The organism is Chishuiella sp., assembly GCF_032109125.1.
GTDB lineage: Bacteria > Bacteroidota > Bacteroidia > Flavobacteriales > Weeksellaceae > Empedobacter.
The window spans coordinates 434641-492311 of the sequence record NZ_DAMCLZ010000001.1; the positions used below are offsets into that span (position 1 = coordinate 434641).

Annotated in this window: 60 protein-coding genes, 1 tRNA gene and 1 pseudogene (2 of these 62 only partly in view); 31 read left to right on the forward strand and 31 right to left on the reverse strand. The window is 27.8% G+C overall.

Going from position 1 to position 57671, the window contains the following annotated elements:
• Positions 1 to 197, forward strand: the final stretch of a protein-coding gene (locus RT575_RS01900) for an MFS transporter (RefSeq protein ID WP_313578384.1). It extends 985 nt beyond the left edge of the window; 197 of the gene's 1182 nt are visible here — the last part of the coding sequence; its start codon lies beyond the left edge, outside the window; it ends in the stop codon at positions 195 to 197.
• Complete coding sequence (gene arfB / locus RT575_RS01905) at positions 198 to 590, forward strand: alternative ribosome rescue aminoacyl-tRNA hydrolase ArfB (RefSeq protein ID WP_313384272.1); 393 nt, start codon at positions 198 to 200, stop codon at positions 588 to 590.
• Here arfB and RT575_RS01910 read toward each other — a convergent pair.
• Positions 587 to 844 carry a DUF1294 domain-containing protein gene (locus RT575_RS01910; RefSeq protein WP_313384271.1) on the reverse strand — a complete coding sequence of 86 codons (258 nt, stop codon included), beginning with the start codon at positions 842 to 844 and terminating at the stop codon, positions 587 to 589. The genes arfB and RT575_RS01910 overlap by 4 nt on opposite strands.
• 164 nt (positions 845 to 1008) lie before the next feature.
• Between RT575_RS01910 and RT575_RS01915 the strand changes: the two genes are divergently transcribed.
• From RT575_RS01915 to RT575_RS01950, 8 genes are all read left to right on the forward strand, one after another.
• The gene (locus RT575_RS01915) at positions 1009 to 2139 is read left to right on the forward strand and encodes a linear amide C-N hydrolase (protein WP_313384270.1); all 1131 of its coding nucleotides are present in this window, start codon (positions 1009 to 1011) and stop codon (positions 2137 to 2139) included.
• Positions 2140 to 2243: 104 nt separating this feature from the next.
• Positions 2244 to 3269 carry a bifunctional oligoribonuclease/PAP phosphatase NrnA gene (locus RT575_RS01920; protein ID WP_313384269.1) on the forward strand — a complete coding sequence of 342 codons (1026 nt, stop codon included), beginning with the start codon at positions 2244 to 2246 and terminating at the stop codon, positions 3267 to 3269.
• Positions 3270 to 3797, forward strand: coding sequence for an FKBP-type peptidyl-prolyl cis-trans isomerase (locus RT575_RS01925; RefSeq protein ID WP_313578387.1), 528 nt, complete (start codon positions 3270 to 3272; stop codon positions 3795 to 3797).
• Between the two features lie 25 nt (positions 3798 to 3822).
• A complete protein-coding gene (locus RT575_RS01930; RefSeq protein WP_313578389.1) occupies positions 3823 to 4899 on the forward strand; it encodes a peptidylprolyl isomerase in 1077 nt (358 codons plus the stop codon).
• Between the two features lie 242 nt (positions 4900 to 5141).
• Positions 5142 to 5792, forward strand: a complete 651-nt coding sequence (locus tag RT575_RS01935; protein WP_313384265.1) for a succinate dehydrogenase cytochrome b subunit — start codon at positions 5142 to 5144, stop codon at positions 5790 to 5792.
• A 12-nt stretch (positions 5793 to 5804) separates the two neighbouring features.
• Positions 5805 to 7724, forward strand: coding sequence for a fumarate reductase/succinate dehydrogenase flavoprotein subunit (locus RT575_RS01940; RefSeq protein ID WP_313578391.1), 1920 nt, complete (start codon positions 5805 to 5807; stop codon positions 7722 to 7724).
• A 7-nt stretch (positions 7725 to 7731) separates the two neighbouring features.
• Entirely contained in the window at positions 7732 to 8487 is a 756-nt protein-coding gene (locus RT575_RS01945; RefSeq protein ID WP_313578393.1) for a succinate dehydrogenase/fumarate reductase iron-sulfur subunit, read from the forward strand.
• A gap of 279 nt (positions 8488 to 8766) precedes the next feature.
• Positions 8767 to 10197 carry an anion permease gene (locus tag RT575_RS01950; RefSeq protein ID WP_313578395.1) on the forward strand — a complete coding sequence of 477 codons (1431 nt, stop codon included), beginning with the start codon at positions 8767 to 8769 and terminating at the stop codon, positions 10195 to 10197.
• A gap of 91 nt (positions 10198 to 10288) precedes the next feature.
• Here RT575_RS01950 and RT575_RS01955 read toward each other — a convergent pair whose 3' ends face one another.
• The 4 genes and pseudogenes from RT575_RS01955 to RT575_RS01970 all read right to left on the reverse strand — a co-directional run bounded on the left by RT575_RS01955 (position 10289) and on the right by RT575_RS01970 (position 14027).
• Positions 10289 to 11326, reverse strand: coding sequence for a ChuX/HutX family heme-like substrate-binding protein (locus RT575_RS01955; protein ID WP_313578662.1), 1038 nt, complete (start codon positions 11324 to 11326; stop codon positions 10289 to 10291).
• 81 nt (positions 11327 to 11407) lie between these two features.
• Positions 11408 to 12112, reverse strand: a pseudogene (locus tag RT575_RS01960) (ABC transporter ATP-binding protein); the annotation flags it as partial.
• Entirely contained in the window at positions 12112 to 13143 is a 1032-nt protein-coding gene (locus RT575_RS01965; RefSeq protein WP_313578397.1) for an iron ABC transporter permease, read from the reverse strand. The pseudogene RT575_RS01960 and the gene RT575_RS01965, both read right to left, overlap by 1 nt.
• A gap of 14 nt (positions 13144 to 13157) precedes the next feature.
• Entirely contained in the window at positions 13158 to 14027 is an 870-nt protein-coding gene (locus RT575_RS01970; RefSeq protein WP_313384257.1) for an ABC transporter substrate-binding protein, read from the reverse strand.
• 191 nt (positions 14028 to 14218) lie between these two features.
• Between RT575_RS01970 and rimO the strand changes: the two genes are divergently transcribed.
• On the forward strand, positions 14219 to 15523 hold the full coding sequence (rimO, locus tag RT575_RS01975) for a 30S ribosomal protein S12 methylthiotransferase RimO (protein WP_313578399.1): 1305 nt from the start codon (positions 14219 to 14221) through the stop codon (positions 15521 to 15523).
• 68 nt (positions 15524 to 15591) lie between these two features.
• Here rimO and RT575_RS01980 read toward each other — a convergent pair whose 3' ends face one another.
• Positions 15592 to 17988, reverse strand: coding sequence for a heavy metal translocating P-type ATPase (locus RT575_RS01980; protein ID WP_313578401.1), 2397 nt, complete (start codon positions 17986 to 17988; stop codon positions 15592 to 15594).
• 120 nt (positions 17989 to 18108) lie between these two features.
• Between RT575_RS01980 and RT575_RS01985 the strand changes: the two genes are divergently transcribed.
• Positions 18109 to 19278 carry a hypothetical protein gene (locus tag RT575_RS01985; protein ID WP_313578402.1) on the forward strand — a complete coding sequence of 390 codons (1170 nt, stop codon included), beginning with the start codon at positions 18109 to 18111 and terminating at the stop codon, positions 19276 to 19278.
• A 220-nt stretch (positions 19279 to 19498) separates the two neighbouring features.
• On the opposite strand, the gene ffh is transcribed toward RT575_RS01985, so the two are convergent.
• Both ffh and RT575_RS01995 read right to left on the reverse strand, forming a co-directional pair.
• On the reverse strand, positions 19499 to 20860 hold the full coding sequence (ffh, locus tag RT575_RS01990) for a signal recognition particle protein (RefSeq protein WP_313384252.1): 1362 nt from the start codon (positions 20858 to 20860) through the stop codon (positions 19499 to 19501).
• 91 nt (positions 20861 to 20951) lie between these two features.
• On the reverse strand, positions 20952 to 21206 hold the full coding sequence (locus RT575_RS01995; protein ID WP_313376123.1) for a hypothetical protein: 255 nt from the start codon (positions 21204 to 21206) through the stop codon (positions 20952 to 20954).
• Positions 21207 to 21327: 121 nt separating this feature from the next.
• Between RT575_RS01995 and ligA the strand changes: the two genes are divergently transcribed.
• Together ligA and RT575_RS02005 are read left to right on the forward strand one after the other, a co-directional pair.
• Positions 21328 to 23322, forward strand: coding sequence for an NAD-dependent DNA ligase LigA (ligA, locus tag RT575_RS02000; RefSeq protein ID WP_313578403.1), 1995 nt, complete (start codon positions 21328 to 21330; stop codon positions 23320 to 23322).
• Positions 23322 to 23879 (forward strand): hypothetical protein, encoded by a 558-nt coding sequence (locus tag RT575_RS02005; protein ID WP_313384249.1) that lies wholly within the window; start codon positions 23322 to 23324, stop codon positions 23877 to 23879. The genes ligA and RT575_RS02005 overlap by 1 nt, the downstream gene beginning before the upstream one ends.
• A 208-nt stretch (positions 23880 to 24087) precedes the next feature.
• On the opposite strand, the gene hemB is transcribed toward RT575_RS02005, so the two are convergent.
• Complete coding sequence (hemB, locus tag RT575_RS02010; protein WP_313578405.1) at positions 24088 to 25080, reverse strand: porphobilinogen synthase; 993 nt, start codon at positions 25078 to 25080, stop codon at positions 24088 to 24090.
• Positions 25081 to 25271: 191 nt separating this feature from the next.
• Between hemB and trmD the strand changes: the two genes are divergently transcribed.
• Positions 25272 to 25955, forward strand: a complete 684-nt coding sequence (gene trmD / locus RT575_RS02015; RefSeq protein ID WP_313578407.1) for a tRNA (guanosine(37)-N1)-methyltransferase TrmD — start codon at positions 25272 to 25274, stop codon at positions 25953 to 25955.
• A gap of 53 nt (positions 25956 to 26008) precedes the next feature.
• Here trmD and RT575_RS02020 read toward each other — a convergent pair whose 3' ends face one another.
• The 6 genes from RT575_RS02020 to map form a co-directional block, all read right to left on the reverse strand.
• A complete protein-coding gene (locus RT575_RS02020) occupies positions 26009 to 26521 on the reverse strand; it encodes a YceI family protein (RefSeq protein ID WP_313384244.1) in 513 nt (170 codons plus the stop codon).
• A 34-nt stretch (positions 26522 to 26555) separates the two neighbouring features.
• Entirely contained in the window at positions 26556 to 27374 is an 819-nt protein-coding gene (gene ygiD, locus RT575_RS02025) for a 4,5-DOPA dioxygenase extradiol (protein ID WP_313578409.1), read from the reverse strand.
• A gap of 29 nt (positions 27375 to 27403) precedes the next feature.
• Positions 27404 to 27970, reverse strand: a complete 567-nt coding sequence (locus tag RT575_RS02030) for a YceI family protein (protein ID WP_313384241.1) — start codon at positions 27968 to 27970, stop codon at positions 27404 to 27406.
• Between the two features lie 191 nt (positions 27971 to 28161).
• Complete coding sequence (gene metK, locus RT575_RS02035) at positions 28162 to 29421, reverse strand: methionine adenosyltransferase (protein WP_313384240.1); 1260 nt, start codon at positions 29419 to 29421, stop codon at positions 28162 to 28164.
• 313 nt (positions 29422 to 29734) lie between these two features.
• Complete coding sequence (locus tag RT575_RS02040; RefSeq protein ID WP_313384239.1) at positions 29735 to 30034, reverse strand: hypothetical protein; 300 nt, start codon at positions 30032 to 30034, stop codon at positions 29735 to 29737.
• Positions 30035 to 30042: 8 nt separating this feature from the next.
• Positions 30043 to 30804, reverse strand: coding sequence for a type I methionyl aminopeptidase (map, locus tag RT575_RS02045; protein WP_313578412.1), 762 nt, complete (start codon positions 30802 to 30804; stop codon positions 30043 to 30045).
• 296 nt (positions 30805 to 31100) lie between these two features.
• On the opposite strand from map, the gene RT575_RS02050 reads away from it, so the two are divergent.
• From RT575_RS02050 to ctlX, 3 genes are all read left to right on the forward strand, one after another.
• Positions 31101 to 32078 (forward strand): amidohydrolase family protein, encoded by a 978-nt coding sequence (locus RT575_RS02050; RefSeq protein ID WP_313578414.1) that lies wholly within the window; start codon positions 31101 to 31103, stop codon positions 32076 to 32078.
• 77 nt (positions 32079 to 32155) lie between these two features.
• Positions 32156 to 33070 carry an amidinotransferase gene (locus RT575_RS02055; protein WP_313578664.1) on the forward strand — a complete coding sequence of 305 codons (915 nt, stop codon included), beginning with the start codon at positions 32156 to 32158 and terminating at the stop codon, positions 33068 to 33070.
• Between the two features lies 1 nt (position 33071).
• Positions 33072 to 34010: a citrulline utilization hydrolase CtlX gene (gene ctlX / locus RT575_RS02060; RefSeq protein ID WP_313578415.1), complete on the forward strand. Its 939-nt coding sequence runs from the start codon at positions 33072 to 33074 to the stop codon at positions 34008 to 34010.
• Positions 34011 to 34068: 58 nt separating this feature from the next.
• On the opposite strand, the gene RT575_RS02065 is transcribed toward ctlX, so the two are convergent.
• Positions 34069 to 34236 carry a hypothetical protein gene (locus RT575_RS02065; RefSeq protein WP_313384233.1) on the reverse strand — a complete coding sequence of 56 codons (168 nt, stop codon included), beginning with the start codon at positions 34234 to 34236 and terminating at the stop codon, positions 34069 to 34071.
• 145 nt (positions 34237 to 34381) lie between these two features.
• The gene (gene recG / locus RT575_RS02070) at positions 34382 to 36487 is read right to left on the reverse strand and encodes an ATP-dependent DNA helicase RecG (protein ID WP_313578417.1); all 2106 of its coding nucleotides are present in this window, start codon (positions 36485 to 36487) and stop codon (positions 34382 to 34384) included.
• Between the two features lie 108 nt (positions 36488 to 36595).
• On the opposite strand from recG, the gene RT575_RS02075 reads away from it, so the two are divergent.
• The 6 genes from RT575_RS02075 to RT575_RS02100 all read left to right on the forward strand — a co-directional run bounded on the left by RT575_RS02075 (position 36596) and on the right by RT575_RS02100 (position 40954).
• Positions 36596 to 37189, forward strand: a complete 594-nt coding sequence (locus RT575_RS02075) for a thioredoxin family protein (protein ID WP_313578419.1) — start codon at positions 36596 to 36598, stop codon at positions 37187 to 37189.
• A 56-nt stretch (positions 37190 to 37245) separates the two neighbouring features.
• Positions 37246 to 37806: a TlpA disulfide reductase family protein gene (locus RT575_RS02080; RefSeq protein ID WP_313578421.1), complete on the forward strand. Its 561-nt coding sequence runs from the start codon at positions 37246 to 37248 to the stop codon at positions 37804 to 37806.
• Between the two features lie 245 nt (positions 37807 to 38051).
• A complete protein-coding gene (locus RT575_RS02085) occupies positions 38052 to 38975 on the forward strand; it encodes a Dyp-type peroxidase (protein WP_313384228.1) in 924 nt (307 codons plus the stop codon).
• A 166-nt stretch (positions 38976 to 39141) separates the two neighbouring features.
• The gene (locus RT575_RS02090; protein ID WP_313384226.1) at positions 39142 to 39516 is read left to right on the forward strand and encodes a transcriptional repressor; all 375 of its coding nucleotides are present in this window, start codon (positions 39142 to 39144) and stop codon (positions 39514 to 39516) included.
• Between the two features lie 5 nt (positions 39517 to 39521).
• Entirely contained in the window at positions 39522 to 40250 is a 729-nt protein-coding gene (locus RT575_RS02095; protein ID WP_313578425.1) for a class I SAM-dependent methyltransferase, read from the forward strand.
• Positions 40247 to 40954: a ZIP family metal transporter gene (locus RT575_RS02100; RefSeq protein ID WP_313384223.1), complete on the forward strand. Its 708-nt coding sequence runs from the start codon at positions 40247 to 40249 to the stop codon at positions 40952 to 40954. Before RT575_RS02095 ends, RT575_RS02100 begins: the two co-directional genes overlap by 4 nt.
• Positions 40955 to 41108: 154 nt before the next feature.
• On the opposite strand, the gene RT575_RS02105 is transcribed toward RT575_RS02100, so the two are convergent.
• The 3 genes from RT575_RS02105 to pdxH are packed head-to-tail and all read right to left on the reverse strand — an operon-like array spanning position 41109 to position 43270.
• Positions 41109 to 41867 (reverse strand): GLPGLI family protein, encoded by a 759-nt coding sequence (locus tag RT575_RS02105; RefSeq protein ID WP_313578427.1) that lies wholly within the window; start codon positions 41865 to 41867, stop codon positions 41109 to 41111.
• A 50-nt stretch (positions 41868 to 41917) separates the two neighbouring features.
• Positions 41918 to 42616 carry a pseudouridine synthase gene (locus RT575_RS02110; RefSeq protein ID WP_313578429.1) on the reverse strand — a complete coding sequence of 233 codons (699 nt, stop codon included), beginning with the start codon at positions 42614 to 42616 and terminating at the stop codon, positions 41918 to 41920.
• A gap of 6 nt (positions 42617 to 42622) precedes the next feature.
• On the reverse strand, positions 42623 to 43270 hold the full coding sequence (gene pdxH, locus RT575_RS02115) for a pyridoxamine 5'-phosphate oxidase (protein ID WP_313578431.1): 648 nt from the start codon (positions 43268 to 43270) through the stop codon (positions 42623 to 42625).
• A 73-nt stretch (positions 43271 to 43343) separates the two neighbouring features.
• Here pdxH and RT575_RS02120 point away from each other — a divergent pair, with 73 nt between their 5' ends.
• On the forward strand, positions 43344 to 43895 hold the full coding sequence (locus tag RT575_RS02120; RefSeq protein WP_313384216.1) for a YqgE/AlgH family protein: 552 nt from the start codon (positions 43344 to 43346) through the stop codon (positions 43893 to 43895).
• Between the two features lie 2 nt (positions 43896 to 43897).
• On the opposite strand, the gene RT575_RS02125 is transcribed toward RT575_RS02120, so the two are convergent.
• Complete coding sequence (locus RT575_RS02125) at positions 43898 to 44707, reverse strand: aminotransferase class IV (protein WP_313578433.1); 810 nt, start codon at positions 44705 to 44707, stop codon at positions 43898 to 43900.
• Positions 44708 to 44718: 11 nt separating this feature from the next.
• Positions 44719 to 45102, reverse strand: coding sequence for an START-like domain-containing protein (locus RT575_RS02130; protein WP_313384212.1), 384 nt, complete (start codon positions 45100 to 45102; stop codon positions 44719 to 44721).
• A gap of 115 nt (positions 45103 to 45217) precedes the next feature.
• Here RT575_RS02130 and RT575_RS02135 point away from each other — a divergent pair.
• Positions 45218 to 45291 (forward strand) — tRNA-Met (locus RT575_RS02135).
• 49 nt (positions 45292 to 45340) lie between these two features.
• On the opposite strand, the gene RT575_RS02140 is transcribed toward RT575_RS02135, so the two are convergent.
• Positions 45341 to 46045: a DUF6515 family protein gene (locus tag RT575_RS02140; RefSeq protein ID WP_313578435.1), complete on the reverse strand. Its 705-nt coding sequence runs from the start codon at positions 46043 to 46045 to the stop codon at positions 45341 to 45343.
• A 200-nt stretch (positions 46046 to 46245) separates the two neighbouring features.
• On the opposite strand from RT575_RS02140, the gene RT575_RS02145 reads away from it, so the two are divergent.
• A complete protein-coding gene (locus RT575_RS02145; protein WP_313578437.1) occupies positions 46246 to 46542 on the forward strand; it encodes a hypothetical protein in 297 nt (98 codons plus the stop codon).
• A 56-nt stretch (positions 46543 to 46598) separates the two neighbouring features.
• Here the strand turns inward: RT575_RS02145 and fsa are convergent, their stop codons facing one another.
• From fsa to RT575_RS02165, 4 genes are all read right to left on the reverse strand, one after another.
• Positions 46599 to 47255, reverse strand: coding sequence for a fructose-6-phosphate aldolase (gene fsa / locus RT575_RS02150; protein WP_313578439.1), 657 nt, complete (start codon positions 47253 to 47255; stop codon positions 46599 to 46601).
• A 91-nt stretch (positions 47256 to 47346) separates the two neighbouring features.
• Positions 47347 to 48384: a glycosyltransferase gene (locus RT575_RS02155; RefSeq protein ID WP_313578441.1), complete on the reverse strand. Its 1038-nt coding sequence runs from the start codon at positions 48382 to 48384 to the stop codon at positions 47347 to 47349.
• A gap of 14 nt (positions 48385 to 48398) precedes the next feature.
• A complete protein-coding gene (locus RT575_RS02160) occupies positions 48399 to 48833 on the reverse strand; it encodes a DUF2750 domain-containing protein (protein WP_313376314.1) in 435 nt (144 codons plus the stop codon).
• A complete protein-coding gene (locus RT575_RS02165) occupies positions 48833 to 49978 on the reverse strand; it encodes a class I SAM-dependent RNA methyltransferase (RefSeq protein WP_313384205.1) in 1146 nt (381 codons plus the stop codon). Before RT575_RS02165 ends, RT575_RS02160 begins: the two co-directional genes overlap by 1 nt.
• Positions 49979 to 50181: 203 nt before the next feature.
• On the opposite strand from RT575_RS02165, the gene RT575_RS02170 reads away from it, so the two are divergent.
• The 3 genes from RT575_RS02170 (at position 50182) to RT575_RS02180 (ending at position 53214) form a co-directional block, all read left to right on the forward strand.
• Positions 50182 to 51438 carry a Y-family DNA polymerase gene (locus tag RT575_RS02170; protein ID WP_313578443.1) on the forward strand — a complete coding sequence of 419 codons (1257 nt, stop codon included), beginning with the start codon at positions 50182 to 50184 and terminating at the stop codon, positions 51436 to 51438.
• 64 nt (positions 51439 to 51502) lie between these two features.
• On the forward strand, positions 51503 to 51931 hold the full coding sequence (locus tag RT575_RS02175; RefSeq protein ID WP_313578445.1) for a S24 family peptidase: 429 nt from the start codon (positions 51503 to 51505) through the stop codon (positions 51929 to 51931).
• A 671-nt stretch (positions 51932 to 52602) separates the two neighbouring features.
• Entirely contained in the window at positions 52603 to 53214 is a 612-nt protein-coding gene (locus RT575_RS02180) for a hypothetical protein (RefSeq protein ID WP_313578447.1), read from the forward strand.
• Between the two features lie 89 nt (positions 53215 to 53303).
• On the opposite strand, the gene RT575_RS02185 is transcribed toward RT575_RS02180, so the two are convergent.
• The 4 genes from RT575_RS02185 to RT575_RS02200 form a co-directional block, all read right to left on the reverse strand.
• Positions 53304 to 54701 (reverse strand): P-loop NTPase fold protein, encoded by a 1398-nt coding sequence (locus RT575_RS02185; protein ID WP_313578449.1) that lies wholly within the window; start codon positions 54699 to 54701, stop codon positions 53304 to 53306.
• A 252-nt stretch (positions 54702 to 54953) separates the two neighbouring features.
• Positions 54954 to 56273, reverse strand: coding sequence for an ABC transporter permease (locus tag RT575_RS02190; protein ID WP_313578451.1), 1320 nt, complete (start codon positions 56271 to 56273; stop codon positions 54954 to 54956).
• Between the two features lie 8 nt (positions 56274 to 56281).
• Positions 56282 to 57214 carry an ATP-binding cassette domain-containing protein gene (locus RT575_RS02195; RefSeq protein ID WP_313578666.1) on the reverse strand — a complete coding sequence of 311 codons (933 nt, stop codon included), beginning with the start codon at positions 57212 to 57214 and terminating at the stop codon, positions 56282 to 56284.
• A 57-nt stretch (positions 57215 to 57271) separates the two neighbouring features.
• Positions 57272 to 57604, reverse strand: coding sequence for an MGMT family protein (locus tag RT575_RS02200; RefSeq protein WP_313384199.1), 333 nt, complete (start codon positions 57602 to 57604; stop codon positions 57272 to 57274).
• Positions 57605 to 57645: 41 nt separating this feature from the next.
• Here RT575_RS02200 and RT575_RS02205 point away from each other — a divergent pair, with 41 nt between their 5' ends.
• On the forward strand, positions 57646 to 57671 hold the beginning of the coding sequence (locus tag RT575_RS02205) for a hypothetical protein (RefSeq protein WP_313578453.1). It continues 514 nt past the right edge of the window; only the first 26 of its 540 coding nucleotides appear in the window; it begins with the start codon at positions 57646 to 57648; the stop codon falls past the right edge of the window.

A 57671-nucleotide genomic window follows, 5' to 3' on the forward strand; every position in this document is an offset into this window, starting at 1 on the left:
TTGCGTTAAATCCGACAGCAACAAATAGATTAAATACAGTTTATATGACTAGTTATTTTATTGGTGGTTCTTTAGGAACATATATAGCAGCAAGTGCTTGGGAAAAATTTCAATGGAATGGCGTTATTGCTGTTGGAGTTGTCTTTACAATTCTGTGTTTTGTATCTCATGTAATTTTCACAAAAAATCAAAAATAAATGAAAAATTTTTCTTCAGAAGTAATTTATAAAACTGCAAGAAGCAGTGGTTCAGGTGGGCAAAATGTGAATAAAGTAGAAACGTTGGTTACTGCAAAATGGAATGTACTTAGTTCACATTTTTTTTCTGAAGAAGAAAAGAATTTAATATTAGAGAAGCTAAAAAATAAAATTAATACAGAAGGTTATCTTCAAGTTTCTTCTCAAGAATCTCGTTCACAATTAGACAATAAGATGACTGCTATAAATAAACTATTAAATTTAGTAGATAAAGCTCTACTTGTACAGAAAGCAAGGAAGCAAACTAAACCAACTAAAGCTTCTAAACAGAAAAGATTAAATCAGAAGAAACAACAAGCAGAAAAAAAAGAAAATCGTAGAATGAAATTTTAAAATTCATTAAAATAGCAATAAACAATTAATAATTGAATTAATAGAACAAAAAACATCTTCAACTTGAATGATGTTTTTTTTGTTTTATGATGAAAAATTATCATAGATAAAATAGATCCTAAACTTCCTCCTAATAAAGAAAAAAGAAATAATGTGTTTTCTGGAATTCTATTTTTTTTATTCTTTGCTAAATATTTATCTATTCCAAAAAGTATAAAAGATATAAAATTTATAATAAATAAATATAAATACATTTTAAGCATATTTTTTGCTTTAATTAAATGCAAATCTATTCAAAAAATGATAGAATAAGTTTTCTACTTTATTTAAATTGATTAATAATTTTCTTAGTACTATTATTAATATGAAAACATTGTGTAATTTGTAGAATATTTTAAAAAATCAAATAACCTAAATAATGATACTAAAAAAATCAAATGTTGAGTCTAATAATTTAAGAGATAATAAAGTTATTTTCAACGAAATAGAACAAATTCCTGAAAAAGATTTAAAACCTGTAGTTCCTTTTGCATGTACATCTCTAATTATAAAAGATAAAAAAGGGAATGTATATCATGGAAGAGGAATGGAATTTACAACAGATTTAATTACCTCAAGTCTTACATATTATCCCAAAGATCATGTATTTCAACATTATGCTCCAGATAAAAGTCTTGGTTTAAAATATGTTGCAAAATATCCAATTATTGCAATTACTGATCCTGTTAGTGAAGAAAATCCTAGAGGAGCTACAGAAGGTATTAATCAAGCTGGCTTAGCTTTTAGTTTAAATATGATTCATAATACTGGCTTACCAGATCCAGACCCTAAAGATTATAGTAAAACAGTTCCTTTTATGAATATAGGAGAATGGGCATTGGCTAATTTTTCAACTATAGAGGAATTAAAAGAAGGTTTGAAAGGTAATGTAGTTTTTTGGTCAGAAAGTTTATCTATGCTAGGTAATCTTAAATCTCCTTTCCATTTTGCTATTTATGATAAAAATGGAGGAAGTATTGTTATTGAGATTTCAAACAATAATCTTAATGTTTATGATAATCCAACAGGTGTATTAACAAATGGTCCAGAATTTCCTTGGCATTTGGAAAATTTAAATAATTATTCTCATTTATCAAATATAGACGCTAGTGCCTCAAAGATTGGTAATTTAACTTTAATTCAACCAGATAGTGGAATAGCAACCTCAGCATTACCATCATCGTCAACATCTGTAGGACGTTTTATTAGAGCATTTTATTATTCTTCTTTTGCAAATTCTGTAGATAACCCTAATGAACAAATTGCTGAATTAGGTCATATAATGAATAATTTTGATCGTCCTAAAAATATTACTAAAGATACAAGTGGAGAAGGAGAAAAATCTGCAAATAATCAATACATGACAGAATTTACAGTATGGACCGTTTTGTCTGATTTATCTCGTGCTGAATTTTATATAAGAATGTATGGATCTTTAAACTATGAAAAATTCACATTTGATCAGTTCAAAGATAACACAGATTTTGTTTCAATACCTTTAGCAAAATAAAATAATTTAAATTCAATAAAAAGTCGTCATTTATTTAAAAATAGACGACTTTTTTATTAGGTATTAAGTTCTATTTTTTCAGTTGTTTTGCTATATTTGCAACTATGCAAATGACAAATTTCGAGGAACTAAAAGTTCTTTTAAAATCAACACCAAAAAAAATTGCAATATTACCACATAAAAATCCTGATGGTGATGCAATTGGTTCAACATTAGCAATGTTTCATTACTTAAGAAAATTAGGCCATTTTTGTAATGTAGTTGCTCCAAATGATTTTCCAAAATTTTTAAAATGGATGCCATCTGCAAAAGATATTGTTATTGCAGATTATAAGCCTAAAGTAGCAGAAGCAATAATTCATCAAGCTGATTTAATTTTTATTTTAGATTTTAATACTGTTAAAAGAATTGATGATTTAGGAGCTTGGGTAGAACGTTCCACATCTCCAAAAATATTAATAGATCACCATAGAGAACCAGATACATTTGATTATATGTACTCTGATATAGAAATGCCAGCAACATGTCAAATGGTTTATAATTTTATTGAAGCAATGAATGATCTTGATAAAATTGATAAAGAAATTGCAGAATGTATCTATACCGGTATAATGACTGATACAGGAGGTTTTCGATTTAGAAATACATCTGCAAATACTCATAGAATTGTTGCTGAACTAATAGATAAAGGTGTAGAAGTTGATAAAGTAACATCTTATGTTAATGATTCTCAGACACAAGGAAGATTGAAATTATTAGCATTAACACTTAATAATTTAACTTTTTTATCAGAATATCGTACTGCATTTATGTATTTAACAAGAGAAGATTTGTTAAAAAATGGTTTTCAGAAAGGAGATACAGAAGGTTTTGTAAATTATGGATTAAGTGTTGATAATTATATCTTTTCTATAATTTTTATTGAAGATACTCAACATAATTTTATAAAAATTTCTCTACGTTCTAAAGGAGATTTTGATGTTAATGAATTCTCTAGAAAACATTTTAATGGAGGAGGACATATGAATGCTGCAGGTGGAAGATCTGACTTAAATATGGAAGAAACAATAACTTATTTACAAAGTATTTTACCTGATTATAAAGATCAACTTACAAATATTATTATTTAGATGAAGAAAATAGTTTTTACTTTATTTGTTTTAATAACAATTTTTAGTTGTGATCAAAAGGTTATTCAATACCCTGTTTCTTATAGTAATGATGATTTCATGCAACGTTCTAAAGAAAGAGCAAAAAAAATACATCAGGAAGAATTACAATGGTTTGATAATTATATAAAAAAAAATAATCAAAAATTTGTAAAAACTAGTTCTGGTTTCTGGATCTCCAATGATGGAAAAAGAACAGAATCTACTGCAAATACAGGTGATTATATTGAATTTGAATATCAAGTATCAGATTTAAAAGATAATATCATTTATTCTTTTGAAGATAATAAAACACAAAGAGTTGTAATAGGAAAATCAGATTTAACAAGAGGAGTAAATTCTGCTTTACAATTAATACCTGAAGGAGAAAGCGCTAAACTATTATTACCTTCATTTTTAGCTTATGGAGGTTATGGAGATCAAAGTAAAATTGCTCCTGATGAACCAATAATTGTAGATTTAAAAATAAAAAAAATAAAGAAACACTAATACAATTAATACTTAAGCCTATAAAATGAAAAAAATATTATTAATCTTAACAGTCATTACTACATTAATTAGTTGTGGCGTTAAAATTCCAAAATCGATGAGCAAAGAAGAATTTAAAAATTTAGAAGAAGGATTGTATGCAAAAATGACGACAAATCACGGAGCAATGACAATCAAATTATACGAAGAAGAAGCACCTATGACTGTTGCTAACTTTGTTGGTTTAGCAGAAGGAAAAAAAGAAAATAAAGCTAAAGCTAAAGGTGTTCCTTTTTATGATGGAATCATTTTTCACCGTGTAATTAAAGATTTTATGATACAAGGGGGTGATCCTGATGGTAGAGGAACAGGAGGTCCTGGTTATGATTTCGAAGATGAATTTGATCCAAGTTTAAAACATGATAAAAAAGGTGTTTTATCTATGGCAAATTCTGGACCTGCTACAAATGGTTCTCAATTTTTTATTACAGAGGTGCCTACCCCTTGGTTAGATAATCGTCATACAATTTTTGGACAAGTTATAGAAGGTTTAGATGTAGTTGATTCTATAGCAGCTGTGGAAAAAACAAGAGATGACAAACCTGTTGTTCCTGTAGTAATAGAAAAAGTTGAAATCGCTCGTAAAGGTGATAAATATAAAAATTATGATGGAGCTAAGGCTTTCGATGATGCAAAAGCAAATCATGCTAAAAAACAAGCTGAATTAGAAGCAAAAGAAAAAGCTGAAAAAGATGCTGAAATTGCTCGTCAAAAAGAATTAGAAGCAAAAGCTGAAGTAACTCCTTCTGGATTAAAATACGTGATTATTGAAGAGGGTAAAGGTGAAAAGCCTGTTCATGGGGATGCTATTAAAGTGCATTATTCATTACGTTTGAATGATGGAGAAAAATTAGATTCTTCTTATGATAGAAATCAACCATTAGATGTTACTGTAGGTGTTACAGGGTTAATTCAAGGATGGATGGAAGCTTTAACTATGTTTAATAAAGGAACAAAAGTATTTTTAATTATTCCTTCTCAATTAGGATATGGTGCACAAGGAGCTGGTGGTGTAATTCCACCAAATGCTACATTATATTTTGATATGGAAGTTTTAGATTAATTTAAACTTGATATGATATAAAAAAAACAGAGCAATTAATTGCTCTGTTTTTTTATATATAAAACTAATAATCAATAAATCTTAATTGATTAATAATATTTTAAATAATTACTTCTTTAACCCTTTTAAATAGAACTATTTTAAATTAGGATTAATTTGTCTTATTAATAAGTTTGATTAATAATTTTTCCTTCAGAAATTTGTAAATTTAAAATGATAAATTAATTAAAAATTATTAACCAATGAATACACTCACTAGGAAAATTTTAATGGCCTCTACAGGGTTATTTCTTTCGTTCTTCCTATTAATACATTTCTTAGGAAATACACAGCTATTTTTAGATGAACAAACAGCTCAACATAATTTTAATGCATATTCTCATTTTCTCTCAGGTAACCCTTTGATAAAAATAGTTTCTTATGTTTTGTATTTATCTATAATTGCACATGTCGTTTACGCATTAATTATTACAGTGCAAAATAAAAAATCATCTGGAAATTACAATAAAGATAATCGAGGTAGAGCTAGTAAATGGTATAAAAGAAACATGGGCATATTAGGAACAATTATTTTACTGTTTTTAGTTATGCACTTTCAAAATTTTTGGTATGTATATAAATTTGGTAATATAGGGTTAGATCCATCTGGTAATAAAGATTTGTATACAGTAGTTGTAACTGCTTTTCAACAATTATGGATTGTTATTGTATATGTTATTGCTATGATAGCATTATTCTATCATTTAATTCATGGATTATCTAGTGGAATTAGAACATTAGGATTATTTCATCCAAAATATGTACGTTGGGTAGCAGTATTTGGTATTGTTTATTCAGTTATTATTTGTGTAGGTTTTGCCTTAATGCCAATTTATATATATATCACTCATTAATTATTACTACTTATGAAATTAGATGCAAAAATACCACAAGGACCACTAGAAGATAAATGGTCAAATTATAAAAAAACAGCAAAACTAGTTAATCCAGCAAATAGAAAAAAGCTTGATGTGATTGTAATAGGAACTGGTTTAGCTGGTAGCTCAATTTCTGCTTCTTTAGGAGAAATGGGATACAATATAAAAACGTTTTGTTTTCAAGATTCACCAAGAAGAGCACACTCTGTTGCAGCTCAAGGAGGTGTAAATGCAGCTAAAAATTATAAAAATGATGGCGATAGTATTTACAGAATGTTTGTAGATACATTAAAAGGAGGAGACTTTAGAGCAAGAGAAGCTAATGTATATCGTTTAGCAGAATGTTCTACAAATTTAATCGATCAAGCTGTTGCTCAAGGTGTGCCTTTTGGTAGAGAATACGGAGGATATTTAAATAATAGATCTTTTGGTGGAGTACAAGTATCTAGAACTTTTTATGCAAGAGGACAAACGGGACAACAACTACTACTAGGAGCATATCAAGCCTTGATGCGTCAAGTTGAAAAGAAAACAGTTCAACTTTTTACCTATCATGAAATGCTAGATTTAGTTTTAGTTGATGGCAAAGCAAAAGGTGTAATTGTTAGAAATCTAGAAACAGGAGAAATTGAAAGATATGCTGCAAATGCTGTAATACTTGCAACTGGAGGTTTTGGTAAAATATATTACTTATCGACTTTAGCAATGGGATGCAATGGATCAGCTATCTGGAGAGCTCATAAAAAAGGTGCTTATTTCGCTTCTCCAAGTTGGACACAAATTCACCCAACATCATTACCTCAATCAGGAGATTATCAATCAAAATTAACTTTAATGTCTGAATCTCTTAGAAATGATGGTCGAATTTGGGTTCCTTTAAAAGAAAACGAAACTAGAATAGCTAACGATATTCCCGAAGAAGAAAGAGATTATTATTTAGAAAGAAGATACCCTGCATTTGGTAATTTAGCTCCTCGTGATATATCTTCAAGAGCAGCAAAAGAAAGAATTGATGCTGGTTTTGGTATTGGAGCTCTAAAAAATGCCGTATATTTGGACTTTTCTAAGGCAATCAGAGAGCAAGGAAAAGACAAAATAAAAGAGAAGTATGGGAATCTATTTACTATGTATCAGAAGATTACAGGGATAGACGCATACAAAGAACCAATGATGATTTCTCCAGCAGCTCACTTTTCAATGGGTGGTTTATGGGTAGATTACGAATTAATGACAACAATTCCTGGTTTATTTGCATTAGGTGAAGCAAATTTTGCTGATCATGGAGCAAATCGTTTAGGGGCTAACTCTCTTTTACAAGCATCTGTTGATGGATATTTTATTGCACCTTATACGATTGCTAATTATTTAGCGGGAGAATTGAAAACTGAAAAAGTATCTACAACTCATCCAGAGTTTGATATTGCTGAATTAGAAACAAAGAAAAAATTAGAGGAGTTATTAAACATTAAGGGAAACAAAACTGTTGATTATTTTCATAAGAAATTAGGAAAATTATTATATGATTATTGTGGTTTAGCAAGAACAAAAGAAGGTTTAGAGTTTGCTATTGTCGAAATCAATAAACTTCGTAAAGAGTTTTATGAACAAGTAAATGTTACAGGTAAAACTGATTCTATTAATTCAGAATTAGAAAAAGCTGGGCGTGTAGCAGATTACTTTGAAATTGGTGTACTTATGTGTTATGATGCATTAACAAGAAATGAATCTTGTGGAACACATTTCAGAGAAGAATATCAAACTGAAGATGGTGAAGCAAAAAGAAATGATGAAGAATATCAATTTATATCTGCTTGGGAATGGCCAGGGAATATTGATACAAGACCAATTCTACACAAAGAAGAACTAACTTTTGAATATTTAAAACCAACTATACGTAGTTATAAATAATTATATTATGAAATTACATCTTAAAATATGGAGACAAGAAAACCGTAGTGCACAAGGTAAATTAGTGAATTACACAATAGACAATGTTAATACACACATGTCTTTCTTGGAAATGTTAGATACATTAAATAATCAACTAATATCAAAAAATGAAGAACCTGTAGAGTTTGATCATGATTGTAGAGAGGGGATATGCGGCCAATGTGGATTAGTAATTAATGGTAATGCACATGGACCAATAGAACATACGACAACTTGTCAATTACACATGAGAGAATTTAAAGACGGTGAAACTATTTATATTGAACCTTTTAGAGCAGGAGGATTTCCTATTAAAAAAGATTTAAAAGTAGATAGAAGTGCATTTGATCGAATAATTTCATCAGGCGGTTATGTTTCAGTAAATACAGGGCAAGCTCCAGAAGCTAATACAATTCCAGTATCACACGAAGTTGCAGAAGCTGCTTTTGATTCTGCTGCATGTATTGGATGTGGTGCATGTGTTGCAACATGTAAAAACGGTAGTGCTGCTTTATTTGTTTCTGCAAAAGTTACCCAATTGGCTATTCTGCCTCAATCTGAGAAGGAGAGAGAGAGTAGAGTACTGAATATGATTAATCAAATGGATCAGGAAGGTTTTGGTCATTGTACCAATACCGAAGCTTGTGAAGTTGAATGCCCTCAGGGAGTTTCAGTATTAAATATTGCTCATATGAATTATGAATTTAATAGATCAAATCTATTGAAATTTAAGAAAAAATAAAATAAATGATTAATCGTTTAAACTGTATTAATGTTTTAATATACAAATATTTAAAGTATTAAAGCTTAAACCTTTAATTGTAGTATATTTCCTCCAAATTATTATAATTTGGAGGAATTTTTGAAAATATAAATTAAATAATTGATTGAACAAAGAAGGTATAACCAATTGAATTTAAAAAACCTATATAACAACTAAAACTCTAATTTGGCATTTCTATAATAACAATTGTAGATTCTAAGTTAAAATAATTAAAACAAATATTTAAAACATCTTTTTATGAAAGATATTGATGTAAAAAGTCTAATTATTACATTTGTTGTAGGATTAGCAATATGGTTTATTCCAATTCCTGAAGGAGTTACACCCGAAGCATGGCATTTATTTGCAATTTTCGTTAGTACAATTTTAGGAATTATTTTAAAAGCTGCTCCTATGGGAGTAATGTGTATGCTTGCAGTTGCTTTTATTTCCTTTTTTCAATTATTAGCTCCTGGAGATGCAAGTAAATCTATCACATTAAGCTTAAGAGGATTTGGAGACAAAGTTATTTGGCTAATAGGTATATCTTTTTTCATTGCTCGTGGTTTTATAAAAACTGGCTTAGGTAATAGAATTGCATTTATTTTCATTAAAATTTTTGGTAAAAGTACTTTAGGACTTGCTTATGGTTTAGGACTTGCTGATTTAGTTTTAGCTCCTGCTATCCCTAGTAATACAGCTAGAGGTGGTGGAATTATCTATCCTATCATGAAATCTATGGCTTTAAGCTTTGATTCTGATGCTTCTAAACCAGAGACAAATAGAAAATTAGGATCATTCTTAACATTAAATTGTTATTACATGAACTTAATTGCTTCTTCTATGTTCTTAACTGGTACAGCAAGTAATCCCATGTGTCAAAAATTTGCTGCTGATTTAGGGATAAATATATCTTGGATGTCATGGGCTGCAGCTGGTTTAGTTCCAGGTGTAATAGCATTTATAGTAACACCATTTGTATTATATAAAATCTACCCACCCGAACTAAAAAAGACTGAAGACGCTCCTCGTGTAGCATCTCAAAAATTAAAAGAAATGGGGAAATTATCAAAACCTGAAATTTTGATGTTAATTACTTTCTTCATTTTACTAGCTTTATGGATTACTGGTGATTTATTTAAAATTGATGCAACAACAACAGCTTTCTTAGGTTTATCAATTCTATTACTTACTTCTGTACTTACATGGGATGATGTAAAATCTGAAAAAGGTGCTTGGGATACTATCGTATGGTTTGCTGTTTTAGTAATGATGGCAAGTTCTTTAAACGATTTAGGCTTCATAGGATGGTTCAGTAACTTGGTTAAAGGAGAAATGGGTGGTATGAGTTGGCATTATGCTTATCCTCTTATCATTATCATTTATTTCCTTAGTCACTACATTTTTGCAAGTGCTACAGCTCATGTTGCTGCAATGTATGCTGCTTTGTTAGGTGTAGGTGTTTCATTAGGAGTTCCTCCAGGACTTTTAGCTCTTATGTTAGGTTTTATGGGATCTGTATATGGAACATTAACTCACTATGGTCACGGACCAGCTCCAGTATTTTTTGGTAGTGGTTATGTAGAATTAAAAACATGGTGGAAATATGGTTTAATAATAGGTGTTTTATTATTATTCATTTACCTAGTAATTGGTACTGCATGGATTAGTTTAATCGGATTAGCATAATTATTAGAATTATATAAATAAAAAAATCTTGGTCATTTGACCAAGATTTTTTTGTTGTAAAATGTATAAAAAAATGAGGTTATAATTGATATTAGTTTAATTCAGCACAAATAGTTCTCCATTGTTCTAGTTCTGGAATTCCAGGTTTTCTTTTACCAAAGAATTGAACAATAATTTCTCCTTTATCATTAAAAACTTCTATAGCTGTAACAATTCCATCTTCAGTAGGTTTTCTAACAATCCAAGACTCAGTAATTCCATTCATATCAAGATGCATATTAAAATCTGGGTCAAGAATATTAAACCAGTTTTCATGCCACATTGTTCGTTTTATATTTCCTGTATGTATTTGTATATTTCCTTTGTTTCCAGTAAAAACCATAATAGGAGTTTCAGTATCAGCTGCTTTTTCTAGCATTTTTACAATTGATTCTTTTTCAATTTTTTTAGCATGATAATCAGTAGGAGCTAAGCGAAGTGCTTGTGTTCTTGAAACTCCAAATTTTCTTAGCATTGTAAAGAAATTATGTGTATCCTTTAAGTCAATCCAAGATTGATGAAATCCTTCTACATCAATTTCACTATCAGGTTTTTCATTAATAATAGTTTCTACTTTTTCAATTAAAGGTATATCTGTTTGGTTTTCATCTTTATACTTTTCAACTAAAGATTTGAAAGCTACATCATCACTTTGAGGAATTAAATATATTTTATGAATAGCCTCTCCATCTTTACCAAAGAATTGTAAACTTTTACGCTCTCCATGTTCAGATTTTTCTATTACAGAAAAAGCAGATTTCCAATGATTTAAAAAAATTCTCATATCAATATCTTCTCCTACAAATAATTGAGCATAAGGTGATGAAAAATCAGGATTTAAATATATTCCTTTACGTTCATGTACACATTCATTATTACGAGTTAAGGCCATAACTTTTCCTAACGACTCTATGTCTTGTAATATTTCTGCAAATTCAGGTTTAAGTTTAGTAACATTCTCATTTAAATCAGTTGCTAATAATTCCATTTCACTAACACCTAATTCTTTGGCTGCATTACGTATTCTTATTTTTGGTTGATTTATTTTTAAATCATTCCATAATTTTTTTAAATCTTTTGTAGTATTCATAATTTTTGTTTTTTTGCCGAATAAAATTAAGGGTTTATGATCTATAGGATTTTCACAAATTGTACAAGGAAATTGATATACTTCTGATATTATGTCTTGTTTAAATATCATTTCTGGTGAATTTTGAGCAACAATTTCACCTTTATTCATTAAGATAATTTCATCTGCAAATTGTGAAGCTAAATTAAGATCATGTATTACTAAAATTACTAAATCTCCTTTTGATGTAAATTCTTTTAATATTTCAAGAAGATTAAATTGATGAGAAACATCTAAATTATTTAAAGGTTCATCCAATAGAATCAATTTATGCTTATTCTCATTATCTAACTGAGAAAAAATACGTGCAAGATGAACTCTTTGTTTTTCTCCTCCAGATAAGTGATTGTATTCTCTTGATTTTAAATGTTGAATATTAGTTTTTTTCATCCAATACTCTATGGATTCAATATCATTTTTTTGTGGTTGATGATTAAAATATGGATAACGACCCATTAAAACTATTTCTTCAACTGTAAGTGTAATATCATTCGCTTGATGTTGAGAAAATTTTGCTTTATGTTGTGTTAATTCTTCTTTTTCCCAATCTTTTAATTGAATATTTTTTAGTTTAATTAAATTATATTTAGGATTAATTTCATTAGCAATATAACTTAATAATGATGATTTTCCTGCTCCATTTGGTCCAACAATAGCTAACATCCTTCCTGATTCTGATTCAAATGAAAGATTTTTGAGTATTTTAAAGGATTTATACTCAAGATTTATTTTGTCAGCCTTTAACATCACAATGATTTTTTATAATTCATTAATATTGATATAAATACAGGAGCTCCCATTAATGAGGTTAATATTCCAATTGGAATTTCAGAAGGAGCCACTAATGTTCTACTTATTGTGTCAGCTATAATTACAAGAATAGCACCTAAAAAGGCAGACAGTGGTAAAATAATAACATAGTTTGATTTAAAAACTAATCGTAAAATATATGGAACTATAAGACCTACAAATCCAATTGTTCCACAAAAAGATACAATTGTTCCAACTAATAAAGCCGAAAAAACTATAATCTGTCTTTTTGTTTTTTCTACATTAATTCCAAGATGTTCAGCTTCTTTTTCTCCTAACATCATTGCATTTAAAGTTTTCCCTTTTCTTATTAAAAAGAAAAAACTTATTATAATAATAAAGGTAAGAATTATAATTTTGTCCCAGTTTGCACTTGCAATACTTCCAAGTGTCCAAAAAGTTAAGTTTCTTAATTCTTCTTCTGTCGATAGGTAAGTTAGTAATCCCGTTGCAGATCCACATAAAGCAGAAATTGCAACGCCGGCCAATAATAATATTGTAACATTTGTTTTACTGTGGTGTGAAGAAATTTTATAAACAAAAACTGTTGAACACATAGCACCTATAAAAGCCATTAAACTAAGTAATGAAAAATGGATAATTTCTGGGACAAAATTCTTTATGTATGCTCCTAATACAATTGTAATCGCTGCAAATAGAGTACTACCTGATGTTATTCCTATTAAATCTGGTGATGCTAATGGGTTTTTAAAAATTCCTTGTAAACAAGTTCCTGCCACAGCTAATCCAGAGCCAACAAGAATAGCCATAATTATACGAGGTAATCTTAATTCGAAAAGTACATAAAAATCACTAGAATCTATTGCTGTCCTATTTTTAAATGCATTAATAATAATTGAAAAAATTGAATCATTAAATTTGTAAACACCTAAAAATAAAGCGATAATAGCTACTATTAAAATAAAAAATGTTAATAGAGAAACATGTATTCTGATTTGCGGATACATTATTGTTTTAGAATTTATTTTTGTAATAATTCGTTTAACTGTATTGCAGCTTCACCAACTCTTGGTCCAAAACCAGAAACCAATTGTCCATCCATTGCTATTATTTTTTTATTTTTTCCGGCATTTGTAGAAGCTATTCCTTCTATTTTTAAAACACCATCAACACCTCCAATACTTTGTAAACCACTGTCGAACATTAAAATATAATCTGGGTTACTTTTTACTACAGCTTCTGGAGTAAGAGGTTTAAAGTCGTCAAATTCAGTAATTGCATTTTCACCTCCAGCAATGCTAATTATTTTTTCCATTGGAGTATTTTTTCCAGCTACCATAAGGTTTCCAGCTCCACGAGCATATATAAATAATACTTTAGGTTTTGTACTAATTGATTTTAAATTTTTTAAATCACTATCTATCTTATTATCTAATGATTCATAATTTGTATTATTTAATGTTGTAGCAACAGATTTTATTAAATTTTTTGTTCCATCAATAGAATAATCTTGTTTAATTATTTCGACTGATATTCCAGCATTTTCTAATTGAGATATTTGTTCTGGAGTTATATCTTTATCTGTAGCGAAAACTTTAGTAGGTTTTAAAGCTAATAAAGACTCAATAGATAAAGAACGTACATGTCCTAAGTCCTTAGCTTTTTGCTTTACAGAAGTAGGATAAGTACTTGTTACATCTACACCAACTAAATTATTTTCATATCCTAAATCTGCTAATGTTTCAGTTATAGCTCCATTCAATGAAACGATTTTCTCATTTGAAATAGCATTTTCAGTTTTGGTTTCAGAAACAGCTTGTTTATCTGATTCTTTATTATTGCAACTTACAAGAATTGCTAAGATTGCCGAAGTGATGAATAGTTTTTTCATTTTTATTAAGTCTAAATAAAGTACAAATATTAACAAAAAGATTCATTTGTCCAATTTTATTTAGAATAATTTTAAATAAAAAGTTATTTCATCTAGTAAAGTTAGACAGTAGTTATTTATAATGAATCCAAACAATACAATAGATTATATCTCTCAGATATTTTGTAATTTTGCAAACTTAAATTAAAGGAATGCGTACTAAATCGGTAGGAAAAAAGAAAATTAATGTTATTACATTAGGTTGTTCTAAAAACGTATATGATTCTGAAGTGTTAATGGGTCAACTGAAAGCTAATGGTAAAGATGTTGTACATGAACAATCAGGAGATATTGTTGTGATTAATACTTGTGGTTTCATTGATAATGCAAAAGAAGAAAGTATAGATACTATATTAGATTATGTTCAACGTAAAGAAGATGGTTTAGTGGAAAAAGTATTTGTTACTGGATGTTTATCGGAACGCTATAAACCAGATTTAATAGAACAAATTCCTGATGTTGATCAATACTTTGGTACAAGAGAACTACCTTTATTATTAAAAGCATTGGGTGCTGATTATAAACATGAGTTAGTTGGAGAACGTTTAACAACAACACCACGCCATTATGCTTATTTAAAAATAGCTGAAGGATGTGATAGACCATGTTCTTTTTGTGCTATTCCATTAATGAGAGGAGGGAATATTTCTCGTCCTATTGAAGAATTAGTTAAAGAAGCAACTAACTTAGCCAAAAATGGGACAAAAGAATTAATTTTAATTGCACAAGATTTAACCTATTATGGTTTAGATTTATATAAAAAACGTGAATTAGCTTCTTTATTAAAAGAGTTAGTAAAAGTTGAAGGTATAGAGTGGATTCGTTTACATTATGCTTTTCCTTCTGGTTTTCCAGAAGATGTATTAGACGTAATTAGAGAAGAACCAAAGGTTTGTAATTACATTGATATTCCTTTACAACATATTTCATCTAAAATTTTAAAATCAATGCGTCGTGGTACTACTCACGAAAAAACAGATGCTTTATTAGCTCAGTTTAGAGAGAAAGTTCCTAATATGACTATTCGTACAACGCTAATTTGTGGTTATCCTGGTGAAACTGAGGAAGATTTCCAAGAAATGAAAGCTTGGGTACAAGAACAAAAATTTGATCGTTTAGGATGTTTTACATATTCTCATGAAGAAAATACACATGCTTACAATTTAGAAGATGATGTTCCTGAAGAAGTAAAGCAAAGACGAGTAGAAGAGATTATGGAAATTCAATCTCAGATTTCTTACGATTTGAATCAAGAAAAAATTGGTAAACAATTTAAAGTAATGATTGATAGAAAAGAAGGAGATAATTTTATAGGTCGTACTGAGCATGATTCTCCTGATGTTGATAATGAAGTTTTAATTTCTGCAATTGATACTTATTTACCTATTGGTGATTTTGTAAATGTAGAGATTACAGAAGCATATGAATTTGATTTAATTGCTAAAGTAATAGATTAATTAAATTATTATAAAAAATTAAATGCCACTCAATTGAGTGGCATTTTTTGTATTAAATAGTTTTCTAATTAAATCTTTTTATATTTTAAAAACAAGCTATTAGTAACAACACTTACACTACTTAAAGCCATTGCTGCACCAGCTAACATAGGATTTAACAAAAAGCCATTAATAGGATAGAGGATACCCGCTGCAATTGGTATTCCAATAACATTGTAAATAAATGCCCAGAATAAATTTTGATGAATTGTTTTTACTGTCTGTGTAGATAAATTGATTGCTTTATTTACTTTTATTAAATCTCCACCAATTAGTGTAATTTGAGCTACATCAATTGCAATATCTGAACCATTCCCCATTGCAATAGAAACATCTGCTTGTGCTAAGGCTGCACTATCATTAATTCCATCACCAACCATAGCAACAATTTTACCTTGCTGTTGTAAATCTTTAATAATATTCATTTTATCAGTTGGTAAAGCATTAGCAACTATTTTATCTATTTTTACTTTTTCACCAATTGCTTTTGCAGAAGATTCATTATCTCCTGTAACCATGTAAACTTCTATATTATGCTCGTGTAAAGTTTGAATAGCTTCTATTGAGTTACTTTTTAATTCATCAGAGATACCAATTAAACCTATAATTTTATCATTACTTGCAAAAAAAGAAATGGTATAATTTTCATTTAAAAAATTAGTTACTGATTCATCAAATTCTTTAGATTTAGGAATATTTAATTCATCTAACCAATTAATTTTACCAATATAATATTCATTATTTAAATAACTACATTTCAAACCTTTTCCTGCTATTTCTTCAATTTTTAATTCAGGTAAAATATCATATTCTCCTAAATAATCTGCAATAGCATTTGCGAGTGGATGCGTCGTATTTTTTTCTATTGTATAAAGTATATTGATAGATGGGTTTTCATCAAACCAAACAATCTCTTGTACTTTTGGTTTTCCCTCAGTTATTGTACCTGTTTTATCAAGAATAATTGTATTTATTTTTTTTGCTAATTCTAAACTTTCTGCATTTTTAATTAAAATTCCTTGTTCAGCACCTTTACCCATACCAACCATAATAGCTGTAGGTGTCGCTAAACCTAAAGCACAAGGACAAGCTATAACAAGAACTGTTATCATAGATAATAGTGCCATTGTAAAAGAATTTTCTTGACCAAGTACAATCCAAGTTATAAAAGTTAGTAAAGCAATTATAATTACAGTTGGTACGAATACTCCTGCAATCTTATCGACCAATTTTTGTACTGGAGCTTTACTTCCTTGTGCATTTTTAACGGATTGTATGATTTGAGCTAGTAATGTCTCATTTCCAACTTTTAATGCTTTATATTGAATAGGAGAGTTTTGATTAACAGTTCCAGAGAAAACTTTAGAATCTATTTTTTTCTCAATAGGAATAGGTTCACCAGTCAAAGAACTTTCGTTTACAAATGAATTTCCATCTACAATAATTCCATCTACAGCTATTTTTTCTCCTGCTTTTGCCAATATAATATCTCCAATATTTACATTTTCTATTGCAATTTCTTTTTGTTTACCTTCAGATATAATTTGAACAGTTTTTGGTTGTAATCCAATTAATTTCTTTATAGCTTCGGAAGTATTTCCTTTAGCATTCTCTTCCATTAATTTTCCAATCAAAATAAAAACAATAATTAATCCTGCAGCCTCAAAATAAGGATGTGGATGTAACCCTTTGCTATACCAATAAGATGGAAATAAAGTATTAAACACACTAAATAAATAGGCAACACTCGTGCTAAGAGCAACAAGTGTATCCATATTAGCTGACTTATTTTTTAATTGTTTCCACGCTCCGATATAAAATTGCTGACCAAATAGAAATAGAATAGGAGTGGACAAAGCCCACATAATATAATTTGCATAAGGCATATCCATAAAGAACATTCCTATAATAAAAAGTGGGATACCAAAAATAAGTGAATAAATTACATTTCTTTTTAGGAGCTTTAAATGATTATCTTTCAATTCTTCTAATTCAGCATCTTGATTTTTTGATTCATCAATTACCAAATCATAACCAACAGAAATAAGAGAATTTTTTAACTTTTCTGGATTAGTTAATGAAGGAATAAACTCTATTTTTCCAATACCATTACCATAATTAACATCAGCATTCACAACACCATATTGTCTTTTAAGGTTTGCTTGAGAACTACTTGCACAAGAAGCACATGTCATGTTAAGTACAGGATATGATTTTTCTATAGAATTTATTTTAAAATTATTTTGTTTTAAAAATTCATAAACTTTTAAAGAAGCTTTAGGAAGTTTTTTTGCTGTAATAGAAATCTCATTTGGATGAATGGAATAACTATCCAACAAATCTAATTCAGATAAAAATTTATCTAGCTTTAAATTTTGTTCTTCTGAATCTAAATTTAAAATGGGAATATTTATAGTATCATTCATATCGTTATTTTTCTATAACAAATTTCGTAAATTATATGTGTTATTCATTTACATAATTTGATAATAATATTATATATTTAGAATCAATTTGAATAAAACAATTAAATTTATTTAACTTAAATGAAATTAAAATTTTACTTTCTGCCATTCATATTTTTTATTTTAACGAATTGTAGTACTTATAAAGATGCAAACTCATCTTTAGTTTCAGGAGATTTTCATAATGCATTTACTTTATCTTATAATAAATACATAAAAAGTCCTACGGAAAAAAATGGAATTAAATTTTTACCTCTTATATATGATTCATATAGTAAAGCTCAAAAAGCTGATGAAGCACGTTTAAAAGAAATACAGAATTTAAGCAATCCTTCTAAATATGAGGAGGCCTATATTCTTATTAATAACTTACAAGATCGTCAAAAATGTATTGTAGGTATAGATGGAAAATCTATAAATGGGAAAAGAATTAATTTTAATTTAAAAGATTATTCTCTTGCATTTAAAGAAATTCAAGAAAAATATGCTGATTTTTTATATAATGAAGGACAATCTTTTCTTGCCTTGAATGATAAAAATGGTGGTCAAGATGCATATTATAGATTCAAAAAATTAGAATCAATTTACCCTAATTATAAGGATACTCGTAATTTAATAAATGTTGCTAAAGAGCAAGGAACATATAAGGTTTTTGTTCAATTATCAAACAATACAAATGTCGTTATCCCTATAATGCTCGAAAGAGATTTATTAAATTTTAATTCTTATGGATTAGATAAGCAGTGGGCTGAATTTTATACAAGGAATCCTAATTATGCATATGATTATACAATTCAACTAAGTTTTGAAAGAGTATTTGTTTCTCCAGAAAAGGAAAAAGTAGAAGTACATAAATTTGAAAAAGAAATTGTTGATGGACAAACAGAATTAATTAAAAATGGAGAAAAAGTAAAAGATGAGAATGGTAAAGTTATAATGGTTGATAAATATATAACCGTGAAAAGTAAATTTGAAGAAATATATAGAGTTAAAGAAGCTATAATTTTAGCAAGATATTATTTAATCAATAATAATAAAGATGAACAAGTAATTTCTAAGGAATTGTCAAGTAATTTTGTGTTTTCAAACTACGTTGGAAATTATACTGGTGATAAAAGAGCTCTAGATAAAGATTATTTAAAAATGTTAGATAATAGAGTTATTCCATTTCCTTCAAACGAACAAATGATTTTTGATTGTGGACAAGACCTAAAACTAAAATTGAAAAGAGAAATTAAAAATATATTTTAATGAAAATTGGAGAAGTTATTAGATGTATTAATAAAAAAACATCTATTTAACATAATATATATTATAATAATAATATTTCAAAGAAATATTATATTAATAAGATTTATTATGTTAAATAAGAAAATAAATAATCCTCTATTAATAAGATTATACTCAAAACAAAAAAGACTTAATGATTTTCATTAAGTCTTTAAAATATAATTTAATTAATAATATATAATTACATCTTTGGCATTCCAGGGAAACCACCAGCAGGCATATTTTTAGACATTGTTTCCATCATCTTTTTACCACCAGCAGAATTCATGAACTTCATCATTTTTCCCATTTCAGAAAATTGTTTTAATAATTGATTCACTTCTTGTAAAGATGTTCCAGATCCAGCAGCAATTCTTTTTTTACGAGAATTATCTATAAGTTTTGGATTCTGACGTTCTTTAATTGTCATTGAATGAATAATTGCTTCAACACCTTTAAAAGCATTGTCATTAATATCAACATCTTTTAAAGCTTTACCAGCACCTGGTAACATTCCAACTAAATCTTTCATATTTCCCATACGTTTGATTTGTTGTATTTGTTTTAAGAAATCTTCAAAGTCAAAATTATTTTTTGCAATTTTCTTTTGTAAACGTTTAGCTTCTTCTTCGTCAAATTGTTCTTGTGCACGTTCTACTAAAGATACAACGTCTCCCATTCCTAAAATACGATCAGCCATACGCTCTGGATAGAAAACATCTAAGGCTTCCATTTTCTCTCCAGTAGAAATAAACTTAATTGGTTTATCTACAACAGTACGTATTGTTAAAGCAGCTCCACCACGTGTATCACCGTCTAATTTCGTTAATACAACTCCATTATAATCTAATACATCATTAAAAGCTTTTGCTGTGTTTACAGCATCTTGACCTGTCATAGAATCTACAACAAATAAAGTCTCTGTAGGGTTTATTGTTTGATGTACTTGACGAATTTCTTCCATCATTTGTTCATCAATTGCTAAACGACCAGCAGTATCGACAATAATTACATTATTACCATTTTGTTTAGCTTGTGCAATTGCAGCTTGTGCAATTGTTACAGGATTTTTATTTTCTAAATCAGCATATACATCAACACCAATTTGTTCTCCAAGAACTTGTAATTGATTGATGGCTGCAGGACGATAAACATCACCAGCAACTAATAATACTTTTTTATTCTTTTTAGTTTTTAAGAAACTTGCCAATTTACCAGAGAACGTTGTTTTACCAGAACCTTGTAAACCAGCAACTAATATAATTGTAGGATTAGCTTCTATTTTTAATTCGGTAGCCTCACCTCCCATTAATTTTGCTAATTCATCATGAACAATTTTTACCATTAATTGTCCAGGATTCAAAGACGTAATTACATTTTCACCAAGTGCTTTTTCTTTTACAGTATTTGTAAAATCTTTTGCAACTTTAAAACTAACATCGGCATCAACAAGTGCTCTACGCACCTCTTTTACAGTTTCAGCAACGTTAATTTCTGTAATTTGTCCTTTTCCTTTTAATGTATGTAAAGCTTTATCTAATTTATCCTGAAGATTTTGGAACATTTTAAGTAAATTTTATATCGCAAATATAAATAATTTATATGTAATTATTACAAAATAAGAAAACTCGGTATTTGTATTATTGAGTAATACATCATAATTCATGATTATTTTCTAAACGATGTAGCTTTTTTTCTAATTTTTTATTTTCTTTTTTTAATTCATTTTCAGCACCAAACATTGTATAGATTAATAATCCAACTCCAACTCCCAAAGCAGCTCCTATTTTTTCATTTTTTCGTATTGCTTTAGAAATTGCTATACCTGCTGCAGCTCCTGTAGTAACTATAGAAACTGTATTTTCGAACTTTTTTGACTTTGTATCAATAGCGTCAAGTAAATTATTCATAATTTATGTTTTTATATATGATTGAATTTTAAGTAATCATAAATATAATTAAAATCGTAGACTTTTAAAAATTGTACGAATAAATTCTAGTGTATATCTTTGTTCAGTAACAAAGAAATTTATGGATATTCAAAATAAAATTTTAAACTTAAGAGAAGAACTTAATCAGCATAATTATAACTATTATGTACTAGATAATCCTACTGTTTCAGATTTTGAATTTGATTTGAAATTAAAAGAACTAAAACGTTTAGAAGATGAAAACCCTGATTTTTTTGATATCAACTCTCCTACTCAACGTGTTGGTGGAATGATTACAAAAAAATTCCCTACCATTGTACACGAATTTAGAATGTATTCTTTAGATAATTCTTATTCTATTGAAGATTTAAAAGATTGGGAAAAAAGAATTGAAAAATCTCTTGGAGAAAAAATAGAATTTGTTTGTGAATTAAAATACGATGGAGCTTCTATTTCTATTTTATATGAAAATGGTGAACTTACACAAGCTGTAACTCGTGGTGATGGAACACAAGGAGATGAAATTACAAATAATATTCGTACCATACAATCTGTTCCTCTGAAACTAAAAGGAAATTTTCCTGAACGTTTCTATATGAGAGGTGAAATAACGATTCCATTAAACACATTCGCATCTATAAATGAAGAACGTGCAAATAATGGATTAGATCTTTATGCAAACCCTAGGAATACGGCATCTGGTTCTCTTAAATTACAAGATAACAGTGAAGTTGCTAAACGTGGTTTACAATGTTTTCCTTACTATTTTGTTGGAAATAATTTGCCTTATGCTACACAATGGGAAATGCTACAAGCTGCTAATGAATTAGGCTTTAAAATTCCTCATACATCAAAATTATGTAGCTCTTTAGAAGAAGTATTAGCATTTGTGGACTATTGGGATACAGAACGTAAAAATTTACCTTATGAGACAGATGGAATTGTAATAAAAGTTAACTCATTTTCTCAACAAGATGAGTTAGGATTTACAGCAAAATCTCCTCGTTGGGCTATGGCATACAAGTTTAAAGCAGAAGCTGCAGAAACAGAATTATTGAGTATTGATTATCAAGTTGGTCGAACTGGAGCAATAACTCCTGTTGCTAACCTTGAACCTGTTTCATTAGCTGGTACAATTGTAAAAAGAGCTTCAGTACACAACGAAGATATAATCAAGAAACTAGATATTCGTATCGGTGATATTGTTTATGTAGAAAAAGGTGGAGAAATTATTCCTAAAATTGTCGGTGTAAATACTGATGTTCGTCAACCTGAAACAAAAGAAATCGAATTCATAAAAAATTGTCCTTCTTGTGGTACAGAATTAATTCGAAAAGAAGGTGAAGCACAACATTACTGCCCCAATGAAAATGGATGTGAACCACAAATTATTGGTAAACTAGAACATTTTGTATCTCGTAAAGCAATGGATATAGAAAGTATTGGTGGAGAAACAGCTGTGTTACTACACAAAGCAGGATTAGTAAACAATGTAGCTGATTTTTATACTTTACATAAAGAAGATATATTACCATTAGAAAGAATGGCAGAAAAATCAGCCCAAAATATCATTAACTCTGTTGAAAATTCAAAAAAACAACCTTTTGAAAAAGTACTTTATGCGATTGGGATTCGTCATGTTGGTGAAACTGTCGCTAAAAAATTAGTTAAACATTTTCAGACAATAGATAATTTAATGAATGCTACAACAGAAGAATTAGTTGCTGTGACTGATGTTGGTGAAAAAATAGCTATTTCCTTACAAGAATATTTTAAAATAGAGCAGCATCAAGCTATGATTCAGCGATTACGTGATTATGGATTAAATTTTGAAATAAGTGAAGATGCAAAGCCTTTATCAGATTCATTAGAAGGAAAAACATTCTTATTTACAGGTAGTTTAACTAAATTTACAAGAACAGAAGCTCAGAAAATGGTGGAAGATCATGGAGGAAAAAATATCTCAGCTGTTTCTAAAAACCTTAATTATTTAATAGCTGGAGAAAAAGCTGGTAGTAAATTAAAAAAAGCTGAAGACTTAGGAACTGTAATTGTACTTACAGAAGATGAATTTTTAACTATGATAAACAACTAATGGAATCAGGATTAATTGCTGTAATAATTTTTGGAATTGTTTTATTAATTCTTACTCCTTTTATTTTTTATGGTTTAAAAATGGCTGGTTATAATAAACTTGCATTTATTGTTTCTTTATCTATATTCTTCATTGTTATTATCCCAATGGTAAAATATAGTTATCGTAGCCAAATGTATAGTAATGATGATTTAAAAAACGATTTGCATAGTGCAGGAGTTGGATTTAAGAATTCTGTACGAATTATAAATAATGATATTTCAGGTATTAAAAATATGAAACAAGAAACTGTTTTGATTATGGATACTTCTGATATCAATAAAATAGTACAAAGAATAGAATCTGATCCTAAATATGTAATTTCACCAAAAATATTGAATTTAAAAGCAGAAACTGTAGGTAAAATTCAATATAAAACAAATAGAAATTATCGTTTCAAGAATAATTATATTTTAGAAACATATAGTACAATAGATAATTATACAGCTCGATATACAGAACTACGATTTCGAAAAGATAATGATACTGTTTTCTTGAAAAAAGAGGAAGTTTATTAGATGAAATAATTATTCTGAATAATATTTCTTGCGTTAGGGATTGAAATGAAAATCCTTTTTTAGATTGGATACATTTTTAATGTAATTATAAAGACTAATCTAAAAAAAAAATGTAATGGAAAGCCCGCCCGAACGCCCAAATTTTAAATTAGAATAGAATTTTAGAATCAAAAAATAGAGATTCTAAAATTCTATTTTTTTATGGTAATTATTTATTTAATAATCGTGCTGCTTCTTTAGCAAAATAAGTAGAAATAAGATCTGCTCCTGCTCTTTTAAAAGCTGTAAGCGATTCTAAAATAACCTTATCATTATCTAACCATCCTTTTTCTACAGCAGCTTTTATCATTGCATATTCACCAGAAACTTGGTAAACAGAAACAGGAACTTGTAAATTATCTTTCACTAATTTTACAATATCCAAATAAGCCATACCTGGTTTTACCATTAAGATATCAGCACCTTCTTCTACATCAGCAATTGCTTCGCGAAGAGCTTCTTCTGAATTATGGTAATCCATTTGGTATGTTTTTTTGTCTTGTGGAATATTTTCTCCATCAACTGGTGCAGAATCTAATGCAGAACGGAATGGCCCGTAGAATGATGATGCATATTTTGCAGCATATGTCATAATTCCTACATTATGAAATCCGTTTTCTTCTAAAGCCATACGCATAGCTCCTATTCGACCATCCATCATGTCTGATGGTGCCACGAAATCTGCTCCTGCCTCTGCATGAGATAAAGTCATTTTGACTAAAGCATCAACAGTTTCGTCATTTATAACTTCACCATTTTTTATAATTCCATCGTGTCCGTAAACTGAATAAGGATCTAAAGCTACATCAGGCATAACAATCATTTCTGGAACAGCATCCTTAATTGCTTTTATAGTATTTTGCATCAATCCATTCGGATTCCAAGATTCTTTTCCTGTATTATCTTTTAAGTTATCACTTACCTTACAATATATATTTACAGCTTTTATTCCTAAATCCCAGATTTCTTTTACTTCTTTTATTGTATTATCTAACGATTGGCGATAGATTCCTGGCATTGATGTAATTTCTTCTTTTACTCCTTGTCCTTCAGCAAGAAAAATAGGTAAAATAAAATCATTTGGAGTTAAAGAATTTTCACGAATCAAACTACGAATAGATTCGTTTTTTCTTAATCTTCTGTGTCTGTTATATAGATGCATTGTTATAAAATTTTGACACAAATTTACTTTTTTTAGTTTGATTAATTCACTGAATAATATCAATAATTCTTATAAAATTATCTGAAATTTTTAATTTTATTATAATATCTATTGCACGAAGGTTTTTTGATGTTGAAAGGAATAATGAAAAGATTCTTTTATAAACAAAATTTTACAAATATCTTTGCAAAATGCGAATAGATATAATTACAGTTTTACCAGAATTGTTGGTAAGTCCTTTTTCTGCTTCCATTATGAAAAGAGCTCAAGACAAAGGATTGGCAGAGATTCATGTACATGATTTGAGAGAATATGGAAAAGGTCGTTACAGACATGTCGATGATTATCCGTATGGAGGAACTTCTGGTATGGTAATTATGTGTGAACCATTGGACAAGATGATTTCTAAGTTGAAAGATGAAAGAGCTTATGATGAAATTATTTATCTAACTCCTGATGGTGAAACTCTTAATCAAAATATTGCGAATGATTTATCATTAAAAGGTAATTTAATGATGATTTGTGGGCATTACAAAGGAATAGATCAACGTATTCGAGATATGCATGTAACAAGAGAAATTTCTATTGGAGATTATGTTTTATCTGGAGGTGAATTTGGTGCAATTATATTGGCTGATTCAATTATTCGCTTGCTACCAGGTGTTATTGGAGATGAGACTTCTGCCCTTTCCGATTCTTTTCAGGACGATTTATTGGCTCCTCCAATTTATACTCGTCCATCCGATTATAAAGGACATAAAGTTCCTGATGTTTTATTATCTGGAAATTTTCCAAAAATTGAAGAATGGTTACATGAACAAGCTGTACAACGTACAAAAGAACGCAGACCTGATTTATTAGAAAAAAGAAAATAAAAAAAATCCCAATAAACAAAATGTCTATTGGGATTTTAAATTTAGTTAATTATTTAAGCTTTTGTAAACTCTAAGTTTACAATTAATTTTACTTTATCAGAAACAACTAATCCTCCTGCTTCTGTTACTTGGCTCCATTCAAGGCCAAAATCTTTACGATTTAATTCTCCTGAAAATTCAAACCCAGCACGTACAAACCCAAATGGATCATTAATAATTCCACCGAAATCTGCATCTAGAGAAATAGATTTTTTCTCTCCACGAATTTCTAATGTACCTTCAATTTTTCCATTATTAATACCAGAAGTACTTTCAAATTTTAATTCTGGAAATTTATCAGCTGCAAAAAAATCATCTGATTTTAAATGATTATCACGATCAGCATTTTTAGTATTAACTGAACCAACTTGAGCAGTAAAGCTAAATTTAGCATCAGAAAAATTATCATCATTAGATTCTACTGTTGCACCGAAATTATCAAAATTTCCTGTAACTGTAGAAATTACCATATGTTTTACTTTAAATTGTACTTCTGAATGAGAAGCATCTAAATTCCATGTTGCCATAATTTTTGTTTTTATTATTGTTTGAATTGTTTTCTTAACCTATTTTGAATGATAACATACTTAGTGAACCATAAACCATTTGATCATTAAATAATGTTATTTCTTCATCTTTTTCTTGTAATGCCAAAGCATATATAGATGGAAGATAATGTTCCATAGAAGGAATAGCTAAATTAAAAGCTTCTCCTTTTTCTTGTAAATTAAATAATTGTAAATGATTTCCAGAAGTTATAATATTTTTGAATGTATCATTCACTTCATAAGCCCATTCGTAACCAGCGTTTGGTTCGTGCCAATTTAAAGCTCTTAAATTATGCACTATATTTCCACTTCCTATGATTAAAATTCCTTTTCTTCTTAATGCATTTAACTCTTTTGCTAATTCATAATGTTGCTGAGGAGTTTTATACACATCAAGACTTAATTCTATCATAGGAATATCTGCATTTGGATATAAAAATTTTATTACACTCCAAGAACCATGATCAAAACCCCACATTTTATCTAAATCTACATCAGTAGATTTTATAATATATTGTAATTCCTCTGCTAGTTCTGGACTTCCTGGAGCTGGATATTCTACATCGAATAATGCTTTTGGAAAACCATAAAAATCATGAATTGTTTTAGGTTTTTCTAATGCTGTAACTTTAGTTCCTCTTGTTTCCCAGTGAGCAGAAATACATATAATTGCATTTGGTTTAGGAATTGTTTTTCCTATACTTCTCCAACCTTCTACAAAAATATTTTCCTCAATAGCATTCATAGGAGAACCATGACCTAAAAATAAAACAGGCATTTTTTCTGTTGTACTAAAATGAGAACTAATTGTTTTTAATTCATCAAAATTCATGATTTTATGGTTTTTATTTTTTTTAATACTTATTTAGTAGGAAATTCTAAGTTAGATGTAAGCGTAACAACATCACCAACCATAGCTTCTGGGAATTTGCTTCCTAAATTAAATTCACTTCTTTTGATATCTCCTTTAACTGTAAAACCGTAAGTTTTAACTCCATTGTTATCAACACTTCCATTGTAAGTTAAATTTAATACAACTGGTTTAGTAATACCATGTAATGTTAAATCACCGATTAATTTATATTGATTTTTTTTGATTTTAGTAATTCCTTTTGACATGAATTCTAATTTTGAATTTGTTGTTGCATCAAAAAAATCAGCAGATTTTAAGTGATTATCTCTTGCTTCTACTCCTGTATTAATTGAACTTACATTTGCAGTTACATGAAATTTAGCATTCGTTAAATCTTCTTTAGTAAAGTTATTTAAATGAACTGTAAAATCATTAAAATTTCCTTCTACATTAGAAATTGTCATGTGAGATACAGAAAATCCTAATTTAGAGTGCATAGGATCATTTGTATAATTTTGTGCAAATGCAGAAATTGAAGCTGTAGATAATATTAATCCGAATAATAATTTTTTCATAATTTGTTTTTATTTATAGGTCAAAATTACTGCTGTATTAAAACATGGACATTGATGTAAGTTAAGAAATGAAATTATTTTTGTTACAATTAAAAAATTACTTTAAAATAAAGATACTACAATTGAAAATCAATTGTATAAAAAAAGGACGAAAATTAACTCGTCCTTTTAAATATTATATTTTTAGATCATTAAAGATCAAAAGCTTCTTTTACTTGATCAACAAAATCTAATTTTTCCCATGTAAATAATTCAACTTCTAATTCAACAACATCTTGTCCATTTGCAGATTCAAAATGTTTTTTAACAATTTTAGGTTCTCTACCTAAATGTCCATAAGAAGCAGTTTCTTTATAAATAGGATTTCTTAATTTAAGTCGTTGTTCAATAGCAAAAGGTTTCATATCAAAAATTTCAGAAACTTTCTTAGAAATTTGACCTTCTGTTAAATCAACTTTTTCTGTACCAAAAGTATTTACTAATAATGATACAGGTGCTGCAACACCAATTGCATAAGAAACTTGAACTAAAACTTCTTCAGCAACACCAGCAGCAACTAAATTCTTAGCAATATGACGAGCTGCATAAGCTGCAGAACGGTCTACTTTTGATGGATCTTTTCCAGAAAATGCCCCACCTCCGTGTGCTCCTTTTCCTCCATAAGTATCAACAATAATCTTACGACCAGTTAATCCTGTATCACCGTGAGGTCCACCAATTACAAATTTTCCTGTTGGATTAATATGGTAAGTAATATCTTCTGTAAATAAACTACGGATGTGATCTGGTAACGTAGATTTCACACGAGGAATAAGAATATTAATTATATCGTTTGTGATTTTATTTCTCATTGCTTCTTCTGTAGCAAAATCATCATGTTGAATAGAAATTACAATTGTATCAATACGAACCGGTTTGTTATCATCATCGTATTCAATAGTAACCTGAGATTTAGCGTCTGGACGTAAATATGGCATTAATTCAATTTCATTTTTACGAATGTTAGATAACTCAATTAATAATTTATGAGATAAATCTAATGCTAAAGGCATATAATTTTCTGTTTCGTTAGTTGCATAACCAAACATCATACCTTGATCTCCTGCTCCTTGTTCTTCATCAGAAGAACGCTCTACTCCTTGATTAATTTCAGGAGATTGTTCGTGAATTGCAGATAAAATTCCACAAGAATTAGCATCAAACATATACTCACTTTTAGTGTAACCTATTTGAGCAATAGTTTCTCTAGCTACACGTTGTAAATCTATATAAGAATTAGATTTTACTTCTCCTGCTAGTACAACTTGACCTGTTGTTACTAATGTTTCACAAGCAACTTTACTTTTAGAGTCAAAAGCTAAGAAATGATCTAAAATTGAATCAGATATTTGATCGGCAATTTTATCTGGGTGCCCTTCAGAAACAGATTCTGATGTAAATAAATATGACATTATATTTTATATTTTATAAAAGTATAAAGCAAAGTTAAGACTGAAGACCTGTTTTAGCATTTATTTTATGAGGTAGCAATCAGTCAAATCTTTCCTCTTTAATTCGAAACCAAATATACAATGAATAAAATGAAATATAAAAGAAAAAAAACATTTATTTTTCTACTAAATTAATAGAGTTATAAAGTATTTAAAATCTTATAATTAAGTAAAATGTTTAATAATGGGATATATTCATTTTAAATTACTAGACTTATAATCAATCATTTATTGTAAATAAAAAAAACATCTTTATATAAGATGTTTTTTATCATTACTTTATTGGTGTAAAGTACCAATATGTCGATGTTTTTTTATTTTCTACTTCTAAAAACTCAGGAGCTGCTTGTGGTAATAAGTGTAATTCATCTGATTTTTTCAAATCATTAAGAATTTGTCTTAATGGATATCCTTTTTTTCTATCGTGAGGAAAATACCCTTTTTCAATAAGAAAAGGCATCATATCCTTTGTTTTTACTCGTTCAAGATTGTTTTCAATTAAATAAGCTTGAATATCATCACTCATTTTTTTAATAACTTCTCTATCAACTTTAATATATTCGTTTTTCTTCATATTCAATTTTACCAATTACCATTCATTAGTGTTAAAATCATCGGACCTTCTGAAGTAACTAAAACAGTATGTTCATGTTGAGCGAAAACACCTGGTTTATTTCCTATCATTGTCCACCCATCAGCTTGTTCTATTGCTTCATGAGAATTTTCTGAAATAAAAGTTTCTAATGCAATTACAGAGTTTTTTCTAAATCTTCTTTTATCATCAACATCTCTAAAATTTAATAAGTCTAATGGTTCTTCATGTAAAGAACGACCTACTCCATGTCCTGTCAAATTCTCTATAACTTTATAATGATGTTTTTTAGCTTCTTTTTCTATTATTCCTCCTATATCAGCTATTTTTACTCCAGATTTTACTGCAGAAATAGCTTTTTGGAGAGCAGAAATTGAAGCATCAACAATTTTTTGATATCCGTTTACATCTTCACCAACAACAATAGAACCTCCATTATCTGCCCAAAAACCATTTAATTCTCCAGAAACATCAATATTAATAACATCGCCTTCTTTTAAAATTTTAGTTTCTGATGGAATCCCATGACAAATTTCTTCGTTCACACTTAAACAAGTGTATCCAGGAAATTTATACGTTTCGTATGGAGCAGAATTACAGTTGAATTTTTTCATAATTGTAGCACCATAATTATCTAATTCTTTTGTAGATATTCCTGGTTTTACAAAATCTTTCATCTCTTTTAGAGTAATGGCAACAGCTTCGCTGACTTTTTTCATACCAATTAACTCTTCTTCTGTTTCTATTATCATTATTAAAAATATTATTTTGATTCTCTAAATACAGAATCATTTGCAAATTTAAAAGATAAATAAAAGGAAAATGACTATTTAGAAGAATATTTTTTACTTATTTTCTTTGATTAGAAAATAAATAGTCAGATTTTTTAAAACAAAAAAATTATAATGCTAAATATTAAAAACTTAACTAAAGTTCTAGTAAAAATTAGAAATAAAAAACAAAGGTACATAAATCTTTTAGATAATATCTGGTCATTTCTCTTGAATAATCGCACTAATTTTACAACCCGAAATCAAACATATACACGATGAACAACAAAAATTTCAACCCAATCGAAGAAGTTCTACATCTCATCAAACAAAAAGGAGGCTGGGTTAATGCACATTCACATTTAGATAGAGCATATTCTTTGACTTCGGATACATTTTCATTATCTAATTCATTTTTAAAGGAAAAATGGCATCTTGTAGATGATATGAAGCGTAATTCTTCTGTCGATGATATCTATTTTCGTATGGAAAAAGCAATTAATTTCATGTTAGAGCAGGATTGTCAAGCAATAGGTTCTTTTATTGACTGTGATGAAGTTATAGAAGATCGTAGTATACGTGCTGCACAAAGATTAAAAGATAATTACGGAAAAGATTTAGAGATTCGTTTTGCAAATCAAGTTTTAAAAGGTGTAATTGATCCTAAAGCTCGTGAATGGTTTGATTTATCTTCTGATTTTGTAGATATTATTGGAGGTTTACCAGCAAAAGATTTTGGAAAAGAAGAAGAACATTTAGATATTTTATTGTCTACAGCTAAAGCTAAAAATAAATTAGTTCATGTTCATGTAGATCAGTTTAATACTGATGAAGAAGCTGAGACTGAGTTATTAGCTCAGAAAACAATAGAACATGGTATGGAAGGTAAAGTTTCTGCCGTACACTCTATTTCTGTTGCAGCTCACCCTAGAAAATATCGTTATGAATTATATGAATTAATTAAAAAAGCTGATATGCACATTATTTCTTGTCCTACAGCTTGGATTGATCATAATAGAACAGAGCGTTTAGCTCCTTCTCATAATTCTATTACTCCTGTTGATGAAATGATACCAAAAGGAATTAATGTAGCATTTGGTACAGACAACATTAATGATATATATAAACCATTTTCTGATGGTCACTTACTAACGGAGTTACGAGTAATGCTAGAATCTTGTCATTTTTATGATGTAGAACAACTTTCTAATATAGCAACAATAAATGGCTTAAAAGCATTAGGAATTCAAAAATAAAATGTATATTTATACAAAATTAAATCTCGCTAAGGCGGGATTTTTTTTGAAATATAAAATTTTAAATCATGAAATCAATGCGATTAAATGTACAAAATGAAACAGCACAACTAAAAACAGTAGTTTTAGGGATTGCAAATTCTAATGGTACAATTCCAACACTTGAGGAAACTTTTGATGCTAAATCTTATGAAGCAGTAAAAAATAATGATTATCCTACTGAACAAAATGCAATAAATGAAATTTCTGAATTTGAAAAAATTTTTAAAAAACATAATATAGAAGTTCTCAGACCTAATTTAATTGAAAATTGTAATCAAATTTTTTCAAGAGATGTAGGTTTTGTAATAGAAGATCAATTTTTTATATCAAATATAATTCCCGATCGTTTAGAAGAATTAGAAGCATATAAAACAATAAAAAGTAAAATAGATATTTCAAAAATTAATTCTTTACCTGAAGAAGTTTTTGTAGAAGGAGGCGATGTTGTTTTATATAATGATTATATTTTTGTAGGTACTTATAAACAAAAGGATTTCAAAGATTATAAAACAGCTAGAACGAATGTTGAATTTGTAGATTATATTAAATCTAAGTTTCCTAATAAAATTGTTTTAGATTTTGAATTAAATAAAAATGATCAAAATCCATATGAAGGTATTTTACACATGGATTGTACTTTCAATCCTGTAGGAAAAGATAAAGCCATTATTTATAAAGATGGTTTTTTACATGAAAATGAATACCAGAAAATTGTAGATATATTTGGAAAGGAGAATTTGTTTGAAGTTACAAAAGATGAAATGTATATTATGGCACCAAATGTTTTTTCTATTTCTCCTGAAATTGTTGTTTCTGAAAAAAACTTTACTCGATTAAATAATCATTTAGAAAACAACTGGAATATAAAAGTAGAAAGAATTAATTATAATAATATTTCTAAAATGGGAGGATTATTAAGATGTTCTACAATGCCATTAATAAGAGAATAACATGAAGAATAAACAATATACATCAACTATTTTAATGATTGAACCTACAGCATTTTATTACAATCCTGAAACTGCTGTAAATAATTTTTTTCAAACAGAAACAAATGATTCTAAAGAAGATATTCAAGCTGAAGCTTTAAAAGAATTTAATCAAATGGTTTCTGATTTGCGTTCAAAAGGAGTAAATGTAATAACATTAAAAGACACACCTACTCCACACACGCCAGATTCTATTTTTCCAAATAACTGGATTTCTTTTCATGCAAATGGGAATGTTGTTCTATATCCTATGTTTGCAAAAAACAGAAGAAATGAACGCCGAGAAGAGGATGTACTTAGTTTATTAGAAGAGAAAGGATTTCTAATCAATGATGTGATTGATTTTACTTCCGCAGAAGATGATGAAGTTTTTTTAGAAGGTACAGGAAGTATTATTCTTGATAGAGAGAATGAATTGGCTTATGCTTGTATTTCTCAGAGAACTGATGAAGATTTATTGATTGAATTTTGTGAAGAATTAGAATATACTCCAGTAATATTTCATGCAAATCAAACTGTAAATGGTGATAGAAAGCCTATTTATCATACAAATGTTATGATGTGTATTGCAGATAAATATGCTATAGTTTGCTTAGACTCTATTGATGATAAAAAAGAAAAAAAGAATGTTTGTGAATATCTTTTAGAATCAGAGAAAGAAATTATTCCTATAACAGAAGATCAAATGCATCAATTTGCTGGAAATATGCTACAAATTGGTGGTTTAGGACAATCTTATTTAGTTATGTCTCAAACAGCATATAATTCTTTGTTAGAAGATCAAAAAAATAAGATTGAAAAATATAATCCTATTTTACCTGTTAAGATAGATTTAATAGAAAAATTAGGTGGAGGAAGTGCTCGTTGTATGATGGCAGAAGTTTTTCTTCCTAATCAATAGTTTATATATACACAAAAAGTCTATAAGATTTTATAGACTTTTTGTGTATAAATTATTTTTATGATAATTTAATTACTCTTTCGAAAAACATGTTAGGTTTAATTCTAATTGATTCATCACCAACCAAAACCATTAAATTCAAATGTTGATTAAATCTCCAAACTGAATTACCTTCTACTTCAATTCCATGTTGTGTCTTTACAACTGTTAAATTTGTGTACTCCATAATAAAAGTTTTTTAGATTAATAAAAATGTTAATTGTGCTTATAATTATCTATTATTTTAATTGATAGTAAATAAATACGTTACATTAATCAATAAATCATAAACCATGCCATTATTTTATGCTTACATATTATGGTTATTTTTTTTATGAGATTTTACTCCACCCAACCTTGTCTTTATGGTTTTCTAAAAAGAATTGTTTTGTAGCTAAATTTATAGGATGAGATAAAGTTTCATCTTGTGATAAAATCATTTCTACACATTTTCTTGCAGCATATAAAATTTCTTTATCTTTTGCTAAATCTGCTATTTTAAAATTTAAAACTCCACTTTGTTGTGTTCCCATCATATCTCCTGGTCCTCTAAGTTCCAAATCAACTTCTGCAACTTTAAAACCATCATTTGTTTCGCACATTGTCTGTATTCTTCGTTTAGAAACATCGTTTAGTTTACCTCCAGTCATCAAAATACAATAAGATTGCTCTGCTCCTCGTCCAACACGTCCTCTTAATTGATGCAATTGAGAAAGACCAAATCGTTCAGAATTTTCTATAATCATTACAGAAGCATTAGGAACATTTACTCCAACTTCTATTACTGTAGTTGCTACTAAAATTTGTGTTTCATTATTCTTAAAACGAGTCATTTCAAATTCTTTATCTGCTGGCTTTTGTCTTCCATGAACAATGCTAATTGCATAATTAGGCAAAGGAAATGCACGAGAAATACTCTCGTAACCATCCATTAAATCTTTCAATTCAAGCTTTGCAGATTCTTCAATCAATGGATATACAACATAAACTTGTCGCCCTTTATCAATTTCATCTTTCATAAATTTGAAAACACTTAATCGATGAGCATCAGTTTTGTGAATTGTTTTTATTGGTTTTCTCCCTTTTGGTAATTCATCAATTACAGAAACATCTAAATCTCCATACATTGTCATAGAAAGAGTTCTTGGTATTGGTGTAGCAGTCATCACTAAAATATGAGGAGGAAGTTTTGCTTTTCTCCAAAATTTAGCTCGCTGTGCTACTCCAAAACGGTGTTGTTCATCAATAACAGATAATCCAAGATTATTAAAAATCACATTATCTTCTAATAATGCATGTGTACCAATAATTATTTTTAAATTACCATTTTCTAAATTTTCTAAAATGGGTTTTCTATTTTTCTTTGTAATAGATCCGGTAAGTAATTCTACAGAAATATCTAAATCATTAACTAACTCTTTAATACTATCGTAATGCTGTTGAGCTAAAATTTCGGTTGGAGCAATTAAAGCAGCTTGAAAGCCATTATCTACAGCAATCAACATAGATAATAAAGCAACCATTGTTTTACCAGAACCTACATCTCCTTGTAAAAGTCTGTTCATCTGAGCAGGTTGTTTTAAATCTGAACGAATTTCTTTAATCACTCTTTTCTGAGCATTTGTTAATTCGAATGGTAAATGTTCATTATAAAATGTATTGAAATAATGACCAATAATTGGGAAAGGATTACTCCTATTTTTTTGTTTATTAACTGCTTTCTGGGATAAATTAGCTAAGTTTAGAAAAAAGAATTCTTCAAATTTCAATCTTCTTATAGCTGCATTTAATTCATTCAGATCTTTAGGAAAATGAATTGCCTTTAGTGCATCTAGTCTAGAAATTAACTTATAATGCTGTAAAACATTATCTGGTAAATTTTCAGAAATAGTAATATTTTCAGCAAAAAGATTCATCATCATTTTTTGCATCACTCGATTTGTAACTCCTCTTTTTGTTAATTTTTCTGTACTTGGATAAACAGGAAATAAGCCTAAAGGTATAGTTTTAGAATCTTCAACCAATTCTATTTCAGGATGAGTAATACTGTAATTTCCATTAAAAACAGAAGGTTTACCATAGATAACTACTTCTTTAAATAAATCTGTTTTTAATTTATCTTTTTGCCAAGGAGAAACTTTAAACCATACCAATTCTAAAGTTCCTGATCCATCTTGGAATTTACCTTTTAAACGTTTTACTTTTCCCTGATTTACTTCTTCTATCTGTACAATTTGTCCTTTTAATTGTATTTCTGCATCAGTAGAAGAAATTTCAGATATTTTATAAAATTTAGATTTATCGACATATCGAAACGGAAAATGTTGCAACAAATCTTCATAACGAAATATACCAAATTCGCTTTGTAAAAGTTTTGCGCGCTCAGGTCCAGTTCCTTTTAAATATTCTATTGTTTTTTTTAATGGATTTTGGTACATCTTGAATGTAATGATTGTCGCAATTTAAAAAAAATGCACAAGAATATGTTACTTATGTTACAAAATAAGCTCGTAGAAATACATTATATTTGTAAAAATTAAAAAACAATGAGTTTATTAGATTACATCAAAAACGGTTATACATATACTGAATATATTACAGAAGTTGAAGATCAATTAGAAAATGAAATTGAGAATGATGATCCTAAAGAATTTGTAAAATACTATGCTTTAGGTTTACAAAGAATGAATCGTATTTCTAAAACTTTTAAATTTACTCCAGTTCAAGAAAATCGTTTAAAGAATACCAAAAATAATTTTAAATTATTAACGATTACTGAAGGTTGGTGTGGTGATGGTTCACAAATTGTTCCTGTTGTAGAAAAAATTGCTGAAGCTTTAAAGGTAGAATCTAAATATATTTTGAGAGATCAACATTTAGATTTAATGGAAAATTATAAAACAAACGGAGCTCTTTCTATTCCAATTATTATTGGTGTTTCTGAAGAAGGAGAAGAATTATTCCGATTTGGTCCTCGCCCAGCTTATGGAATGGAATTATTAGCAAAATTCAAAAAAGATCCGGATATCTATACAAATGAAGAATTTCATGACGATATTCAAAAGTATTACAATACAAACAAAGGAGAAGATATCTTAAACGAATTATTAAATTTAGTTGACGAAAGTTTGGCTGAATAAATTATTTTAATTTTTTAAAATCTTATTTTTATTTAAGAAAATTCAGGTGTATTAAAATGAAAAAAAATAAACAAGTAATTATAGCTTTAGTTATTGTCTTTGGTTTAATAGCAATTATGTTTACTCCTATTGGTACTTTTGTAAAAAGTAAAGTACAAGATGATAGCCATATTGCTGGAATGGAAGTTGATTTAAAGGATAGTGATTATGATATTGATTTGATAGGACATAATGGTGCTAAAAATAGTAATTTGTTAGATTTCAAAAATAGTGGTGAAGTTATTTTCCTTAACTTTTGGGGAAGCTGGTGTCCTCCATGTGTTTCTGAAATGCCTACAATTCAAAAATTATATGAGGCAAAAGGACAAAAAGTAAAATTTGTATTAGTTGCAATTCAAGATAAACCGAAGGTTTTTAATGCTTTTTTAGAAAAAAATGGTTACACAATGCCTGTCTATGAGCCTAATAGTCCTATTTCTAATAATATGTTACCTAGAGTTTTTCCTACGACGTATATTTTAAATAAAAAAGGAGAAATTGTTTTAAAAGAAACAAAAACAAGAGATTGGAATGATAAAGAAATTAATACTCTTTTAGATAAATTAGTTGCAGAATAGTAAAATCACAATATTAAAATAAATAAAAACAGCAGGTTAAATAACTTTTTAATCTGCTGTTTTTGTATGTAAATATTACTTTATAAACGAAAATATTATAAATAATAATTTAAAATAAACTTTGTAATCATTCTCTAAAAAATACTTTTTTAGAATGAATATACTTTCTTGAATTATTCGTTTATAATCACAATTAAAATTTATTTATTCTTTAAATTGCATAAAAATCTAGATGAATAATTATTATGGCAAATTATCAAAATGTTATCGATGCTCCAAATACAAATACCATATTTACAGTTTGGAGTTTCAATAATAATCCTTCTGTTGAGGAGCAATTTAAAAAAGTTTGTTCTTTGGTAACAAATATAAATCACTCAATTTCTACACGTTTTCCTGAATCAAAATCAAGTGTAGTTTTAGGAATTGGACATGATGCTTGGTTAAAGCTTAATTTACCAAAACCTTTACCAAAAGAATTAGAAAATTTTAAAGAAATTAAAGGTGATAAACACACTGCAGTTTCTACTCCAGGTGATTTACATTTTCATATCCGTTCTACAGAAAAAAGTCTATGTATTGATATTGCTGCAAATATTGCTGATGTATTAAAAGATGTAGCTAATTGTATAGAAGAAGTTCATGGTTTTCGTTATTGGGACGGTAGAAGTATATTAGGTTTTGTTGATGGTACAGAAAATCCTGAAGGAGATGATGAACGTTCTCATTTTGCTTTGGTAGGAAATGAAGATGAGGAATACCTAAACGGTAGCTATCTTTTTGTACAAAAATATATACATGATATGAATGCTTGGAGAAATCTTCCTATTCATGAACAGGAAAAAGTAATTGGTCGTTCTAAAGCCGATGATATAGAAATGGATGATGATGAAAAACCAAGTAATTCTCATTCTGCTCTTGCCAATGTTGGTGATGATAAGAAGATTGTAAGGGACAACATGCCTTTTGGTAATCCTTCTACCAATGAAATGGGTACTTATTTTATTTCTTATGCAAGTACATTTGCTACTGTAAACGAAATGCTAGAACGTATGTTTATTGGAGAACCAAAAGGTAATTACGATAGAATATTAGATTTTAGTACTGCTAAAACCGGTTCTTTATATTTTGTCCCTAGTTTAGATTTGTTAGATTCATTTACTGACTAATTATTATTTACATTATATAAAATCTAAAAATGCTATAAACTGTATTATTTACAATTTATAGCATTTTATTTTACACGATGTTATCTATAATAAACTCTTTTATAATTCTTATTATTTTTTAATCTTATAAATATGTCGTACTATTGCAAAGCATTTGCAATAAGAAATGAAAAGACGAAATACGCCAACTAAACAGGCTGTTTTAGATTTGTTTGAATCTTGTTCTACAGCATTAAATCAAGAACAAATTGAGTGCCAACTTCGTGAAAAAATGGATAGAGCTACAATATATCGTATTCTAAACAATTTTTGTAAAGATGGAGTTATGCATAAAATTGTTGCTGATGATGGAATAAATTATTTTGCAATGTGTAAAAATTGTTGTGATCATTTAAAACACGATCACTTTCATTTTCGGTGCACAGAATGTAATCAATTAATTTGTTTAGAAGATAAAATAAATATTAATTTACCAGAAGGTTATACATTAAAAGGTTGTAATTGTGTAATTACAGGCGTTTGTAAAACGTGTCAAAAATAAATACTATGGATTTACAATGGTTCGTGAAATGGTTTAATTCACCATATTATCATATACTTTATAAAAATAGAAGCCTTACAGAAGCAGAAGATTTTATAAAAAAAATTACTACTTTTCTAGAATTCCCAAAAAACACCAAAATACTAGATTTAGCTTGTGGGAAAGGTAGACATTCAATTACATTAAACAAATTAGGATTTGATGTATTAGGAATAGATTTAGCAGAAGCAAGTATAGAATATGCAAAACAATTCGAGAATGATACGTTGAAATTTGAAGTTCATGATATGAGAGATGTTTATCATAAAAATGAATTTGATGCAGTTTTTAATTTATTTACAAGTTTCGGTTACTTCGAAAAATATGAAGATAATTTTAAAGTATTTGAAGCCGTAAAAGAACAATTAAAATCAACAGGTATTTTTGTTTTTGATTATTTAAATGCAGAAAAAGTTGTTTCTCAGATGATTCCTTACGAAGAAAAAGAAATTGATGGTATTTTATTTAAAATAACAAAATCTGTAGAAAATGGTTTCATTAAGAAAGAAATAGATTTTGAAGATAAAGGAGAAACTTTTCATTTCGAAGAGTATGTTCGTTTAATTTACTATAAAGATTTTAAAGAAATCTATGAAAAAGAAGTTTTTAGATTAAAAGAAGTATTTGGAAATTATATGTTGGGAGAATTTAATGAAGAAGAATCTGATCGTTTAATATTAATTCTCGAAAAATGATAGAAAGTTTAATCTTAATTTGTAGTGTTGTTTTAGGAGTAATTTGTTCAAAATTATTTCTAAAAAATAAACACAATTCTAAATTATTATTAACATTTAGTGGTGCATTTTTCTTAGCTATGACTGTCCTAGAAATTCTACCACAAGTATATGGTCATCCTAGTACAGATCATACAAATCATACTATTGGATTATTTGTTTTATTTGGAGTAGTTATACAATATATTCTAGAGACAATTAGTAAAGGTGTAGAACACGGACATATCCATTTACATAAAAATGAATCATTTCCTATTGGAATTTTCGGAGGTTTGTTTTTACACTCTATCATAGAAGGGATTCCCGTTGCAAATGCAGAATCACATAATTTTATGTGGGCAATTTTTGTACACAATATTCCTGTATCTATGATATTATTTAGTGCACTTTCTCAGCATACAGCATCAAATACAAAACGATTTATTTTTATGTTGTTATTTGCTCTTGCTGCTCCAATGGGTTATTTTTTAGGTAAACATACGCTAATATCAAATTATTCATTAGAAATGAGTGCTATTGTATCAGGAATATTTTTACATATTTCAACCGTAATTTTATTCGAAACCAATGAAGGTCATCACTTCAATATCAAAAAATTTATATCAATATTAATAGGTTTCGTACTTGCTTATTTTATTGTATCAATGCATACACATGCTCATTAAAATTAGGGCGTTCGGGCGGGCTTTTCGTTGCAATCTTTCCTAATTGATTATTAGTTGAAGTTAAAAAAGCAACCAATTAGTAAAGGATTTCCACTTCAATCCCTAACGCAAAATAAAAAAGCTGTATTCATTTACTGAATACAGCTTTTTTTATTTATTTAGAAGTATCAACGCTTTGATTAGCTTCGCTATATTTTTTATTTAATTTTTTAGCTTCTAACATAAATTCATCTATAGATACAACCTGTCCTTTAGATGGTAATTTGACTATCAACTCTTTGTCTAAAACTTGAATATCTTTCAACGTAAAAATTGCTTTCATTCCATTCGTTTCAAATTCAGCTTTAACAATTAAACCAGGTAAATTAGAAAATTTATAAGGCCCATCTTTGTAATGCAAAGACTTAGAATACCATGCAGTAATAATTGCTCCATCTTCATCTACTCCAGTAGCTTTTACTGCTGGAAAACCTTTTATATCCTCTGTTTCTTTGGTTAACTTCCAGTTATAATTATATAAGTTATCTTTAATTAAGAAAGTTTTACCACCAAACTCTTTTTGATTATAATATAAATTATTTTGATAATCTTTATAAAGTGGATTTGCCTCCGATTCAATAATCATTTGCTTAATCAAACCTACATTTCCTTGAGAATTATTTACTTTTAATTCAGGCTTAAAAACAGACATTTTACCGTTACTTTCAAGTTGGAAATCAAGAGAAATTCCTTCATCTATTTCCTGCTTAAATATTGCTCTTTGATCTGCGGGAATACCATCTTTTATTTTTTCAAAATCTATAATAAAATCTGTCTTGTAAGTAACTTTTATATTTTCGTTTGCATTTTGAGCAAATCCAATTACTGATCCTAAGATACAAGTTGTAAAAAAAGTAAAAAATTTATAGTTCATAAATAAGATTGTTGATTAATATTTGACTAAAATAATTAAATATAAATCATTTATGAATACAATTTTAAATCTAAATTTAAAATCTCTCCTACTTGTTTAAATTCTTCATTTATTTTAGCATTTAAAGTAACTTTTCCTTTTGTAATAGGATGATTAAAACTCAACTCATGCGCATGTAACATCATTCCTTTTAATCCATAGGTTTCTAACCACAATTTATTTTGCTTATTACAACCATGTGGACGACTTCCTAAAATAGGATGAAAAATGTGACGAAAATGTTTACGTAACTGATGCATTCGTCCTGTTTCAGGAATTGCTTCTACAAGACAATATCTTGATGTTGAATGATTATTATATTTCAAATCTATTTCAGCTTTTTGTAAACGTTTATAACGTGTTATCGCATTTTGTTTTATGCCATCATCATTTGTCAAATCATAATCAATTGTATCATTATCTGGAGACCAACCTCTTAAAATGGATAAATATTTCTTCTCAACATTTCTAGTCGCAAATTGCTCATTCATAATCTTTAGAACATCTTTACTTAAAGCAAAAAGTAAGACTCCAGATGTTTTTCTATCTAACCGGTGGATTGGGTAAACGTGCTGTCCTCCTAACTGATTTCTTAGTTCCTGAACAGCAAAAACCTTAGCATCTCTAGCATAATAAGATTTATGAACCAATAAGCCACTTGGTTTATTAATTGCAACAAGATATTCATCTTGATATAGAATTTCTAACATAAAAAATTATGGAGCTAAACGTTCTTTTTTCCAATCATAATCTTCTTGTAATACATAACGAACTCTGTCATGTAATCGACTTGGTCTACCCTGCCAAAATTCAATTTCTAAAGGACGTACCAAATATCCTCCCCAATGCGCTGGGCGAGGAATTTCTTTTCCTTCGTATTTTTTTTCCAATTCCAACTCTTCAGCTGCTAAATCTTGATGTTCTTCAATAACAGAACTTTGTGCAGAAATCCACGCACCTAATTGACTACTACGTGGACGTGTTTCAAAATATCCATCAGAATTATTGTCAGACGTTTTTTCTGCTATACCTTTTATGATGATCTGTCTTTCTAAAAACGGCCAGAAAAAAGATAAACATATATTAGGATTATTTTCTAATGCTTTACCTTTTTGGCTATTATAATTTGTATAAAATATAAAACCTTCATCAGTATATCTTTTTAATAAGACAACTCTTGTTCTAGGAAATCCATTTTCATCTACAGTAGCTATAGACATAGCATTAGCTTCGTCAACTCCATCAGACTCCTCTGCTTGTAAAAACCAATCTCTAAATTGCTCCATAGGATTATCTCTCAACGAATCAAAATTCATAGATTGCTTCTCGTAAGTTTTTCTTTTATAACTTAAGTCTTGTTTCATTAATAATTTATTTTTATTTTTAGAAAAACAATGTGATTATTTAGATAAAACTGATAACCAAAAAATTTTCTAAATGTATTTCAAAAGTATAAAAAAAGGAACTATTTTAATTGCAAAACCAACATTAACTAACGATATTTTTCAGCGTAGTGTTGTTTTAATTACAGATCATATAGAATCTGGAAGTATAGGTTTTATATTGAATAGATCAACGAATTTGCCTATAAATATTTTTGTATCAGAATTAGAAGCTGATACTATTGTATATGAAGGTGGACCTGTTGATAAAGAAAATGTATATTACATACATAAAAGACCAGATCTAATTAAAAATAGTGAAAAAATTATTGGTGATATTTATTGGTCAGGTGCTTATGAAGATGTAAAAAAAGCAGTGAATTCACAACTAATAAAACCTGATGAAATAAAATTTATGATTGGTTATTGTGGTTGGTCTCCCAAACAAATTGTAAATGAATTAAATAATAATTCTTGGGAAATTATAGATCTTAATTTTGATATATTTGAACGTTGGGATTCTGATCTTTGGAAAATATTAATGAAACAGCTTGGAGGTGAAAATCTTCTTTGGGTTAACACCCCTGCTGATCCATCTATGAATTGATATTATAAAGAATTAAATATCAATTGTGTTTTTTCTATAGAATATTCTTTTTTTCTATTTTTGGTAATAGGCATAATTCCTATACCATCAATTAAAATAAAAACTTCCTCTGCTTTTTGAATTTCAAAAGGAAAAATATCAACTTCTTCTATTTTAAATTCTTCAGCTTTGTTTACTTTCGTAATAAAGTTATTTCTAAGAACACTTGTAATAACACCTTCTTCTTTTCTAGGAGTTCTAATTGTTGTATCGTTAATAACAAATATATTCCCCTTTAATGATCTTGCCATCCTTTTATTCGCATTTAATAAAATGATATCTGCATAATCATTTTCTAAACGATAAATCTCAGCAATGTTTTCTTCTGGTTTCTGTGTATTTACCAAAGAATAGAAAGAAGTATTTACAGTATAATCTTTATAAACATCAATTTCATTTTCAGAATTTAAAAATTCCCAATTATTGTTACTATTTTCAATTGTAACAGTAAAATTGATTGAAGCGTTTAAAAAATCTTTATCATCATTACGAAAAACAAAAAATTCTACTTTTCCTGATTTTGTTTGATTTTCTTTAACTAAAAGATTGATCTGATCTTGAAAAAATTCAGGCGTAAAATCCAAAGGAATATTCATACGGTATATTCTCATTGAAGCCATCAAATTAAAATAATGATCTTCCCAATCTATTATTTCTCCATCAACAAATCTTAATATTTCTCTTACAGCATCACCATTTCTAAAGGCTTTATTTTCAATATGAATTAAAGCATCTTTTTCATTGACAATAATGCCTCCTAAATTAATTTTCAAAACTGTAGTTTTTAAACCGATCCTAATATTTTTTTAAGATCTTCTATTTGACTTTCCCATAATTGTTTAGATTCTTCTACTTCATCCTCGTCAGCAAAATCTGTAATAACTAATGAAACATCATTTGTTAAATCATCTTCAACAATAGTCAATTCGAAGAAATACTTAGTATCTTCATCATATTCCCATTGAAAACGAACATATCCATCTTGTTTAGATTTCATTAAAAAAGCAGATTCTTCATGTCCATCCCAGATAAAAGTATATTTTTCACCACGAGAATTTACATTATCAGCAAACCACTCAGATAAACCTGAAGGACTTGAAATATAGTTGTATAATAGCGATGGTGAAGACTTTATAGAAAATTCTATATGATATTTCTTTTTCGGCATAATTCTTAATAATTGAAGTCGCAAGATATAAAATGAATTGAATCTACCAAAGAAAAATAAAAAAAGTTTTGCAATAAAATTCAAAAAAAATTATCTTTGCAAAACTTTTAAATAAGGCGAGGTAGCTCAGATGGTTAGAGCGCAGGATTCATAACCCTGAGGTCGGCAGTTCGATTCTGCTCTTCGCTACAAAACCTCCAAAATAATATTATTTTGGAGGTTTTTATTTAAATTATAATCAATCTAAGTAACCAACTACTTGATATGCTAATCCATTTCTATTATTAATTCTTTGATACAAAGTTCCTCCAAATTCATATAAATACTCTCCTCCATAATTTACTCTTTCGTAACCTGCAGGTAAAGCATATACTATTGCTCCTATAGGTGCTTGAACTACTTCGTAGTAATTGTTAACTGGTCGATAATAAGTGCCTTCATAAAAATAATATGGATTCCTATTACCAATATTTATTGTAAGATAACCTGAAGGTAAAATATTTATTCTAAAACCAACAGATGGTGAAAATCTTATATAATTATTATTCGATTTTCTATAATAAATCCCATTATTTCCATAAAAATTATAATTATTATGTGAGTATTTCTTATAATTTCTTGTATTCAAATTAGTGACAGGACGATTACTTCTATTAACATTATTAGAATTAATATAAATAGGGTTTGTAGAACTTCTATTATTGAAATTATTGTTAGACTTATGTCTATCATTACCTATTTTATTAGATCTTTCTTCGAAATTTGGTCTATTGTCCGATTTTTTTTCAAATCTATTATCATTTCTAGCGATTTCATTTCTTTCACTTCTTGCACGAGTTTCTCTATTATCTCTTCCTCGTACTCCTCTATCTTGAGCAAAACTATTCGTAACAAATAAAGTTACAAAAGTAAATCCCAAAAGTGCAATTCGTATCTTCTTCATATTATAAACTCTTTAATAGTTATATAATTTTGCTAATACTATTTCTATGCCAAAAATTCTAAGCAATAGTTAATAATTTTAAAATACTTATTAAGTGTTTTAAAAACAGGATAATATAAAAAATATTTTAAGTTTTTAAATTTTCTTTTTATTTATTTAAAGTTTATCTTTAATCTAATTAACTACTAATATATAAATTAATGAAAAAATTATTTTTTTTAAGTGCTATAACTTTATCTAGTTTAAGTTTTGCACAATCTGTACCTAGTACATCTTCAGAAACTGTTGAAGATTTAGTTCCGTCCCCTGAAGAGCAAAGTTCTCTTCTATGCAATAGTAAGGCTATTGATCGTCAAATAAAACAAATTGGTAATGCTATTTCAGTTAAATGTACAGGAGCTAGTGGATTATATTTTCTTTACGCAGTACCGATTGGTGGTGGTGGAAATAATATTCCTGGGACTGATACTGGTCTTACAAATCCTGGTGATAGATAAAAAAATCGCTTCATTGAAAAATGAAGCGATTATATTTTTAAAAAAGAATTAAATTCTTATTTATTTCCTTTGTTGTAGTCAGCTAAAAACTGAGCTAAACCAGAGTCTGTTAAAGGGTGTTTTAATAATCCTAAAATTGAAGATAATGGTCCTGTCATAACATCAGCACCAATTTTTGCACAGTTTACAATATGCATTGTGTTACGTACTGAAGCTGCAAGAATCTGAGTTTCACATAAATAGTTATCATAAACTAAACGAATTTCCTCGATTAAGTTTAATCCATCTGTAGAAATATCATCTAAACGTCCAATAAATGGAGAAACATAAGTAGCTCCTGCTTTTGCAGCTAAAATAGCTTGTCCAACAGAAAATACTAAAGTTACATTTGTTCTGATTCCTTTGTTAGAAAAATATTTACATGCTTTCACTCCTTCTTTTGTCATAGGTATTTTTACAACAATTTGTGGATTTAAGGCTGCTAATGCTTCCCCTTCTTTTACCATTCCTTCGAAATCAGTAGAAATAACTTCTGCAGAAACATCACCATCTACTAATTCGCAAATAGCTTTATAATGGTTGATGATATTTTCTTCTCCAGTAATACCTTCTTTTGCCATTAAAGATGGGTTTGTAGTTACTCCATCTAAAACACCTAAATCTTGTGCTTCTTTTATATCAGCTAAATTTGCTGTATCAATAAAAAATTTCATTATTCGCTTGTGTTACGTTTGCACAAAAGTAATGATTAAATCATAAATTTCAATCGAATAAATAAAAAATCATTCAGTTATTTTATCATTTCTAATCCACATGAAAATGACTTGGAAAAGCTTTCTTTGGATTTTGTTTTAAGACATTCAATTTAAATTGGCTTTCCAAAAAACCATAACCATAATTAAAAAACTGAATTAATGTGGTTTGGATTGAAAGTAATCCTACAACTGCTGATTTGAATCTAATCGTAGAAAAAATAAATATAAAGAACATATATATCAACCACAATACAAATGGAATTTGTAAAATAAATTGATATTCTTTACATATAAAACTTACAATAAGAAACAAAAATGAAAATACTGTTCCTAAAAAAAATAAACTCGGAAACCAAAACGTTGGTTTTATATATTTAGGGTGTCTTTGGTTAAGTATTGGTCTTGCAACACCAAACTGATAGACTTGTTTAGCAAATTTTTTTAAGGATGTTCTACGTTTATGTATCACTTTAGAATCTTGAAAAAGTCGTGTGTCAAAACCATTTTCCCATAAACGCATGGATAAATCAGGATCTTCACCAACTCGTAAATCAGCAAAACCACCCGTTTTTAAATAAGCATTTCTAGAGATTCCCATATTAAAACTACGTGGCTGAAATTTACCAATTTGCTTTTTTCCTCCTCTTATGCCACCCGTTGTAAGGAATGAAGTCATAGAGAATGTAATTGCTTTTTGTAAATCGGTAAATGAATCATCAGCATCATCAGGGCCACCAAATGCATCTACATAATTAGAATTTAATTCTTTTCTGACAGATGAAATATAATTTGATGGAATTATAGTATCAGAATCCAAGAAAATATAGTAATTACCGTTCGCTTTTTCGATTCCAAAATTTCTAGATTTTCCTGGACCTGAATTTGTTTTGTAATAATAATGAAGATTTAATTTATCTTGAAACTTAGCACAAATTGAATCTAATTTATTTTTAGATCCATCATCTACAATAATAATCTCAAAATCAATATCAGTTTGTTTTGTTAAACTTAATAATAGTTCTGTTAATTCATCTTGACGCTCATAAACGGCAATAATGATTGAAAGTTTTAAATCTTCAGTATTCAAAATCAAAAATTATATTATTGATTAAAAGATTCTTTTAATTCTAATGTTACTTTCTGAATTTCATTTAAATCTTTGAAATGATTCAACTCAATAGTTTGATTAGATATTTTTAATTGATGAACAATAGCCAAAATAACATCAAGAGGACTTTGCTCCTCTCCTTTTGAGGTTTCATCAAAATTAATTCCAACCAAAGAAACTTCTTCAATCATTCCAAAAAGCCATTCTTCCAAGAAAGTATTTAATTCAATAGTATCTGTCGTATTGTTTTTCCATTGGTTGTTTTTAGCTTTTTCAGCTAAATCTATATTCGACCAAAAACAAATCACCTCTAAATTACTTCCGTCTTCATATTCGAATTCTTCTGAATATGAAATCGCAAATCCTTCCTCGGACGTTAATAAATAAACTTTTTTTTCTTGACAAATTTCTTTTATAAATTGATTCACTATACTTCTTCTTTTTGATTTTTTGATTTTTTACTTCCTTCGTACATTTCGTACTGTAAAAAATCACATTCTAATTTACCGTTAAATACTTTTACTTTACGAGATGGACGCAATCCTACATATTTTTTTGCTTGTAGATCTGATGTAATAAACCAAGCTAATGTATTTGGATAACTTGATTTTAATGTATTTCCTATTTCTTTATAAAATTCTACATTATTATTTTCTATTCGCTCATCATACGGAGGATTAAAAACTAATAATACAGGGAACATTTCTTTTTTAGAAGTAAAGAAATCTTGATGTCTAACTTCTATGAAATCTTCTAAATCAGCAGATTTTATATTGATTTGAGCAATTTTTACCATCATAGGAGATATTTCATATCCTACAATTTTATATTCAGATTCTTTGATACGATTTAAACGTGTATTTCTGATTTGAGTAAATAATGTTTCATCGTAATCTGGCCAGTTTTGAAACGCAAAACTTTTTCTATGGATTTGTGGAGGAATATTGTTAGCAATCATTGCTGCTTCTATTAACATTGTTCCCGAACCACACATAGGGTCCAAATAATTTCCTTTACCATCATAACCTGCTATATGCAATAAACCAGCCGCCAAAACTTCATTGATTGGTGCAGGTCCAGTTTCATCTCTATAACCACGTTTATGTAAAGAATCTCCCGAAGAATCTAAAGATAGCGTAACTTTATCATGAGAGATATGTAAGTTAAATCGAACATCAGGAAAATCCTTATCTATACTAGGTCTTTTTCCATTTTTCTCTTTAAAACGATCTACAATAGCATCTTTTACTTTTAATGCAGCATAATGTGAATGTGTAAAATAGTCTGAATGTACTGTAGGATCAATCATGAAAGTTTGATTAACATCCAAATAGTTTTCCCAATGGAATTTCTTGAATTTTTCGTACAATTGCCCATCTGTTTTCGCAGAAAATGAAAGGATTGGTTTCTGTATTCTCAATGCCGTACGTAAGCTATAATTAGCTTTATACATAAAGCCTAAATCTCCATAAAACTCGACCATACGATTTTGGATTTTTACATCTGCTGCTCCCAACGCTTTTAATTCTTGCGCTAATATCTCTTCGAAACCAAAAAAGGTTTTCGCTATCATTCTGAAATTTTCCAAGGAAATAAAATTTTTACAAAAATACGCGAAATAAAGTAAACAGAGAAGTTTGTTGTATGATTTATAAAAATGAACATTAATATTTGATTACTTTTTTAATTTTTACAAAAATATAATCATAAAATATTTTTTTAAACGACATATAATAGCGTTTAGATATTATTAATTTGTATTCATAAATAGACACTATGTACGCTTTAGTCGATTGTAATAATTTTTATGCTTCGTGTGAAAGAGTTTTTGCTCCTTCATTAAATGGAAAACCAATTGTTGTTCTTTCTAATAATGACGGTTGTGTAATAGCCCGTTCAGAAGAAGCTAAAAACATAGGAATTCCTATGGGAGCTCCAGCATTTAAATATGAAGAAATATTTAAGAAAAAATCTATTCATGTTTTTTCTTCTAATTATTCTCTTTATGCTGACATGAGTAATCGTGTAACAAATGTTATTAGAACATATTGCCCAACAATCGAAGTTTACTCTATTGATGAATCTTTTTTATTCTTTGATGGATTTGAAAAATATAATTTAAAAAATTATTGTGATAATTTAAAACAGTCTATTTATGATTTCACAAAAATACCTGTTTGTATAGGAATAGCTCCTACAAAAGTATTAGCTAAAGCAGCAAATAGAATTGCAAAAAAATTTAAAGAACATCACCAAGGTGTTTACAGTATAAATTCTTTCGAAAAAATAAATAAAGCTATAAAATGGTTAAAAATAGAAGATGTTTGGGGAATAGGACGTCGATTAAGTAAACGCTTGCTTTCCATTGGTATAAAAACAGCGTGGGATTTTACAAATTTAACAGATGAATATATTCAAAAGAATTTTAGTGTATTAGAATTAAAATTAAAAAAAGAACTTTTAGGAGAATCTGTATTAAAATTAGAAGATGTTAAAAGAAAAAAAAGTATTGTAACGACAAGGAGCTTTGAGTATGATGTGAGTGATTATGAATATTTAAAAGAAAGAATTTCAACTTTTGCTGTGAGTTGTGCAGAAAAATTAAGAAAAGAAAATTCTAAATGTAATATCATCACAGTTTATATTGCTACAAATAGATTTGATAAGGAAAAACCTTATTATTCAAAAACACTTTCTGCTCAATTACCTTTTTATACTAATTCCTCCATTGTTTTATCTAAAAATTCATTGAAAATACTTGATAAAATTGCTTTAGATAAATATAAATACAAAAGAGCTGGAGTTATGGTAAGTGCAATAATACCAAGTAATGAACGTCAATTAAATTTATTCAATGAAGAAAATCCTAAACACGAATTGTTGATGAACACCATAGATCATCTAAATAAAAAAATCAGAGGAAATAAAGTAAAATTAGGATCTCAAGACCTCAAGAAAACTTGGAAAATGAAACAGGAACGATTATCTCCTAAGTATACGACTTGTTGGAAAGATATTTTAAAAGTTAATTGATTAAAAACTAAACAAAATGTTTATTAATAAAAAAACTAAAATAAATCTAGTAAAATCGAATAAAGTGAAACTAAGAATATACAATGTAAAAATAGAGAATAATAGAACTTTTATTCAACATTACGGAAAAGTAAGTGCAGGTTTTCCCTCTCCTGCAGAAGATTTTATAGAAAATAGACTTAGTCTTGATGAACGATTTCTTACTCATCCCGAATCTACGTTTATTGTAGAAGTTGATGGTGAATCTATGTTTCCAGAATATTTAAAGAATGATATATTAGTTATACGATCAGATATAAGACCTAACCATTTGGATGACATAATTGTAAGTGTAAATAAAAGTGAGTATACATTAAAGCGCTATGATAAAAATAAAAAACAATTAATTGCAATCAACCCAGATTATAAAAATTGTATAAAAATAAATGAATATGATGAAATAAATATATTAGGTATTGTTGCATTACAAATTCGAGAAAAAAGAAAAATGTAATTTTTTTATTTATCACCAATAAAATGTTAAATTTTCTATACTGTCGTAAAAAGTAATTAACCTTATGGAAAACCGTAATTTTTAATAATTTTTAATATATAAGTTTGTAAAAGAATAAAATTGACAACAACTAAACTACTTATTTAGGTTACTAACCAATCTATCAACCTAAATTCTACTATAAAAAAAGAGAGCTTTAGAAAAGCTCTCTTTTTTTATAGTAGAATAATTTTTAATTTTTATAATTAATCCATTTTATAATTTAAACACCAAAATAGGTTTTGATAATAATTCATAACTGGTGATACTGGATTAACTTTATACGGAAAGAAATATGAATATATTTCAACTAATTATTTGATGCAATTTTGTGACAATATCATTAAGTATGACGATGGTGGTAAAGAACCTTCTTATAGTTTTAATATGTTTAAAAGAAACTAAAATTTATTACATTTAACATTAAAACGTAATAATTATAGCATTATTATTTTGGAAATTTATAAAATAATTTTAAGTAAAAATACACGCCTTATTACCTCTTGAAGACTATAATTATGTAATAATTGTAAGGATATGTAAAACAAAGAACGATTTAAGAAACTAGTGAAACATAATATAGATGATATTCCAATTTATAAGCAAAATAATCTACCTAAAACATTATAATTATGAAAATTCAATTTGAGATAAAAAGACTTGGTGAAATACATAAAAATGAAAATAAAGAACTCATAATTTCAAAAGATGTAGAATTTTTAAAATTTTCAATCACAAACTTTATTGATGATCTAGATTTTCAAGAAGATGATCTTGTGTTACCAATAGCTATAATTGTACCTAAACAAAGTATTCATATTAAATTTTTAGTTGATGACATAAGTATTGGATTAATTAAAAAGGAGTTGAAAAACAATTTTAGAAAATATATTTATCATCCTAAAATTAAAGAAGAAATTCAACCAGTTAAAAAATTCAGTTTAACAGGTTTTAAAAATAAGTATAAGAAAATGACTCTTAAAGAAGCTTCTATTGAATTAAACTTTAATGAAAATGCTTTGAAATCTCATTTAAGTAAGCTTAAAATAAATGAAATTGACTTTAACTCAAAAATTGGTGATAATATTAAATATTTAACTGATTTTTTTATTAAAAGATATAGACTCCAAGAACAAAATTCGTTAATTAAAAAAACGGAAAAAAAAGTATATAAAGAAAGTACTTACGATAAAATAAATAAGAATAAAGGGACTGGTAAACTAATATACATAGCTAAAAAATAATATTTATTTAAGTTATTTTGATTAATTCATTTTTCATAAAAAAGCAACATTTAAGTCGCCTTTTACAAATAGTTTTAAATATTAATATTTTAGTTTTCATGAATAGGGCTATATGTTAAATCTATGAGGTTTATAAAATAATCTAAACGTAAACCTAAATCACCTAGATTATTATTATTTATAGAATATTTGTAAAATTTCATTAATTCAATATTACTAAACTTAGAATCAATATTTAACTGATATTCTGAAGTCTCGTTATTGTAACTATATACTGTCTCTCTATAATCATTATTAAAATATTTAATATAGTAATTTAAAAAATAAGCTTCAATTTTTATACAATCTCTTATATCAAAATTCAAATCAGTTAAAATTTCAAACACTTTTGTTTGAGCTTCATCAATTTTTAAATTTTTGTTTGAAATACTTTGATAAAAATCATAATGGATAAATTTACAATACGCCATAAAACATAAAAACTCAGGAATCAAATAATTATTTACATTTAATGTTCTAAATGTAACTCTAATGTGGGACATTATTTTTTCTTGTTCACGTAAACTCAATACTCCAATAAATACTTTTAAATATTTTTTAAAATTATCTCTATCATATTTTAATTCACGACTAATTGATCTCTGATAAAGATTTAAAAAAGAATCAAAATTATAATAGTCGTAAAGGTATTCGAAAAATCTTTCACTATCAGGTTGAGGTATTGTGTATTCAATATCAATAAATCTTTTTAAATATTGATTAGTATCAATCTTTTCTGAACCATAAACACCACAAATAGCATGACTTAATTGTTTTTTATCTATAGATAACACGAAAATAATATTTGGTACATTAAAAAAATGTTTGACCTGCTCTAACAAAGAAACTGAATAATTTGGTCTACAACGATCAAGTTCATCTATAAAAAATATTAATGGCTTTCCATCAAAATTATTCGCTACAAACTCTCCTAAATTTTTTCTAAAATCTTTTATCGAATCTTTTCTTTTAACATAATCATTTACATCTGCTTCAAAGATTTCTGTAGCTGTTTTAATAGATTCATTAATAACATCAATTATAATTTCCGAATCAACATATTTATTAAGAACCCCTTTTGCTATAGCTGGTAATATATTCTTTGACAATTTCGCAGCACTACTAATAACATTATTAAAAGTTTTATCATTACCTTTCTTAATTATATTAAGTTCACCTACTAGAGCTGTTAAAGGGTTATCTTCAAAATCATTTTCCCAGGCATTGAAATAAATAGTTTGATATTCTTTATTAATTAACATTTGCTCCCACATCTTAACAAATGTTGTTTTACCTGCACCCCATTTATTGTTTAATGCTAAAACAAACCCATCTCCGTAATTAGCAACTATACTAGTTAAAACATTAGCATATTTTTCACGACCAAGTTTACAATTAATAAATGGATATTCACTATCTATTTTAATATCGTTATGTTTAATATTCATTTCTATTATAATTGAGTTTTTTATATAAATTTTTGAACCAAATATAATATAGATATTTCTAAATTTTTACTCCTGAATAAGAGAATAACACACTCTCATCCAAATAATAAAAAAAAATAAACAAATTTAGTATGACTCAAAAGGATATTTTGTTACTGTACATAGTTGTTCTTTAAAAAAACACAAAATACCCCTTGAATGATTTTAAAGCTGAAAAATAAGTTTATAATATATTGATATAAAATTAATTAACTAGTTTTTATAATTAATCCATTTAATCATTTCTTTTATCGTAGGTTTTTTACCATAAATCAAAATACCAATTCTATAAATTTTAGAAGCTACATATACCATAAAAATAGAACTAAACAATAGTATCAATAAAGATAATACTAATTGCCAAATAGGAACATCAAATGGTATTCTTGTTATCATGGATATTGGTGATGTAAGTGGAATCATTGATAACCAAAAAGCAACAGGACCATCTGGATTTTGAAAAGTTGTCATACTTCCATATAAACCAATCATCATAGGAATTAATGGAAAATATGTGAATTGTTGTGTATCTGTATCATTATCAACTGCAGAACCAATTGCTGCAAAGATTGAACTGTAGAATAAATAACCTAAAATAAAATAAGCAATAAAAGAAAAAATAATTAAAGGGTAATTAAATGTCAATAATACTTCACTTATTTCAGTTATTTTCTCCATTGTATCAGGATGTATATCTGTAACTTGTGCTTGACTTAGCATTTGTTGAGACATATCCATACGAGAAGCAGCAATTGTAGGAAAAAGAACTAACAAACTCATTGTCATACCAATCCAAATTGCAAATTGAGTAACAGCAACCATTGTAGTTCCTAGAATCTTACCCATCATCAATTCAAATGGTTTCACAGAGGAAATAATAATTTCTACAACTCTATTATTTTTTTCTTCAACAACAGAACGCATAACTTTTACACCATATATCATCACAAACATAAATATGATGTAAGTTAAAAACATAGATAAAGCAATTTTTAATTCCATTCCTTTATCTTGTTTTCCATCAGAAATATTAAAAACATTAAGCTTAACTCTTGCTTTAGTAGCATCTAAAGCTTCTTGATTAACACCTAATTTTAATTGTTTTTCCTTTTGTATTTTATCACTAATAATTGATGACAATTTTTCTCGATCAGTTATACCTAAATTACCATTTGTTATTAATTCTGTATTTTTTTCAATTGAAGAATAATCATCATTTGTAATTTTAGGAATATGTAAAATAGCATTCAAATATTTACTATCTTTTAATGTATCTTTTATAGCTTGTAATTCTTGTGGAGTGTAAATACTAAACATCATCTGTTTAGATGATTTAAATGATGTTATAAATTTTGAACTTTCATCAACAATTGCTATATTTTTTACTTCTGAATTATTTGCTGTACTTAAAAAAAATATGACTGCTCCTGCCCCAGCAATTAATAAAGGAGAAAGAAATGTCATTATAATAAACGCTTTATTTTTTACTTGAGATAAAAAATCACGTTGAGCAATTAAAAATATATTTTTCATTTTTTAATTTAAATATTAGGGCTTGAACTTTGTTTTACTGCTTCTAGAAAAACATCATTCATAGAAGGTATAATTTCATTGAACTGATAAACTTGACTATAATTCATTAGTTTTTGTAAAATTTCGTTCGTATTTTTATTTTTATCATAAAGTAAATTAAAATCTAATCTATGATTAGCTTCTTTAATATCAGAAATATTAAATTCATGATGTAAGCTATTTAAAACATCAGAAGTAACTTCTTTTAATTGAACCTGAAATTTACCAGTTTTGAATTGATTGCGAACATCTTCTATTGTTCCATCTAATACTTTATTAGATTGATTAATTAAAGCTACATGATCACACATTTCTTCTACTGATTCCATTCTATGAGTAGAAAAAATTATCGTTGTTCCTTTATCTCTTAATTCTAATATTTCGTTAGCAATTAATTGTGCATTTACAGGATCAAAACCACTAAATGGTTCATCAAAAATTAGTAAAGAAGGATTATGAATTACTGTAATTACAAACTGTACTTTTTGGCCCATTCCCTTAGATAATTCACTCAGTTTCTTATTCCACCAAGACATCATTCCAAGTTTATCAAACCAATATTCTGTTCTTTTTTTAGCTTCTAATGGAGATAAACCTTTAAGTCGAGCAAAGTAAATAGCTTGTTCTCCAACCTTCATATTCTTATACAAACCCCTTTCTTCTGGCATATAACCAACTTGTCCAATAGACTTTTTTGTCAATGGTTCACCATTCAAAAGAATTGTTCCACTATCTGGTGCAGTAATTTGATTAACAATACGAATAAAAGTAGTTTTACCAGCTCCATTTGGTCCTAAAAGACCATAAATTGATCCTTGTGGTATATTAATACTAAAATTATTTAAAGCTACTTTATCTTTATACTTTCTTGTTAAGCCTTCTGCTTGCAATAGAAATTCCATCATGTAATAATTTGAATTGTAAAATTAATAAGAAGAAAATAGAAAATATCATTCTTTCTAATGAATTTCATTTGGATTCCATAAATGCTTCTTAAAATCAATTATTTGATCATTTTGAATAATCAAACCTTCATTTTCTAATAATTTTTGCATAAGACTTGGTGGATTAAAATGATGTTTCCCTGTTAACAATCCATTTCTATTAACAACTCTATGAGCAGGAATATCATCTAGTAAATGTGAATGGTTAAGAGCATAACCTACAACCCTAGCCGAAAATTTAGCTCCAATTTTCTGTGCAATTAATCCATAAGTAGAAACTTTTCCTTCTGGAATCATTTTTACAATTTCATATATCTTTTGATAAGTTTCAGAGATGACATTTGTCATATAAAAGTTTTTTTTGTAAATTTAAAATAAACCACAAAGTCATGACACAAAAAGTTCCTATCAAATC

Bases quoted from the DNA above. Each gene is read 5' to 3' on its own strand.
- RT575_RS02195 (WP_313578666.1), bottom strand. From the start codon at position 57,214: ATGGAATTTCTATTGCAAGCAGAAGGCTTAACAAGAAAGTATAAAGAT.
- RT575_RS02050 (WP_313578414.1), top strand. From the start codon at position 31,101: ATGAACAACAAAAATTTCAACCCAATCGAAGAAGTTCTACATCTCATC.
- RT575_RS01920 (WP_313384269.1), top strand. From the start codon at position 2,244: ATGCAAATGACAAATTTCGAGGAACTAAAAGTTCTTTTAAAATCAACA.
- RT575_RS02065 (WP_313384233.1), bottom strand. From the start codon at position 34,236: ATGGAGTACACAAATTTAACAGTTGTAAAGACACAACATGGAATTGAA.
- RT575_RS01945 (WP_313578393.1), top strand. From the start codon at position 7,732: ATGAAATTACATCTTAAAATATGGAGACAAGAAAACCGTAGTGCACAA.
- RT575_RS01955 (WP_313578662.1), bottom strand. From the start codon at position 11,326: ATGAATACTACAAAAGATTTAAAAAAATTATGGAATGATTTAAAAATA.
- rimO (WP_313578399.1), top strand. From the start codon at position 14,219: ATGCGTACTAAATCGGTAGGAAAAAAGAAAATTAATGTTATTACATTA.
- RT575_RS02190 (WP_313578451.1), bottom strand. From the start codon at position 56,273: ATGAAAAATATATTTTTAATTGCTCAACGTGATTTTTTATCTCAAGTA.
- fsa (WP_313578439.1), bottom strand. From the start codon at position 47,255: ATGAAATTTTTTATTGATACAGCAAATTTAGCTGATATAAAAGAAGCA.
- RT575_RS01980 (WP_313578401.1), bottom strand. From the start codon at position 17,988: ATGAATGATACTATAAATATTCCCATTTTAAATTTAGATTCAGAAGAA.
- hemB (WP_313578405.1), bottom strand. From the start codon at position 25,080: ATGCATCTATATAACAGACACAGAAGATTAAGAAAAAACGAATCTATT.
- RT575_RS01995 (WP_313376123.1), bottom strand. From the start codon at position 21,206: ATGAATAATTTACTTGACGCTATTGATACAAAGTCAAAAAAGTTCGAA.
- RT575_RS02110 (WP_313578429.1), bottom strand. From the start codon at position 42,616: ATGTTAGAAATTCTATATCAAGATGAATATCTTGTTGCAATTAATAAA.
- RT575_RS02180 (WP_313578447.1), top strand. From the start codon at position 52,603: ATGAAAATTCAATTTGAGATAAAAAGACTTGGTGAAATACATAAAAAT.
- RT575_RS01930 (WP_313578389.1), top strand. From the start codon at position 3,823: ATGAAAAAAATATTATTAATCTTAACAGTCATTACTACATTAATTAGT.
- ctlX (WP_313578415.1), top strand. From the start codon at position 33,072: ATGAAGAATAAACAATATACATCAACTATTTTAATGATTGAACCTACA.
- map (WP_313578412.1), bottom strand. From the start codon at position 30,804: ATGATAATAGAAACAGAAGAAGAGTTAATTGGTATGAAAAAAGTCAGC.
- RT575_RS01965 (WP_313578397.1), bottom strand. From the start codon at position 13,143: ATGTATCCGCAAATCAGAATACATGTTTCTCTATTAACATTTTTTATT.
- RT575_RS01940 (WP_313578391.1), top strand. From the start codon at position 5,805: ATGAAATTAGATGCAAAAATACCACAAGGACCACTAGAAGATAAATGG.
- RT575_RS02140 (WP_313578435.1), bottom strand. From the start codon at position 46,045: ATGAAGAAGATACGAATTGCACTTTTGGGATTTACTTTTGTAACTTTA.
- RT575_RS01915 (WP_313384270.1), top strand. From the start codon at position 1,009: ATGATACTAAAAAAATCAAATGTTGAGTCTAATAATTTAAGAGATAAT.
- arfB (WP_313384272.1), top strand. From the start codon at position 198: ATGAAAAATTTTTCTTCAGAAGTAATTTATAAAACTGCAAGAAGCAGT.
- RT575_RS02130 (WP_313384212.1), bottom strand. From the start codon at position 45,102: ATGCCGAAAAAGAAATATCATATAGAATTTTCTATAAAGTCTTCACCA.
- RT575_RS02165 (WP_313384205.1), bottom strand. From the start codon at position 49,978: ATGATAGCGAAAACCTTTTTTGGTTTCGAAGAGATATTAGCGCAAGAA.
- RT575_RS02040 (WP_313384239.1), bottom strand. From the start codon at position 30,034: ATGAAGAAAAACGAATATATTAAAGTTGATAGAGAAGTTATTAAAAAA.
- RT575_RS01950 (WP_313578395.1), top strand. From the start codon at position 8,767: ATGAAAGATATTGATGTAAAAAGTCTAATTATTACATTTGTTGTAGGA.
- RT575_RS02095 (WP_313578425.1), top strand. From the start codon at position 39,522: ATGGATTTACAATGGTTCGTGAAATGGTTTAATTCACCATATTATCAT.
- recG (WP_313578417.1), bottom strand. From the start codon at position 36,487: ATGTACCAAAATCCATTAAAAAAAACAATAGAATATTTAAAAGGAACT.
- RT575_RS01970 (WP_313384257.1), bottom strand. From the start codon at position 14,027: ATGAAAAAACTATTCATCACTTCGGCAATCTTAGCAATTCTTGTAAGT.
- RT575_RS02085 (WP_313384228.1), top strand. From the start codon at position 38,052: ATGGCAAATTATCAAAATGTTATCGATGCTCCAAATACAAATACCATA.
- ligA (WP_313578403.1), top strand. From the start codon at position 21,328: ATGGATATTCAAAATAAAATTTTAAACTTAAGAGAAGAACTTAATCAG.
- RT575_RS02090 (WP_313384226.1), top strand. From the start codon at position 39,142: ATGAAAAGACGAAATACGCCAACTAAACAGGCTGTTTTAGATTTGTTT.
- ygiD (WP_313578409.1), bottom strand. From the start codon at position 27,374: ATGAATTTTGATGAATTAAAAACAATTAGTTCTCATTTTAGTACAACA.
- RT575_RS02100 (WP_313384223.1), top strand. From the start codon at position 40,247: ATGATAGAAAGTTTAATCTTAATTTGTAGTGTTGTTTTAGGAGTAATT.
- RT575_RS02170 (WP_313578443.1), top strand. From the start codon at position 50,182: ATGTACGCTTTAGTCGATTGTAATAATTTTTATGCTTCGTGTGAAAGA.
- RT575_RS02030 (WP_313384241.1), bottom strand. From the start codon at position 27,970: ATGAAAAAATTATTATTCGGATTAATATTATCTACAGCTTCAATTTCT.
- RT575_RS01935 (WP_313384265.1), top strand. From the start codon at position 5,142: ATGAATACACTCACTAGGAAAATTTTAATGGCCTCTACAGGGTTATTT.
- RT575_RS02145 (WP_313578437.1), top strand. From the start codon at position 46,246: ATGAAAAAATTATTTTTTTTAAGTGCTATAACTTTATCTAGTTTAAGT.
- trmD (WP_313578407.1), top strand. From the start codon at position 25,272: ATGCGAATAGATATAATTACAGTTTTACCAGAATTGTTGGTAAGTCCT.
- RT575_RS01910 (WP_313384271.1), bottom strand. From the start codon at position 844: ATGTATTTATATTTATTTATTATAAATTTTATATCTTTTATACTTTTT.
- RT575_RS02005 (WP_313384249.1), top strand. From the start codon at position 23,322: ATGGAATCAGGATTAATTGCTGTAATAATTTTTGGAATTGTTTTATTA.
- metK (WP_313384240.1), bottom strand. From the start codon at position 29,421: ATGTCATATTTATTTACATCAGAATCTGTTTCTGAAGGGCACCCAGAT.
- RT575_RS02020 (WP_313384244.1), bottom strand. From the start codon at position 26,521: ATGGCAACATGGAATTTAGATGCTTCTCATTCAGAAGTACAATTTAAA.
- RT575_RS02120 (WP_313384216.1), top strand. From the start codon at position 43,344: ATGTATTTCAAAAGTATAAAAAAAGGAACTATTTTAATTGCAAAACCA.
- RT575_RS02200 (WP_313384199.1), bottom strand. From the start codon at position 57,604: ATGACAAATGTCATCTCTGAAACTTATCAAAAGATATATGAAATTGTA.
- RT575_RS01925 (WP_313578387.1), top strand. From the start codon at position 3,270: ATGAAGAAAATAGTTTTTACTTTATTTGTTTTAATAACAATTTTTAGT.
- RT575_RS02055 (WP_313578664.1), top strand. From the start codon at position 32,156: ATGCGATTAAATGTACAAAATGAAACAGCACAACTAAAAACAGTAGTT.
- RT575_RS01985 (WP_313578402.1), top strand. From the start codon at position 18,109: ATGAAATTAAAATTTTACTTTCTGCCATTCATATTTTTTATTTTAACG.
- RT575_RS02075 (WP_313578419.1), top strand. From the start codon at position 36,596: ATGAGTTTATTAGATTACATCAAAAACGGTTATACATATACTGAATAT.
- RT575_RS02185 (WP_313578449.1), bottom strand. From the start codon at position 54,701: ATGAATATTAAACATAACGATATTAAAATAGATAGTGAATATCCATTT.
- pdxH (WP_313578431.1), bottom strand. From the start codon at position 43,270: ATGAAACAAGACTTAAGTTATAAAAGAAAAACTTACGAGAAGCAATCT.
- ffh (WP_313384252.1), bottom strand. From the start codon at position 20,860: ATGTTCCAAAATCTTCAGGATAAATTAGATAAAGCTTTACATACATTA.
- RT575_RS02080 (WP_313578421.1), top strand. From the start codon at position 37,246: ATGAAAAAAAATAAACAAGTAATTATAGCTTTAGTTATTGTCTTTGGT.
- RT575_RS02105 (WP_313578427.1), bottom strand. From the start codon at position 41,867: ATGAACTATAAATTTTTTACTTTTTTTACAACTTGTATCTTAGGATCA.